This window comes from Caldibacillus sp. 210928-DFI.2.18 (assembly GCF_020554505.1).
In the GTDB taxonomy this organism is placed as follows: domain Bacteria; phylum Bacillota; class Bacilli; order Bacillales; family Caldibacillaceae; genus Caldifermentibacillus; species Caldifermentibacillus hisashii.
Window position 1 is genome coordinate 1 of record NZ_JAJCHL010000017.1, and the last position, 48,271, is coordinate 48,271.

Genomic DNA, 48,271 nt, shown 5'->3' on the forward strand with positions numbered 1-48,271 from the left:
AACAATGAAGGGTGATTAGTGCTAATGCCTCATATCATTTCTTTTTTCTTGGACAATAAACACCATAAAAAAAAACAATGAAGGGTGATTAGTGCTAATGCCTCATATCATTTCTTTTTTCTTGGACATATCATGCCAGCTTTCATTTTCATCATAATGCTCAGTGCTAATGCCTCATATCATTTCTTTTTTCTTGGACGTTGTATTTTGTTCAGGTAATATGCAATTGTCTAATGGTGCTAATGCCTCATATCATTTCTTTTTTCTTGGACTGAGTAAACCTGTTAGATTAAATACTCGTGTTTCTCAGTGCTAATGCCTCATATCATTTCTTTTTTCTTGGACTAAATTTTTCAATTCCAGATAGTGTTTCTGCTTTAGTGGTGCTAATGCCTCATATCATTTCTTTTTTCTTGGACGTAGACTTTGAAAAAGGAGGCGCGAAGAAAATGCAGGACAGTGCTAATGCCTCATATCATTTCTTTTTTCTTGGACTGCGAATATCAATCATATAATATACATAGTGACTAGTGCTAATGCCTCATATCATTTCTTTTTTCTTGGACTTGCTCTTTTAAATACTTGGCGTAAGCCTTTGCTAGGTGCTAATGCCTCATATCATTTCTTTTTTCTTGGACGGAGGAAAGGTTAGCGAATACTTTGCTATCGCTTTAAGTGCTAATGCCTCATATCATTTCTTTTTTCTTGGACGTACCATCCCTACTTTTAGTACGATAGAACAAGAAGCTGTGCTAATGCCTCATATCATTTCTTTTTTCTTGGACTCTCGAAGAAGTTTATTATATATTCGTGCTTCCTTTGCTGTGCTAATGCCTCATATCATTTCTTTTTTCTTGGACAGGCGGACTTAAGGCAAAAAACAAAGGACTTACAGGATGGTGCTAATGCCTCATATCATTTCTTTTTTCTTGGACGTCTTTTACCGTCCTCTTGTTCCGGGCCTAGTACAAGGTGCTAATGCCTCATATCATTTCTTTTTTCTTGGACTCCGAACCATAATCGGGTGACTCACTTTGAGGGGAACGTGCTAATGCCTCATATCATTTCTTTTTTCTTGGACTTGCATGCTGAAATACTTCATCAATTGTTTTTTGTTGTGCTAATGCCTCATATCATTTCTTTTTTCTTGGACCCACCCATAAGTGACCTAGTAGCATATATTAGACCAAGTGCTAATGCCTCATATCATTTCTTTTTTCTTGGACTTTCAATCCATTGGATGGAAAAGGTGTTAAGAATGAGTGCTAATGCCTCATATCATTTCTTTTTTCTTGGACAGCAAGGCGAATATCGCAGGGACGTTGAGGCCATCGGTGCTAATGCCTCATATCATTTCTTTTTTCTTGGACATCTTCATCAAGGTAGTAACGTTTGGCTAGTTTTTGAACGTGCTAATGCCTCATATCATTTCTTTTTTCTTGGACAAGTGAAACTTTTTTCGTCTATGAACGTATATTTATCGTGCTAATGCCTCATATCATTTCTTTTTTCTTGGACGCAAGCATAACGAACTTATCGGAGGCGATTTGAGTATGAGTGCTAATGCCTCATATCATTTCTTTTTTCTTGGACGTAGGCAAGTGTTAGAAACAAAAATTGATAGTATCAAGTGCTAATGCCTCATATCATTTCTTTTTTCTTGGACGCCCCCCGCTCCTGCTTACTCATAAATTCAGTTTTAGGTGCTAATGCCTCATATCATTTCTTTTTTCTTGGACACGGGACAAGGTTGCAGAGAATATGAATCTTATGAAGTGCTAATGCCTCATATCATTTCTTTTTTCTTGGACTAAAGTGGATATTGAAGAATAAAAATCGGATTTATTTAGTGCTAATGCCTCATATCATTTCTTTTTTCTTGGACAATAACTCCATATTTTGATGTTTTTTCACTGTAATTGTGCTAATGCCTCATATCATTTCTTTTTTCTTGGACATAATTTCATTTATCCGATAGAATTGGAATTTATCAAGTGCTAATGCCTCATATCATTTCTTTTTTCTTGGACCGAATACGGAATAAAAACAGAATAAGGTTTAAAATAGTGCTAATGCCTCATATCATTTCTTTTTTCTTGGACTTAGGTGCGATTGGTAGAGGTATAGCTGCAACAATGTGCTAATGCCTCATATCATTTCTTTTTTCTTGGACTTTAAGTGGACAAATTCTAAAGGACAAACTCAATGGTGCTAATGCCTCATATCATTTCTTTTTTCTTGGACATAGGAGGGAATCGCATGCTTGAATGGTTTATTGAGTGCTAATGCCTCATATCATTTCTTTTTTCTTGGACAACATTTGATATTGCCTATAAAATTAGTGAGAAATTGTGCTAATGCCTCATATCATTTCTTTTTTCTTGGACATAATATCCCTCCTACAATACCGCTAATATGGTTAGTGCTAATGCCTCATATCATTTCTTTTTTCTTGGACTGGATCAGTTTTATTTGCACCGCAAAAACGGCGCAAGTGCTAATGCCTCATATCATTTCTTTTTTCTTGGACATTTGATGTCTTTGTATTATTACTATTCGATATTATTTGTGCTAATGCCTCATATCATTTCTTTTTTCTTGGACATTTCGTAAAGTGGGCAAGTAACAAAAAGATTATGTGCTAATGCCTCATATCATTTCTTATTTCTTGGACAAAGCCTGAAATAATTTTTGCCCTTCATTACTTTGTGCTAATGCCTCATATCATTTCTTATTTCTTGGACCGCAGGGGGTTTTGGGCTATGGTGGGCTTGGGTTTTAGAAGCATGTTGCGAGAGGTTATGTAAATCCATCAAAATTCCTTTTAAAAAATATTGTAGTTATTTTTGTATTCTTCTTAAAAAGGTTTGTTTTACCTATAGTTCGAGCACCCACCATGCGAAATGTCCAATGTGGGTGCTCGTACTCAGATCCAAGAAAAAAGAAATAAAAGAGACATCGTCCAGCAATAGGAGTTTCTCACACCCCTGCAGCACTTATAGCTAGACGGTTGTCCTGACCAAAAGACAGAACCTCGTAAGTCCATTATATAATATTCCCTATTTTTTAACAATATATTTTTCTATTTTTTTCATAAGATTTCTTTGCTATATCTTTTCAAAATATAAGCCGCTTTAAATCCATTGGAACAAATTCTTTCCCAATTGTTGAGATTTTTTTAGATAGTTGACCATCTTTCACTGGCCCGATGTGAACAAACATTACTTGGTCATTCTTATGATGGATAACATCTTCTAAAGAGGCTTGTAATTTTGCCCTCTGTAATTCAGTTAACTGGCATATGAATACGGAATATTGAACATGTTCTCCGTATCCTTTCATCAGTTTAAATACTTTTCTCCATCTTTTTTGGTCCGAAATATCATAAGAAACAAGGACGTATTGCTGCATGTATTCACCTCTTTTATAACCTAAAAATACAAACTCACCGGGTCATTAATGGTTTATATTCCGGTAGTTCCCCCTCAATAAACCTTGCAAGCATTCGAATGTGCAAATCGAGCATACGGCGATAGCTAATCTTATAGCCGAAAATTGGATCGGTAATAGTTTCATGCATTCTTCTTTCATAAATGGCAAAAAAGGAATCGCGGCCATGTTTTAATAATTGACAACTATCTTTTCCTATATAAAAATCTTTTAATGAGATTTCACCAGTATTCAAAGCTCGGATGACAATACTGTCTACAATAAGTGGTCGAAATGTTTCCATAACATCTAATACTAGAGCCGGTCGACCTGCTTCTGGGCGATGGTAACAACCAAACATCGGATCCAATCCGACTGAACCACACGCAGCATGAATATCACGTGTCAATAAAGTATAACCAAGAGAAAGAAGTACATTTACAGGATCTTTTGGCGGTCTCCTATTACGCCCTTTCATTAAATTCAATTCACGTAATTCATTTTTCAACATAAACGGAAATCCTGCGAAATAATGTTTTGCAGAAATCCCTTCAATACCCCGTAATTGTTCTATTGATATTGCGTTCAGTGCACTGTCACTTAAAGATTTTAAATCTGTTAAAATCTCCTTTACCTCACTCCCCCCATTTCTTCTAAGTAAAGTTCGTTGATTTCGAATCTTGGCATAAACAATTTGTTTTGCTAGATTTAGTCCAAACTCAGGATTTGTAAATTTAATGAACTGTTGCTGCCTTGTTAAAACATTTTTTGTAACTAAAGATGAACTGACACCAATCAAACGACCGTGGGATGATAAATAACTTACAGGAATATTTGATTGCATTAAAAAATGAAGTAATTGCGTTGAGCATTGAACATTTCCAATTAACGAAACTTGAATAATATCTTTTATAGGAACACCCTGCTTTTGGCCATCTTTATACTGAATGATTAACTCCTCACCCGATTTTCCTAATTTTGTACCAGACTCTGATACATATAAAACGCCACCATCTGTCCTTGAAGGCACAATTTTACGAATTGTTGAACTTGCCCCTAATAGATAGTTCGTTTCATCCGGAAGACAGATATAGTTTAAAGAACAGCGAAAACACTTATTAGAATCAATTAAAGGCTTAGGAATAGCTGATTCATCACCAGATAATACTAGTATCTCGTGTGCTTTTTTAATATAGTACTTTGTGGCAGCGATTAAATCTTCAGTAAAATAAATTTTCACCTTTTTCTTATTACCACGATAAAATAAATACCCATAATCACACGGGTATCCATTGGCATTCAAGAGCAAGCCTTGTGCACAAAGTTGAATTTGATCGTTTGGCCATGCAGACCCGTCAAGTAGAAAGCCATCCACTTTAAAAGGGTTCAATCCATCCGGTGCGGAACTGTGTTTTGATTCAACCGGGATCCAACTGTTCTCTTCATGACTTATGGCATCAAGAACACCGGTAATATTTAACAGCTCATCACCAAGCTTAAGACTTCTTGGCGCCTCCCCCCATAATTCCTTTGGTCCCATTTTACTTGGTCTTTTGCTTCTTTCTGCCCGCTCATGCTGTGCACTTCCTTCAACTGTATCTGCATTCTCATCAAATAGCTTTTGGACATGCATAAAGTAAAAAAGTCGCTCACAATATTGTATTTCATTTAACATTCGAATAGGAATCGGTTGGTTCATATAAATTTTCCTTTCTTACCATTCCTCACCTAATGCTCTGATATTCGGACAAAACGGATAGTAGGAATGATGCCTACAGACATATTTAGTAACATCCTACCATCCTAATTAATTAAGTTCTTATACGGGCAAACTTTTACATTGATTGTTTTGAAGAATCATCTTCTATTGTTGATATTGAGTATTGATTTGTTAACTTAGAAATCAATATTCTTTCTAATTTGCCAAAAAATACTCCTGCTGCCATCCACTTGTCGGAAGGAAATACGTTTCCACTCGGATCTCGATATAACATGAGTTTCTCTCCCTTAAGTTCACTTGCTAAATCAAATGAATCTTTCAGTATGTCCGAATCTACTAATTCACTCGATGATTGTTTAGAGGAACCTTTTTTAATTTTTAGTTTCCCCGCATTACCCCATTCATATACACCATCTTTTAAAATAAAATAGCCTTCCCCAAATTCTTCAATTATTTTTTGTTTTTGGTCCTTGCTCTCCGGAATATAAACAGTTTGTCCATCAACCTGATAGGCTTTGCAGTAAACTTTATAAAATCCATGTGTTCTTGTCCAAAAACGCTTCTGTAAATTTTGGGCCGCGTTAATATCAGCATGCGTAGTTACCAACTTTCGATCCTTTGATAAAGAAATAAACTTTTCTCCACCTTTATCTGGATATAAGTCTCCTTCTTTTAAAACTGCGATTTTATCAAGAGTAAGTCGTCCTTCTCTTTGTAAATTTTTAAAAAAGCGATTATCCTGCAATTTTTCTTTCGTTACAACACTGCAACGAATTCCCGGCGACCCGGTTTTCGCATGGAATCTTGAACTGAATTGGGCACCTACTTCCCCAACTTGTAATCCGTAAATTTCACCTTGTAAGGCGACTTGTCGTGGAATTTCTCTCCGTGACCACTTCATCAGTTTTGAGTTTTCAAAACGGGACCTTTCCTCGTAAGGATTGTAGTTAGATAAATCTTCAAATAAAATAATTTGACATGCTGGATTTTTTGCCTGCCACTTTTTCTTTCTAACATCATAACTGTAACCTAAGGCATGCATGATAATCGTATTTGCCATCTTTTTTAATCGATCTTCTTTTAATGCATTTAGGTGGTTTAATTGATCAATCGCAAAACGCTGTCCTGGTTCCAAGCGTCTTACTTCTCCAGGTTCTGTTGGACGTAAGCTCCATCTTAAAAGGAATTTCCTTGTTCGATCAATTTCATCAATATTTTTTAGGGAGATTCCGTAAAGACCTTTTCTCCCGTCACTTAATGATTTTCGCCAATGCTTAACCTCTTTGCCAATCTCGACTTCTAGCCGTTTATGGAGTTGTTTTAAAAAGGCAACCCAATCTTTATAGGGTTTATACATTAATTCACGAATTTGAATTAGCTCATCTTGATATACAAGAGGAACATCACTATTTTCTTGTCTAGAAATCCATTTAGTTACACGCTTCTCTCTTTCTGTGATATCTTCAAACTGTTGGAAATGTAGAACATTTCTTAGAAAGTTTAACTTTTGATTCATTAATTTTAAGTTGTCCTCCCGAGCTTTCCGCAATACTTCCCGTGATTTTACTAATGTTTCACCCGGTAATTTAATGTTAAAACTTGCCCGGTGAACAGCATAAAGCTCAGTTCCTTTGATTGGAAAAAATAACTTCCCTTCAATATCCGGTTTCTGATCAACTACTTCAAAAATCGATGCAGCAGCCGCTTGACGTTGACCTAAGTCGATACTCATCACCCGTAGACCAATTTCAAGGGATTCTATACCACTTTTTAATTTTTTCCCTTTACTATCTTTTATCCATTCGGTGAGCTCTTTCGGTTTAAAATTAACGACCTTGGGGAAATCGTCCCTATGTATTTTCAAAGACTTACTAACCGGGCTCTCAGTTGGTTCAATATTTACTGTCATGTTAAAATAAATCCGTCCAACATTTCCTGATTCTACTTTATGCGGATATCTCCGCAAATGGTCACGGTCAAACTGCACTCTTGCACCACCAAGTGTACCTTTAAGGGGGAATTTAATACTTTCATCCTTATAAGTAAAAGCATGTTTCCCCTTTTCTTCTATATCAAGGAAGATTTGATTATAAAATTGTCTTGACGGCAACAAAACGATATCTACTTTACCTTTTTCCTCCCAACCGCCGGATTCAGTTGGATAAATTAAACGATCAAGTTGAACTGTTAATTTCTTTTTTAACTTTTCAGTGTGTAATTGCTCTGTTAAAATTCGATATTTGTTTAAGTTCGAACCGCTTCTTTCTTCAAATCGTACCCATAACGGATGGTTAATCGGGTCAGCCAAAGTAAAAGTTGCCTGTTGCTTAGCGTCTTTCTTTTTTTTGTCAATTTCACAAAATGTAGCATACAAATAAGGATATTCAGGATGATTTCGCCAAATAAAATGATTTTCTTTCTTGCTTAAAAATTCATAGACAGAATAGTCCCCGGCTTCTCGTGGATGTTTCCGTTGATAATCTTTAAATACTTCTAAATATTTTTCTGATGGTTCATTTTCATCCATCTTTAGCCATTTTTGGATAATTTCACGCCAACCACGTAATCCTCTTTTGCTTAATCGGTATTCATTTGTATTCAATGTATCTCTAAGAAGTTGCTCCTGCCGTTCTTTTTCATATTGTTCGAGGGCTTTAAATGCTTGAATGTCCTCTTTTGTCCTTTCCTCTAGTGTTTTGTGTTCCTTTTCAACTTTTTCATACTCTTCCTTTACTTTAAGGTTCCAGCTTTCCCATGAAAGAAAACGCTCTAATGCTTGGATAAACATATCCTTATCAAGTCGCCGGACACTTTGATTACGACTTTTTTCCATCCATTTAATTTCTTTTACAATTGGTTCGTTGCTGTCAGTAAATGGAATAAATAGCGGAATAAGCCCATATTCTGCTAACTTACCTAAGATTTTAGCAAGGGGATCTTTCTTTTTATCCTCTTCCCATTTTTTCTTTTCTTCCTCCCACGATGGGTCGCCTGCTATTTTTAAATTATACCACCGAGGTTTACGTCCGGATGATGCCGTCCCTTTCCCACTTTGACTGTTCGGATCAACTAGCGGGTACAGAAACTTATTCGATAATTGATTGGCTTCACCCTTTTTGTCAACTGAACTAGGGACCAACTCTTCATATAGTTCACGCAGGATGTTAAAAACTTCATCTTTGTCAACTTCATGTGTAAAACTATTACATTTTTGCATTTTTAAAACAAAATCCCATAACTCGGCTTGTATTTCTGCTTTTGAAACTTTTTTCGGATTTTTAGGATCTTGTTCATGATGTTCATAAATAGCTTCCTGTCTAATTAGTTTCAGAATATTCATGTAGTAGGCAATTCCATGATTCAATACCTCATGCGTCTTCCATAATCCCTTTTTAACTTCTTCATTTGGTTCAATTTTTAAAATAAAACTGCGTGTCGCCATAATAAACACATCCTTTTCAAATTCTTATGTTTAGAAATTAAAATAAAACTAATACTAACATCAATTATTAAAAAATAAAGCATTGGAGGATAGCATATGATGTATATATTAGTACTTTTAATTCTTATTTTCTGTATATTAGTTTTAGGTGCATTATTCTTATTTTCACTGGTTATAATATTAAACAAGAAAGGGAATCTTTAGGTTTCCCTTATAATGTGTTCGTGCCCCGAAGGAAAACAAACCTTTATTACACATGGGTTAGCAACAATGCTACCTGGCACTTAAAAAAAAGCCGAAGCGATTTTTAATTGGTTTTCTTCAAATTAGGTTTACAATTTTCAAAAAAACGTCACCTATCCTTATGGTAATATTACAATAATCCATAGTGATATTTCAATTTTATTAATAAAAAATTTTCTCACAGTTTCGCTCTTCTTTTTTCATAAAAATAAAAAATAAGATTCTTATTAACAATAACTTTCCTTTCCTAATATTTACATTAACGTATTTGATAAAGGAAGTATTCTGATAGGCATACAATTTAGAAAAGCTATTTACTAAAAAAATAAATTTATTTTCACTTCAATTGCAGTTTGGTTGCAATTTACTGGATGATCATTTAAAATAGGAGGTATGAGGAGAGGTGAGTTTTATGATTACGTATTTTGAAAAGAAAGCGGTTTTGTCTAATGCTGATCAGTTAGCAGAAAACTTTGTAGCTTACAATGAAAGCTTAAGTCCAGTTGTTCTTAAATTACTTATTAATTCCCTGAGAAAAATACCTGCCACCATACCTCTGAATATTAACGAAATAAACGAGAAAGATTTAGCAGATCCTAGTGTTGTAAAATCAATCTATACTGAAATTATTAAATATATGGCAACGATTTCTGTTGATGAACAGCAAGGTGAGATTATATACAAGACAGGCGACTTAGCTCGGATTTTTGGTGTATCCCAAACAACAATTAATAACTGGATTAAAGAGGGCAGATTTTCAAAAGTTGAGCGTGATGGAAAAAATAAACATGCAAAAATACCTGAATCCTCTATTTGGACTGCAAATAACGGGCAGCAGAAAACCATTAAACAAATCGCCGAGGAGTATGCTCTAGAAAAAAATAAAATAACAGAAAAAGAGGAGAAAACTCTACTTCAAAAGGAAGTCAAGTTCTTTGAAGAAAAATATCAAACCTCTTATGAAGCCCTAAAGAATAAAGAAAATAAAAGTGAGGAAGAAGAAGAGGACCTTGAAATATGGGGCTACCTTCTTCACAGATTAGGGTCTTTATGAAATTAAATCCAACAAATTTTGCAATCATACAAGCAGAGTTCGGCGATATTATTATTGATATTCTTGATGGAGATGGATACCAAAAATCCACCGGCTTCATTCAAAGAAAGACAATTAGAATGATAGACGGATCTTATTTAAGAATTCGCGAGTTCCTAACAAAAAATCAACAAATTGATCGTTACTATTACGATTGGTTTGCTGTAGACGGAAAAATTCTACTAAAATTTCATAGTGAAAGCCATGATAAAGATGCCAGATACCAAACGAAAACTGAGCCTTTTCATATACACATTCCCGATGAACTAAGCCTATCTACTTTGATAAGAATTCCAAATTACAATTTACGTGAATTATATGGAATCTTGGAATTTATTCGTTTACACTTAACTTTAGTCCAGCTTTATAGATAATGTTACAGGACTATGCTTGGTAATTTAGTTTGGTGTCAAATATATGAGTTACTATGTTTTTTGACGTAAAAATTTTCATCTCCCCTTATACAATTGACACATCTTTGGGTCCTTGTACATATAATAATGGAAAGCAGTGAGGGGAGGGAACAAAATGGATCGACCTGTACTTTTGTTTCTTGCTGCAATCCTTGCCGGTTTTGCTTTAGTTAAAGTACCGCTTTCTGGAACCGTTTTCGCATCATTTACCCCATTTACAAATTTCATTGGTATTTTAGCGATTTTAGTATTTTCAGTAGTTCTTATTTATAAAGCAAGCTTGGCTTTATTAAGGAAATAAGTCAGCATGATGGGAAACAACCCCTTAACCCGTACTTCCAAAGGGGTTGTTTTACTTAGAATGCCTTTTCAGCATTAGGGTAAACAATAATCTGATAGACCTATGCACCTACTCTATAGATATACGCATCCTCGATATAAAAATTATTTAGAGCCCTTCTTGTGAATCTAGTTCCTTTTTTATTAGGTGCTATTTGTATTTTTTCAAGGACTTTTATAAAAGAATCATTCGTCCGCTTAACTGTAATGTTTTCTAAAGAGATATCAAATTCTTGATCGGTTTGTTCAATTTTCCTTATTACTTTATCAATATGTTCATAAGCTTTTCGCGGACCTGCCAGATCATATTTTATCGAAGAAATAATTAGTCGCCAACGTTCATTGTCAGGATCATATAACCATAAAGCAGAGTGAACAGGAAAATCATTCTGTTCTAATTGTTCTACCAAAAGTGCGCCATTTGTAAAATCGCTTTCTACCAATGTTCTTTTATCCATTTAAATACCCCCTCAGTTGGATCATTAATTGCCGCTAATAAATCTGATGCTTCTACCATGGAATACTTTTCATACCGAGCCTTTTCCGACCAATCTTTTACAATAAACCAGTTAAATTTGATTTCTTCCGGAACTTGCACATCTAAAACACCTAATAATCTTACTAAATCATGGGTGTGTACTTTGTCTGCAATCTTTTTATCGGGAAAATCATGTTCTTTTGTACTTTTTGCAATCCATGCTTTCAGTGCACATTCAATGCTGTAACCTGCCATATAGTATGCACCATCATAGCACTCGCTTTTAAGGAGAATTTCTGCTTCTTTTATTCGAATTTCAGCAAGTTCCTGTAATTCTTTTCTATTCATAGCATATCATCCTCCATTATATTAATACTAATCTTTAATAAGTTCTACAGTAAGTTAAATCTTCTAGTGATACAAACTACCAGAAAACAAACATATGTTCCTGAACCTATTATATTTTCCAGCCCTTTCGTTGTCAATAGTAATCAGAAATTTTTAACTTAACTATCATGTAAAATTATTTTTTATCACATAATATTCTAGGGCTTCGTATATTAATTATTGTAATCGTTTACATTTTATTAAAGGAGCTGACTCAATGAATAAGAAAAAGCGATTTGAGACAATGCTCATCCATGAAGGGTATTCTTCAAAGGATTTTCATGGTAGTTTGAATCCACCGATTTTTCACAGTTCAACCTTTACGTTTTCCACTGCCGAACAAGGAGAAAAGCGATTCACCGGTGAGGAAGAAGGGTTCATCTATTCTCGGCTTGGTAATCCGACAGTCCGTGTATTAGAGGAACGGATGGCGGCATTGGAAAAGGGTGAAGCCGCTCTCGCATTCGGGTCGGGAATGGCTGCGGTGTCGGCGGTTCTATTCCATTTCCTGTATTCCGGCTGTCATATTTTATGTTCGCGCGGGGTTTATGGATGCACGTTCGGGCTGCTTGACCTGCTTCATAAAAAATTTGGTGTCACACATACATTCAGTCCCATGCAGACAGCGGAAGAAATTGAGGTAGCCATTCATGACCTAACCTGCTGTATCTACATTGAAACGCCGATAAATCCAACAATGGAACTAATCGATATTAGGCTTGTTACTGACGTTGCGAAAAAATACGGAATTCCCGTTATTGTCGATAATACTTTTTGCTCACCATATTTGCAAAACCCGCTTGAGCTTGGGGCTGATTATGTCATCCATAGTGCAACGAAATATATTAGCGGACACGGGGATGTGATTGCAGGTATTCTCATTGGGAAAAATAAAGAAGATATGCAAAAAATCAGGATGACTACTCAAAAAGATATCGGCGGCATCATCGCCCCATTCGATGCGTGGTTACTTTTACGCGGATTAAAAACACTTCATGTCCGAATGGATCGCCATGTTGAAAATACAAGGAAACTCGCAAACTATTTAAAAAGTCATCCATTTATTGAAGACATCATTTACCCGGGTAACCCGAACTCACCATACTATTCAATTATGAAAAAGCAAATGAAGGCTCCCGGCGGAATGGTTTCATTTAAAGTGAAAGGCGGGAAATGCACGGCACAAGAGTTTATGAATCGGCTAAAATTAATTAAAATTGCCGTCAGTCTTGGAGATGCGGAAACCCTCATTCAACACCCGGCGACAATGACCCATGCGGTAGTACCTAGCGATGTAAGAAAGTCGATGGGAATTACAGACAACATGTTGCGTCTATCGGTGGGACTAGAAGCAATAGATGATATTTTGGAAGATATTGAACAGGCATTAGGGAAATGAACCGTTTGCTTAAAAATTAAGATTCGGGGCTGGAGAAACTGTTTTCTCATCTTTTTTTATTTACCGGTTGAATTGTTTGTTTAAAAATTAGAATTTAAGGCCGGAGAAATTCCCTTCCCGGCCATCCAGAATCAACCTCTTGCCAACATCCGGTCAAGGGCAAGTCGCGCACCTTCTGCAATCTCCTCTTCAACCGTAATTTGATTGATGATTTTGCCTTGCTCTACCGTTTCCAGCGCCCATAATAAATGGGGCAAGTCAATTCGATTCATCGTCATGCATGCGCACATATACGGGTTCAAAGAGAACACTTCTTTATCGGTAAATTGCTGTGTCAAACGGTTAACGAGATTCATTTCCGTTCCGACTGCCCATTTTGTTCCGGGCTCGGACGCCTTAATCGTTTCAATAATATATTTTGTTGAGCCGGCATCATCGGCGAGTGCGACTACTTCCCTGCTGCATTCCGGGTGAACGATAATTTTGGCATCCGGATGGTTTTTTCGAACTTGCTCCACATTTTCTACAGTAAACAACGCATGAACGGAACAGTGACCTTTCCATAAAATAATTTTCACATCAGCCAAATCCCCATCACATTCAAATTGCTCACGGATCGGGTCCCAAACAGCCATCGCATCAAGCGGCACACCCAAATCATAAGCGGTATTCCTGCCTAAATGTTGATCCGGTAAAAACAACACTCGCTCCTTTTGGGTAAACGCCCACTCAAGCATGCGACGGGCATTTGAAGAAGTAACCGTAGCACCTCCTTGACGACCAACAAAATCTTTAATCGCCGCTGTTGAATTTATGTACGTTAACGGAATAATCGTATCGCCAAACTGTTCTTGCATTACTTTCCAACCGCGCTCCGTTTGTTCAATATTTGCCATATCAGCCAAAGAACAGCCGGCACGCATATCCGGTAAAATCACTTTTTGCTTATCACTTGTTAAAATATCTGCTGTTTCCGCCATAAAATGAACACCGCAAAATACAACGAATTCCGCTGCAATATTTTTGGCCGATACTTGGGCAAGCTGCAAAGAATCACCAACCGCATCAGCAAATTGAATCACTTCATCTTTTTGATAGTGATGGCCCGGAATAAACAGTCCGTAGCCCATTCTCTCTTTAATTTCCCGAACACGTGCCTCCATCTCCTCAACCGCCATCGTTTTATAGTGTTCAGGTAATAAAGTTTTCTGAGCCATTTCCAATAAACTCATTTTTTCTCCCCCTCGTTCACTTGTAAACTAATATCAAGCGCTTTTACCGAATGCGTTAAAAATCCTAAGGATATATAATCAACACCGGTTCCTCGGTAAGATGCCAAGTTTTCCAATGTAATTCCACCCGATGCTTCCGTAATAATATGATCCGGCACAAGTCTGACAAATTCCTTAATCTCCTCAGGTCTGCGATTGTCAAACATGATCACATCTGCCCCGGCGGATACCGCTTCAAGCACTTCACCCTTTGTTTCCGTTTCCACTTCCACTTTCACCATATGGCCAAGCTTTTCCCGTACGGCTTGCACTGCCTTCGTAATTGACCCGGCATATGCGATATGATTGTCTTTAATCATCACTCCATCATAGAGACCAATCCGATGATTTCTTCCGCCACCGGTCATTACTGCATATTTATCAAGCATGCGCAAACCCGGAGCTGTTTTTCGCGTATCACAAATGTGAATGGTCGGGTCGGCCAACACATCGACACATCTCCTCGTCATCGTGGCAATCCCGCTCATCCGCTGCAGCAGGTTCAAAACTAGCCGCTCACCGGTTAAAATATAACGAACAGGACCAAATACTTCCGCAACTACATCACCGGGTGTAACCGTTTCTCCATCTGCAAAATACCGGGTAATTTCCATTTTCGGATCCAACAAATGATATACTGCTTCAATTACCTGTAAACCGGAAATCACCCCGACTTCTTTTGCCAAAAATACACCTCGTCCCCTTTGCTCCACAGGAAAAATCGCATCACTCGTTAAATCACCATCGCCTAGATCTTCCAGTAAAAATGTCTCAAGCATATGTTTCAATTTTAATTGATTCATATCAACGAACTCCCCACCAAAATCTTTTGATCATAAGAAATTTGCCGAATGATTTCTCGTCTTTCTCCAACTTTCTTTGATTCAGGAAAATCAATACGAAAATGACTTCCAAGACTTTCCTTTCGTTCCAAAGCCGATGTTGCAATCAGCCAAGCGACCGTTAACATATTTACAATTTCTACTTCTTCCAAAGATAAACTTTCAAGGTTTATATGTAAAAAAGGATACTGCTCCAGCCATGTTTTTAATTTTTCTAACCCAACGGCACTTCTTTCTACCCCTGCATATTTTGCCATTTTCGCCTTTATTTCCTGTTTCGTTGGCAAGTTAACCGGCGTCTGCTTATTAACCCAGTTTGCCCCTCTAAATCCACTTACAAACACCGGTAAATGGTCATTGAGTATCCCTTCAGCCGTTCGATTTCCGAAAACAATCCCTTCCAATAATGAGTTACTCGCAATTCGGTTGGCACCATGAACACCGGTACATGCCACCTCTCCAACAGCATACAGCCCTTTTACCGAAGTCCGACCCCGTTCATCTGTTTGAATTCCACCCATCATAAAATGTGCACCCGGCATGACCGGCAACAGACCGTTCCGAATATCCATTCCGTTTTCCACACACATCTGAAAAATATTAGGAAAACGTCTCCTGAAATCTTTTACATTAGCAATATTTAAATATACGAGTTCTCCTTTTTGGATTTCACGAAAAATGGCTCTTGCCACGATGTCACGCGGGGCTAAATCCTTGAGCTCATGTACGGTCTCCATAAACCGTTCCCCTTTTAAATTTTGCAAAAAGGCCCCCTCTCCACGTACAGCTTCGGAAATGAGACCAATTGTTTTCCCGTTCTTATAAAAAACAGTCGGATGAAATTGAACAAACTCCATATCCGTGAGATTTGCCCCGGCCCGATAAGCCATTGCCATCCCGTCGCCGGTGATTGTTTCCGCATTCGATGTATACTCATAAATTCCGCCACAGCCCCCGGTCGCAACAATGGTAGCCGGCGCAAGATATTGATTTAATTCTCCGTTCTTATTCTTTGTTGTCACCCCGACACAACGGCCTTCATGGGTGATTAAGTTTATAGCCATCTCATTTTCGATAATCTTAACTTTATCCTTCACTTGTTCAAACATAAAAGTTGTTAAAACTTTTCCGGTTGCATCCCCGCCTACGTGAATGATTCTCCGCTTTAGGTGCCCCCCTTCTTGCCCGTAATCGAATTCCCCCATTTGATTCCGGTCAAATTTCATGCCTCTTTTAATTAAATCTTTTATATATACCTGTGCCTCTTTTGTTAGCAGTTCCAAATGCTCCGGATGATTATGATAAATTCCGGCAACCATTGTATCGCGGTAATGTTCTGACCAATGATCCTCTTTATCCATGGCAACTGCCACTCCACCCTGTGCTAAATAAGAATTGCTGGAAAACGTATTGGCTTTTGTGAAGACAATAACATTCATCTGATCATATAAACGATACAGAACAGTTAATGCAGCAATCCCGCTACCGATTATGATGGCATCATATTGTCTCATCATCGTGCCCTCCTGTTCCAAAACGGTCTTTGGTGTTTTGCTCATAATTGCACGAATATATTAGTTTATACACCTGTCTTGACACATATCATGACATAGATTTACCATTATAGCAAGCAATTTTTTTCGTGTTTGTCTGAAAAAATTTTCACTTTTATGGATGAGAATTTTCTTTAGTGCCATTAAGGTCTCAAGGTGGCGAAGATAAAAAAAGCGCAACGATAAAGGAGCAAAACGATGATTTATTTAGATTATGCCGCAACAACACCTATGTCTGAAAACGCATTGGATGTTTTTATCCAAGCAAGTAAAAATTTTTACGGAAATGCGAGTAGCCTGCACGATATCGGTTCAACTGCCGCAAACCTGTTAGAAGCAAGTCGCCGGCAGCTGGCAAAACGATTAAACTGTGAGCAAAATGGGATTTATTTTACTAGCGGCGGCTCAGAATCTAGTATTCTCGCCATTTCCTCGCTTATAGAAGCACATAAGGTAAAAGGAAATCACTTAATTACAACAAAATGCGAACATGCATCGATCTACCACCTTTTTCAAAAACTAGGAAAAAATGGATTCGAAGTTACCTACCTGCCTGTCGACGAATACGGTATGGTGTCATTGGATGTTTTAAAACAGGCAATTAAGAAAACAACGATCCTCGCTTCCATTCAGCATGCAAATTCGGAAATCGGTACGGTCCAACCGGTCAAAAAAATTGGAGAAATTTTACATAAAAAGAAAGTTATCTTTCATTGTGATGCTGTACAATCATTTGGAAAACTTTCGATTGACGTGAAAGAGATGAATATTGACAGCTTATCACTTTCCGGACATAAAATTTATGGGCCTAAAGGTGTCGGGGCCGTTTATATCAATCCAAAATTAAAGTGGCACCCGCAACTTCCGGGAACGACCCATGAATCCGGGTTTCGTCCTGGAACCGTGAACGTTCCCGGGATTGCTTCGTTTGTTACAGCCGCCGATGATATTTGCGAAAGTATGGAAAAAGAGGGGAAACGGCTTTCTGCTTTGCGTGAAGAACTAATTAATTATTTAACCGTTTTTCCTGCCGCAAAAATAATGGTAGAAGGAAGTTCTATCAGCCATCTGCCAAACATTTTGGGACTTCGCATCATTGGTATGGAAGGACAGTATGTAATGCTTGAATGTAATCGGTACGGTCTCGCCATTTCTACCGGTAGTGCTTGTTCAGTCGGAATGCAAGCCCCGTCTCGGACAATGAAAGCGATTGGCCGCACTGATGAGGAAGCTATGTCTTTTATTCGGTTATCTCTTGGAAAAAATACAACAAGAGATGATATCATAAGGACAGCAGAAATATTCAAGGAAATCACCAATCGATTTTTTCAGAAGTAGGAGTGAAGACGGGAATGAAAAAAGAAAAAATGCCCACTACAGAAAGACAAGACTTTATTCTTGATTTGTTAAAAAAAGCTACAACTCCGCTAACCGGCAGCGAAATCGCCAAAATGACGAATGTGAGCCGGCAAATTATTGTTCAAGATATTTCTATTTTAAAAGCAAAAAAAGAACCGGTCGTTGCGACGAGCCAAGGCTATATATATCTTCATGAAGAAAAAGGTCAGCAGCTTGAACAAATGACCATCGTTTGTAACCATACGCCGGAAGAAACGGAACAAGAACTGTACATCCTTGTCGACCATGGGGTCTCGGTGAAAGATGTCATCATCGAGCATCCGGTTTACGGCGATTTGACCGCATCGATCCGCGTGAGCAATCGTAAAGAAGTAGATCAATTTATTCAAAAAATTAAAGAAACGAACAGTTCCTATTTATTAACCTTAACCGGCGGCATTCATCTGCATACATTGGAAGCCGACTCGTATGATAAATTGGATGCAGCCTGTCGGGATTTGCAGAAAGCCGGGTTTCTCGTTACATGAAATGAACTCTATTAGTCTTAATTTTAGAAAAAACATATTCAAACTGTCCAAAAGATATAATTTTTCTTTTGGACAATTATTCATTTAAAACCTCTCAGCAACCTTTTTGGGTAAAAAAGTGAGATTTGGGGCACATAAATTACGAATAAACTCATTAAGCAACCGCTTTAAAGGATTCCTGCATAACTGTCCACTCGATGAAATATGTATAAGTATCTAACTTTTATCGGGGAGGGTAAAAAATGAGTAATCTCACTATTCCACCTGGTCACAAAAACTCAAACGCTTCCAAAAAATGGTCAATTATCGGACCGGGTCTTCTTGTTGCGGCTACCGGAGTCGGAGCCGGGGATCTTGTCGCTGCTCTTGTTGCCGGGTCCAACTATGGATTAGTTTTTCTATGGGCGATTGTCCTCGGGGCGTTTATTAAATTTGCCTTAAATGAGGGCGTGGGTCGTTGGCATTTAATCACGGGGAAAACCATTTTGGATGGCTGGCATGCTCTAGGAAAATGGGCTACCGGATACTTTGGTATTTATACGATTATTTGGGGATTTGTTTACGGTGCAGCCGCTTCTTCTTCTTGCGCACTTGCTCTAGCCGCATTATTTCCGTTGCTTCCATTATGGGTTTGGGCCATCATTAGCTCTCTTGTTGGGTTCATCCTCATTTGGTGGGGGAAATTTAGGACATTTGAACATGTGATGAACTGGTTGGTTGGTTTAATGTTTATCACCGTTGTCGGCTCAGCGATTGTCGTTCTTCCTGATTTAGCTGACATCATCGACACGGCCATACCAACTTTACCTGAAGGCTCACTGATTTACGCATTAGGTTTAATCGGCGGTGTCGGCGGTTCAATTACGATGGCTTCATACGGCTATTGGCTGCAAGAAAATAAATGGGACGGTCCTTCCTTTATCAAAGCCGTCCGATTCGACTCAGCCATCGCCTATATTGTTACCGCTATTTTTACCATTTCATTACTTATTCTTGGTGCTGCTTTACTTTATGGAACAGATACTACCATTAGTGGAGAGCAAGGACTTGTTTCTTTCGCATCCATTTTAGGTAATGAATTGAATCCGACTTTTCGGTGGATGTTTTTGCTTGGCTTTTGGTCGGCATCCTTTACTTCGCTATTAGGTGTATGGAATGGGGTTTCCTATTTATTTGCGGATTTTATTCGGATTGTTAAAAAACAAACGATCCCAAAAGAAAAATTAAGTGAGACGAAAGCTTACCGGTTCTATGTACTATGGTTAACCTTTCCGCCAATGTTACTTCACTTTATCGGAAAGCCGGTTGGGTTAATTATTGCCTACGGGGCCTTAGGTGCATTATTTATGCCATTTCTCTCTATTACATTGCTATATTTATTAAATAGTAAAAAATATATTCCGCTAACTGAAGATCGTAATGGGTTGATTTCTAATTTCATCCTGACCATAAGTATTATTCTTTTCGCTGTTTTAGCAGTAAACGAATTGATTAAATTGTTTTAAACGTGCCTTTGACTGGATGACACGGGTAACAGGTAACAATATTTAGGGGAGACTGACTTCCCCTAATTTTTAAAAAAGCGATGATTATTCGTTTAATTTGCCAAGTCGCTACGAGAATAACCCCCCTATTATTAAAAAAACGCAATAAAAATCATTATCATCTGGCGAGTTCCTGATTTTAGGCTAGCTCTCTCTCCAAAGATATAATCTTTTGGAAATGTGATGCTTTTCTAAGACAAAATTCTTTATTCCAACCAAACTACTATGTATAATAAGAATTAATTCTAAAAGGGGGGATTTTCATGGGTATTCCAAAACCATTGGTACAAACAAATCAGGCATTTATTTTTATCTCGGTTCTTTTGGCATTATTCATTCACAAGGCAATCTTAATCATTCCGTTAACTATCGGCATTTATACGCTCATTACAAAACAAAATCCGATTATTTCAATTGGGAAACGATGGTTAAGCAAACCACTAAACGAATATCCGCAAGAAGATAAAGATCAGCAAATTTTTAATCAATGGATTGCGACGATTTGTATCGGGTTATCTACTCTGTTCTTTTACTTCGGTTTAAATGTTTTAGGCTATGTGTTCAGCATTATGGTGCTGGCTGCGTCCGGTATCGCATTAATGGGATTTTGCATCGGTTGTTTTATCCGCTATCGTTACTTGATGTGGAAGCATAAACGGGCAAATGTCCAGTCATAAACTTGGCTGTCTACACCGAAGTATCATTCCGGTGTAGACAGTTTTTTATGCCCAACATTACCAAATTTTCCACCCCAGTACAAACTGCTAATCATATTTTTATGGAAAAATCTCTTCCCATTTTCCCAATTAAATTCACTTCCAATTCCAAACTTATTATGGTAAGAAAATAAATTTAGTTCTATAATGGTCATTAGTAAAATTTTTTTGATATAAAGATTTTCATATCCACACCATGGAATTGGAGGACAACATGAAAAAGGTTTTACAAATGGCCAGTGCATTTATCGGGATTATCATTGGTGCCGGTTTTGCTTCCGGTCAAGAGATATTACAGTACTTTGTCAGCTTTGGATATATGGGAATTGTGGCTGCCATCCTTGCTAGTGCTCTATTTTCTTTTATGGGAATGACATTAACAAGATTAGGAAGCAAAATGCACGCCACTTCACATAGTGATGTTATTTACCAAATCAGCGGTAGATTTCTTGGTAAAATAATCGACTACATTCTTATCTTCGCTTTATTCGGTTTTGGTGTTGTCATGATTGCCGGGAGTGGGTCAACGCTCCATCAGCAATTTGGGTTCACGCCGATAGTCGGAAGCGGCCTTATGCTTATTCTTATCATGCTTTCCGTTATGAGTAATGTCGATCGAATCGTGAAAGTAATTGGGAGCATTACACCATTTTTAATTGTTTCCGTCATCTTTCTATCTATATATAGCTTTGTAACGAAGGATTTAAGTTTTTCGGAGCTACATGAATTATCCATGACACAAAAACCGGCTGTCTCGAACTGGCTTATTTCCACTCTAAACTATGTTTCGATGAATATTGTTCTCGGAGCCTCGATGACGATTGTTATGGGCGGTGATGAAGGGAATGAGAAAACTGCCACACTGGGTGGACTCGTTGGCGGTTTAGGAATCGGTATGTTAATTATTGTAAGTTATTTTACAATCTTTTCCAAAATAAATGTAGTCGGCCAGGTGGATATGCCATTGTTAAAAATAGCCGATGATCTTTCTCCGATTCTCGGTATTATTTATTCGATTATTTTATATGGGATGATTTTCAATACGGCCGTCAGTTTATTCTACTCATTGGGGGCTCGCTTTGCGGATATCGGATCGGCAAAATTTAAGTGGACCATCACTTTATTAGGAATTGCGGCACTCGGACTAAGTTTCGCCGGTTTTACGGATCTTGTCTCCCTGTTTTATCCCATCATCGGTTATATGGGCTTTGTTCTTTTTGTCGTTCTTGCTTTCTCATGGTTCCGAATGTCAGCCGCTTCTGAAATAGATAACAAGATAATTGATAAAAATGCTAGCTAAAATCGACTAATTTTCAAGCATGTTGCACTTATACAGAAAGTTGCACATGCTTTTTTATATGAAAAAAATATAAATTATTTGCGAAATCCATTTTTTTGGATATATTATTAAATTGTTATAGTAGTATAGTTCGTTTTAAACGTGTCTAACTATAAACTTTTTAAATCAAATAATGGGGGTATACATAATGAAAGCAGCCGTTTGGTATGGTAAAAAGGACATACGGATTGAAGAAGTTGCGGAAAAACCTGTAAAAGACAATCAAGTAAAAGTTCGCGTGGCATGGGCAGGTATTTGCGGAAGCGACTTACACGAATATGAAGAAGGACCGGTATTTGTTCCGGTTGAAAAGGAAGACGCTTTAACGGGTGAAAAAGCGCCAATCACGATGGGGCATGAGTTTGCCGGTGTTGTTGAAGAAGTTGGTGCAAATGTAACCAAATATAAAGTTGGTGACCGTGTTGTTATCAACCCGACATTAACCTATGGAAACAAACCGGAAGACCTAGATGTTTATGACGGATTCAGTTTTATTGGATTACATGGAGACGGCGGATTTGCAAAATATGTTAATGTTCCAGAATCGAATGTTTATGCGTTACCGGAAACATTAACGTTACAAGACGGTGCTCTCGTTGAACCAACAGCAGTAGCCGTTCAAGCCGTAAAAGAAGGGAATATGAAATTTGGTGATACAGTTGCGATTTACGGAGCAGGTCCAATCGGTTTATTGACAGTAATTGCCGCAAAAGCAGCCGGGGCAAGCAATATTTTCGTGATGGACTTGTCGGAAACACGACTGGCCAAAGCAAAAGAACTGGGCGCAACCCATATTATTAATTCCGGTCAACAAAACCCGGTTGAGGCCATTAAAGCAGTTGTTCCCGATGGCGTTGATGTATCATTTGAAGTAGCCGGTGTCGCACCAACATTCAAACAAGCGATTGATTCAACAAAAGCACGAGGTACTATGGTTATTGTTTCCATTTTTGCCCGCCCGATTGAATGGCATCCATTGCAATTAACAAATACCGGTGTAAAAATTACATCAGCTATTGCCTATACCCCAACGACTTTCCAACAAACCGTTGACTTAATGGGGACAGGTCAATTGAAACCACAAGGCATCGTCACAAGCGTCATCCAACTTGATGACATCGTGTCAAAAGGCTTCGAAGCACTAACAACTGACAAATCCCAAGCTAAAATTTTAGTAGAGTTAAGCGGGGAGAAATGATTTATTGATTGCATAAACAGTACTCCAGGCAGCACATCTGTCTGGAGTTTTTTCATTGGTGACGCTTTGTAAGTAATTATTGATTTACGGTTAGTTTATTAATCTTCTCTCTTTTTCTGCCGAATATTAGGATACTATTGTTGAACTATTTCTTTTTACTATTGAATTAACTGTCAGACTTTGGCAAAGAGACTCACCCTACCTCAATTAACCTCTTACATATAAAAAAACGTGTATGTTTTCCGGAAAACGTTTATAATCAATTTGTAATTATCAAAGAACCACGACATATAATTTCAATTTAATGAGGTGGAACGAATGAGTTCTTTACTATCCCGTATTGAACAAAATTTAAACAGACTATCGGAAGCGGAAAGAAAAATCGGCGAATATATATTAGAACACCCGGAGCTTGTTCCCAATATGACGACGAAAGATTTATCAAAAAATAGCGGTGTGAGTGAATCAAGTATCGTTCGCTTTTGTAAATCTATTGGGATTGGCAGTTTTAAATCCTTTAAACTGGAGCTGGTTAAAGATATAACATTAACCGGAATGAATTTAACTGATTTTGATATTTTACAAAAGAGAGACGAACCATACGATCTTTTTCAAAAAGTAACATATGTCAATAAAGCTGCGATTGAAGCGACGCCCGCATCGTTAGATCGAAAAGAATTTGAGAAGGCCGTAGATATTTTAAGTCACGCGGATAAACTTATGTTTTATGGTGTCGGAGGGAGCTCAACAGCCGCCATAGATGGATATTATAAATTTACTAAGTTAGGTTACCAATGTACGACGAATCATGATTTTCACTTTCTCCTTTCAGCTATCCCTTATTTGACCGAGAAATCTGTTTTTTTTGCCATTAGTATGTCAGGGAAAACTAAGGATGTATTGGAGTTGTCACGTTTTGCCAAATCGCAGGGAGCAACCGTCATTGCTATTACCAATATAGATAAATCCCCGCTTTATAAAGAAGCCGATATTCGATTATGCACACCGATCGTTGAACAAGATTTCCGAATTGGCAGCATCCCTTCCAGAATGACACAGTTAACAATTATTGACTCACTTTATTTAAGCATTTTTCATTCAAAAGGTGAAAAAGTAATTGACAAATATCACAAAGCTAGAAATGAAGTTATTCGCTTAAGGAGATAATCCAACTCGGTTTATCTCCTCATAAAAATATTCTTTTATTTGAAATTTAATTTCATAATTTGGTTGAATATAATTGACTTTTAATTTCTATAATATATAATAAAAGTGTGAAATAAATTTTAATAAAGTGGGTGACAGAATGCTAGAAAAGTTAACGACAGAATTAAGAAACCCAAATTCATTAGATTTAGATCAAAAATCGATTAGAGAAATATTAGAATTAATGAATCGTGAAGACGCCACAATTCCTTTAGCAATTCGTGAAGTGCTTGATAAAATTGAAATTGTTGTTAATTATGTTGTGCAAGCTTTCCAAAACGGCGGCAGACTCATTTATGCCGGTGCAGGAACGAGTGGACGCTTAGGAATATTAGATGCCTCAGAATGTCCGCCTACTTTTGGCGTTGACAAAAACTTAGTTCAAGGTATTATTGCCGGTGGATTGAAAGCGGTTACGGATGCGATTGAAGGTGCAGAAGACAATGAACAGGCGGGAGGTGAGGACCTAAAGAAAGTTTCCTTAACAAATAAAGACGTTGTTATCGGGATTGCGGCCAGTGGAAGAACCCCTTATGTGATCGGGGCACTGAAACACGCCAAGGAAATCGGTGCCAAAACAGCAAGTATTAGCAATAATGCAAACTCCAAAATTGGAGAAATAGCTGATGTTGCCATTGAAGTAGTTACAGGACCAGAAATCATTACCGGTTCAACAAGATTAAAAGCCGGAACTGCACAGAAGCTTGTTCTTAATATGATTTCCACCACTTCCATGATCAAAATTGGAAAAGTATATGAAAACTTAATGGTCGATGTTCAACCGACAAACAAAAAACTGATTGAACGTTCGAAAAAAATTATCATGGAAGCAACCGGAGTCGACTACGGGACGGCGGAAACTTATTTTGAAAAGGCAAACCATCAAGTAAAAGCAGCCATTGTTATGATTTTACTCAATTGCTCTTATGATGAAGCCAAGCAAAAATTAGAAGGCGCACAAGGCTTTATTAGAAACACAATATAGTTTGGAGGGGAAAGTATGAAAAAGGAAGAGAGACTGGCAAGAGATATTTTGGATCTCATTGGCGGTGGAGAAAACATTAGATCCTTCACCCACTGTATGACAAGAGTTCGTTTAGACATAAAAGATGACTCCAAAGTTAACATGAAACAATTAAAAGAAGTTGATGGCGTCATGGGTGTCATTGAAGATGACACACTGCAAATTGTCGTCGGTCCTGGTACAGTGAATAAAGTCGCCGAACACATCACACAAATAACAGGAATAAAAATGGGTGAAGCCATCGATGAGAATAATGATGATCTTGTAAAACTAAAGAAAGATGATCTGAAAAAGAAAAATAATACGCCGGTGAAAAACTTATTGCGGAAGATTGGAAGTATTTTTATCCCGCTCATCCCGGGGTTGGTTGCTTCCGGTATTATTAACGGAATCGTTGGTCTTGCTAAAAACTCCGGAGTTGATCCAACATTAACTTGGGTACAAATTCTTACTGTTATAGGCGGGAGTATTTTCGGTTATCTTGCCATTGTCGTCGGTTGGAACACGGCAAAAGAATTCGGTGGTACACCGGTATTAGGCGCCATCGCCGGGATTATTACAATGAACCCGGGTTTAGCAGAAATCACATTATTTGGTGAACCTTTAATGCCCGGACGTGGTGGACTGTTCGGTGCCATGTTTGCAGCATGGTTAATGGTCTTTTTTGAAAAGAAATTCAGAAAGTTCATCCCGAATGCGGTTGACATTATCTTCACGCCATTATTAACCGTTTTAACTGTAGGTTTATTAACAATTGCAATTGTTCAACCACTCGCAGGATTTCTTTCTGATGGAATAACACAAGGAATTAACTACATTTTAGATATTGGAGGAGTCGTTGCCGGTGGCCTATTAGCTGGGTTCTTCTTACCACTAGTCATGCTTGGTCTCCACCATGGGCTTACACCAATCCATATGGAATTAATTAATACAGTTGGTGCTACTGCCTTACTTCCAATTTTAGCAATGGCTGGAGCCGGTCAAGTTGGTGCTTCCATCGCTATTTATGTAAAAACAAAAAATAAACGCATTAAAAACGTAATTAAAGGCGGTCTTCCTGTAGGCTTCTTGGGAATCGGCGAACCTTTATTATACGGTGTTACATTGCCGCTTGGCCGTCCATTTGTTACCGCTTGTTTAGGTGCTGCAGTTGGCGGAGCGTTCCAAGCCGTTATGCATACAGCAGCAAGTAGTGTCGGTGTATCCGGGTTAACTTTAATCCCACTTATTGTTGATAATAAATATCTTATTTACTTCTTGGGTCTTTTAATCACATACACTGCCGGATTCTTATTCACTTATTTCTTTGGATATAAAAAAGAAATGGATGATACTTTCTAAGGTTCATTTGAAGGAGGAATGTTTTCCTCCCTTCTTTTTTATAGTAGAGTTTATTTAAATACCTGTTTTTAAGAAAGGAGATCATGATGTTTGGAATATCAGTGTATTTATCCAATCAGTCCCCCAGTGAATTGGAAGTTTATATCGAAAAAATGGACAAGATTGGTTGCAAAAGCATATTTACCTCCCTTCATATACCGGAAGATGACCATAGCCTATATCGGGACCGTCTGAAACATTTGGGAACGTTAGCCAAGAAGTTTGACATGGAGCTTTTTGCAGATGTCTCACCTAAATCCCTTCAATATTTAGGTTTCAATTGGGAGAATGCTAACCAATTAACTGACTGGGGGTTAACTGGGATCCGTGTAGATTATGGTATTTCCGAAGAGGTAATCGCAAAGCTGTCAAACAAAATGAAGATTGCTTTAAATGCAAGTACGTTAACGGAGGACAGCTTAGCAAAACTGAAAAAGCACGGACTTCAAGTTTCATCCGTAGAAGCTTGGCATAACTATTATCCACGCCCAGAGACCGCCTTAGATATCGTGGACTTTTCCTTAAAAAATCAATGGCTGTCATATGAGGGGATCCGTGTCATGGCCTTTATTCCGGGAGACGGCAAGCGCCGCGGTCCTTTGTTTCAAGGACTGCCTACATTAGAAGCACACCGAAATCTAACAACTTTTGCCTCTTATCTTGATTTAAAACAGGTGCCCGGTGTCAATAAAATTATTATCGGTGACCCTTCGATTAATGAAGCTTCTTATGAACAGTTTAAAGCCTATTTTGTGGATGGGATAATTTTACTACGGGCAAAAAGTTATATGAAAGATGAAAAGTTACTTGCACGCTTTAGCTCTGTACAAACAAACCGAGTAGATGTAGCAAGAGATGTTATCCGTTCTGCTGAATCTCGATTAATGGCCTCACCGGGTACAACGGAAATTGCGGCAAGTAACACGATTGAACGTTCACTGGGATCAATTACCATTGATAATTGTCGATATGGTCGCTACCAAGGAGAAATCCAAATTACGAAAAAGGACTTACCCGCTGATGAAAAAGTAAATGTTGTCGGCAGAATTATTGAAGAAGACCGTCCTCTTCTTTTAAATATAAAAGGTGGAGTAAAGTTTAAAATTTTATGGAGTCAATGAAGGGTTTGGATTTTTTTAAATGGTTTTAAGGCCTGATACATGAAAAATATAAAGACGATGAACATTGGAACCAGGACATTCTTGGTCTCTAATTTAACTTTAATTCATGTTCTTTATATAGAGGTTTGTATTAACTACATTAAAGTTCCCAAAGGATTTACATTTGGTATAAGTATGTATATTTTTGGAATCCTTTATAGAAAAACGGTTTCAATGAAAAAACAGGAGCGTTTCATTTGATTTTTAAATCCAATATTATTACTCTCTACACTAGTTGAAGTAACATAAACAGGTTTCGTTTTAGAAAGTATCAAATCATCGTTATTTATAATACTAATAGGAACACTAACTCGTTTAACTGCTTTCCTATGTAATTTAGTTATAAAAATAAAGTAGAATCAATATCATAGGTTGGATGAACGGTCTTTTTTCAAAATCACATTTCCCTTGTTCATCCAACCTTTTGTTCATTAGACCGAAACTTCCTTCCATACAAACTTCAATTCTTTATTTAACAGGGAAGCGAGCTTTTTGAATTTCATCATCTAATTCTTTTCTATATTGTTTCATCTCGTTTTCATCCCATCCATAATGTTGTGCCATCCAGTGGAGAACAGGCTCTTTCCAAGTTTCCACCATGTCAATATGAAAGTATACGGCACCGGTTCTCCGGATAAAGAAATCGACCGGTTTAACCACCATTTCGTGTTCAATGGCATACATAAGACGAGCATATAAGATTCTCGGAAGCGGGCATTCTTTCAATTTTTCATATTGCTGGCCATATGAAAAAACGGTATCGACATTGGAGCCATATAGTCTTGCCAGTTGCTCTCCTTCCTCTTTCGTAAACCCATATGATACTGCTTGATCGGCCGCCTTTGCGATAAACGATCCGAATTTGTAGGAACCACCGATGTCTCCGCCTGAAATTGGCAATGTTTTTGTTCTGCATGATCCAAAATTGCGGCCTTCTTTAGCAAAACGTTTGACAACAAGATCAACAACATTTTCCGCCATTTTTCGGTATCCGGTTAATTTCCCCCCGGCAATTGTAATTAAGCCGCTGTCCGATTCCCAAATTTCATCTTTCCGGGAAATTTCAGATGGGTCTTTTCCTTCCTCATAAATGAGCGGACGAACACCTGCCCAGCTTGATTCAATATCCTCTTCACGAACACCCACATCCGGAAACATAAAATCGATCGCTTTTAACAAATATTCACGATCTTCTTCTGTTATATGCGGCCGTACCGGATCATCACTGTAAAAAGTATCGGTCGTGCCTACATATGCCTTTCCGTCCCGTGGGATGGCAAACACCATTCGACCATCCGGTGTGTCAAAATAAACAGCTTGTTTTAACGGGAATCTTGATTGGTCAATGACAATATGAACTCCTTTCGTCAATTGGAGCCGTTTATTGTTTTTCGAATAATCCTTGTTTCGCACCTCATCAACCCATGGACCGGTGGCATTCACAATTGTTTTCGCTTTGATATGAAATTTTTGCTTTGTTAATACATCTTCACAAACAACCCCGATCATTTTTTTATCCTGATATAGGAATTGAACAGCTTTCGTATAGTTCACAATATGGGCACCTTTTTCCGCCGCTTTCTTCATAACTTCAATGGTCAATCGGGCATCGTCGGTCTGATATTCTACATAATAACCGCCGCCAAGTAAACCCTTTTTTTTCAACAAAGGCTCTTTTTGTAATGTCTCCTCTCGAGATAACATTTTCCGCCTCTCTGATTTTTTCACCCCGGCTAAAAAGTCGTATACCTTTAAACCAAGGGATGTTGACCATTTGCCAAAAGTCCCCTCTTTATAAAAGGGGAGGAGCATCCATTCCGGCGTCGTCACATGCGGTCCGTTTTCGTAAACGATTGCCCGCTCCTTTCCTACTTCGGCAACTAACCCAACTTGAAACTGTTTCAAATAACGCAGACCACCGTGAACCAACTTGGTTGATCGACTCGATGTTCCCGCCGCAAAATCTTGCATCTCAACTAAAGCGACTTTCATACCGCGACTGGCGGCATCCAATGCGATTCCCGCACCGGTAATCCCCCCGCCGATGATCAACAAATCGTATGGATTAGACTTCATTTGTTCGATTATTTTTTCTCTGGAAAAATAGGAAAATGGTATTTGCAAAGTAGTTCCCTCCATATGCACAGTTTTTATAGTAAAAAAGGAGAAACCAAATAACCATTTACCACAAAGGGCAATGTCATTTGGTTTCTCCTCAGCTCATACCGAATATTAACTTACTATTAATATACCATGTTTTGAAAAATATTGTTACATTTTTGCTTGGAAAGTTTTTTAAAATCTGGTTTTCCATCTTGTCCGTTAAGTTTCAGATCATTTTTGCCCGGAAAGTTTTAAACTGTGTCTCTCATCTCGACCATTAAATTCCAGGCCATTGTCACTATATCTTTCTACTTGAAAAATGGCCGGTTTTATTTGAATGCCATCGCTGCATGAACCGCTTTTTTCCAACCTTCATACAGTTTTTCCCGCTCGAAATCTGACATTCCCGGTTCAAATTTTTTATCAATCACCCATTGTTTGGCAATTTCCTCTTGACTTTCCCAGTAACCGACTGCCAAACCGGCCAAATAGGCGGCACCGAGCGCAGTGGTTTCACTGACAATCGGACGTTCTACCGGTACGTTTAAAATATCACTCTGGAACTGCATAAGGAAATTATTTTGAACAGCTCCTCCGTCAACCCGCAATGTTTTCAATGCAATACCGGAATCCTGCTCCATTGCCGATAAGACATCCCTTGTTTGATAAGCAAGCGATTCCAATGTAGCCCGGATAAAATGTTCTTTGGAAGTTCCCCGAGTTAAACCAAATACAGCCCCGCGGACATCACTATCCCAGTAAGGCGTGCCTAGCCCGACAAAGGCAGGGACCATATATACTCCGTCCGTTGAGGAAACACGGGCAGCATAGGCTTCTGAATCTTTTGCTTCTTTAAACATCCGAAGACCGTCCCGCAGCCATTGAATTGCAGAACCGGCGACAAAAATACTCCCTTCAAGCGCATATTCCACTTTTCCATCCAAGCCCCAAGCAATCGTCGTCAGCAACCCGTGTTCCGATTTTACGGCCTTTTCACCGGTGTTCATCAACATGAAGCAACCTGTACCGTACGTATTTTTTGCCATTCCTTCTTGATAGCAGGCCTGCCCGAACAAGGCGGCTTGCTGATCCCCGGCGACCCCCGCAATCGGTACTTGATGTCCAAAGAAGTGATAATCAATTGTATTTGCATAAATCTCCGATGAAGGACGAACTTCCGGCAACATGCTTTTTGGCACACCTAAAATATCCAACAACTCATCGTCCCATTTTAATTCATAAATATTATACATTAATGTCCTCGAAGCATTCGTATAATCGGTCACATGAGCCCTGCCGCCGGATAATTTCCAAATCAACCAAGTATCAATGGTACCGAATAACAACTTTCCTTGTTCAGCCTTTTCCCTTGCTCCTTCAACATGATCCAAAATCCATTTCACTTTTGTTCCGGAAAAATACGCATCAATCAACAACCCTGTTTTTTCCCTAAATAACTGATCATTACCTTGTGCCTTTAACTCTTCACATATTTGTGCTGTTTGCCGGGATTGCCAGACAATCGCATTATATATCGGGTTACCTGTTTCCTTATCCCAAACAACAGCTGTTTCCCGTTGATTGGTGATTCCGATTCCGGCGATTTGTTCCGGTTTTATATTCACTTCAGCCAGCACAGTTGCCATAACGGCTAAAACCGAACCCCATATTTCATTTGCATTGTGCTCAACCCAACCCGGTTGTGGAAAAATTTGTGTAAACTCCTGTTGAGCAACATGAACGATTTCCCCTTTTTTATTAAATAAAATCGCCCTGGTACTCGTCGTTCCTTGATCAATCGCTAAAATGAAGTTCTCCATTCAATTCCCCTCCGTTATAAATATTTTCATTGATTTTTATGCAGAAATAGATTGATTTTCCTCTTCCACCTGATCTTTTGTTGAATAAGATAAAAGGATAATGATAGCTGTAATGGCAAGGGTAATCCATAAAAAGACAGAAACTTCTCCTAAAAATAGTGCTTTATAGGTTAAGCCACCGAGCGCCCCACCCAAAAGCGGACCGACTACCGGAATCCATGCATATCCCCAATCGGAATTTCCTTTTCCGGGGATTGGTAAAATAAAGTGGGCAATTCGCGGGCCCAAGTCCCGTGCCGGATTAATCGCATAACCGGTTGTACCGCCGAGTGCCATACCAATCGCTACAATCAACAATCCGACTGCTAACGGATTTAACCCCTCCGCAAATTTATTGGCTCCAATAAATAATAACCCAAAAATTAAAATAAATGTACCAATAATTTCTGATAATAAGTTTGAAAATGTATGTCTAATCGCCGGAATTGTTGCAAAAACACCGAGTTTTGTCGCTTGGTCCGCCGTTGCTTTAAAATGAGATAAGTAGTGAAAAAAGACAATGGTTGCACCGATAATGGCCCCCAACATTTGGGCTAAAATATACATAGGCACATCTTTCCACGGAAAATCACCGGTTAGTGCAAAGACAAATGTAACGGCCGGATTTAAATGGGCTCCACTATAGTTTCCAACTGCAAAAACACCCATGGTCACCGCAAGCCCCCATGCAAGTGTGATGACCACCCATCCGCCGCCGTTTGCTTTTGACTTGTTTAAGGTCACACCGGCCACAACACCTCCCCCAATAATGATCAAAATCGCCGTTCCAATTAATTCCCCCAAAAATGCCGACATGGACAACCCTTCCTTCCATTTTATTCGTATTTGTCAATAATCATGTGGAAAACTCCCCTATCCCCCATGCATATATTGCAAAAAAGGAGTTGATGCCAAAAGAAAAGACACACAGATAAACCTTTATATAAAAAATAAAGGTAATCCATGTGTCTCCGTTTCTCCTCACGACTATTAACTTATTTACATGATAGCAATGTTTGAAAACGGTGTCAATAATTTATTTTACTTTTTTTGTATGAAAAAAAGGTGATTTTCATTGAGTCGAATTTAGTCGTATTGTCTGTATGAAGGAAAACCGATCGTACAACGTCAATGGTACAACCAACAATCAGAAAAAAATTCAGCAAGAAGTGGCAGTTACGATCTCAAACAAATATCGACAACCCACAATAAAGAAAGAAAAAACCGCCACTGATTGGAGTCTGCCTTATTGAATTTTTTCATAAATATCCCACAAGTTCTTGGCTGATGTGGTAACTGCTGTTGCTCCTGCCGCAATTGCTTTTTCCACTTCCTCCGGCTTTCGAATGAGACCGCCAGCTAAAATCGGAATTTTTGTCTTCTCGGCCACTTCCCGAATCATCGACGGCAATGTACCAGGTAATACTTCAATATAATCAGGCTGTGTCATTTTTATATGACGATAACTTTGTTCAACCGCATGTGAATCAATTAAGAACATGCGCTGGATGGAAAGGACGCCCTTCTGTTTTGCTTTTCGAATCACATTTGCTTTAGTAGAGATCAATCCATATGGTCGAAACTCCTGGCAAATAAATTCCGTTCCTTTTTCGTCGTTTTTTATTCCTTCAATTAAATCCATATGAAACATCAATTTTTTTCCGTATTTTTCTGCCAAATCATTAATATTTTTTAATTGGGCAATGTGACTGTCTAATAAGACGCCAATCTCATATGGGCTCGTTATAAATTTTTCTAAATTTTTTATTGATGAAATAGCGGGGATTACCTTTTTATTCATTCTCCTACACCTTCTTTCATGTGTTATTATCCCAATCCACAAAAGAAAACAACTATACTACAAATTATGCAATAAAAAAAGATCCATACGTAAGCACCCTATTCTTTAAAAATAGGTTAGCCTTTGTGTGAATCCCATCATCTCCTACAAAGATTATTAACTTATTTAAAATATAATCCATGATCCAGTGGAAGTCAATGCACATGTTCGTCCAACAGATACATGATGGAGGATCCAATAAGCATGCTGATGAAGGTACCGTCAATGCATGTACAAAAGCTATTTATATCTATACAAAATTCACAATGTGTTACTGTATATTTTTTTGCCATATAGTATATATTTTGGACTAGTGATATACTTAAAAATGAAACAGTCAGCGTCGTAAAGCTAGGTATAAAGCAGTACAACAACAATTTACGGAGGAAAAATTCGAATGAATGGACAATCAGGAAAAAACTCATATAAAGCAGTACAACTGATTAGAAACATCGTGACAGGTACCAGTTCCATCATACTCATTTTAAGTATCATTCTCGGCTGCCTTTTAGGTTTTATCATTCATCTTTTCACGGATTCTATTAGTCTTTTATTATTGATGTTTATTTGCAGTCTATCCAATCTTATTTTAAGCGCTTTGTTATTTGTTTTCTTAATGAAATCGATAACCAAGTCAGCCAATGGTTTTATGGAATTATTAAATTTAATAAAAGACGGGAATTTTTCAATTGAAATGGACGCAGGAAAAAATAAAGCCTTAGAAAAAATTGTCGGTCATTTAAATTCCATCACTTCGCAAATGCGTTCTGTTATTGCAGGATCGCTAAGTCACACTAATTCCTTTTTGCAATCATCAGAACACATTTCCAGCCAAGTAAATGAAGCAGTAACATCCATTAAGGAATTATCCGATACGATTAATGAAATTGCCGTCAGCGCTTCTGACCAAGTAATGGAAGCGGAAAAAAGTGTGCAAGTTATGGAACAATTATCCGAACATATTTCTGTTGTCACAGACGGTTATCATTCGATTATCAATGAAACGGAAAATGTGAATCACTTAAATAAACAAGGTTTGGAAATGGTAGGGATTTTACGAGAAAAGTCTGAGAGCAATCAATTATCGTCAGAGAAAATATTTACAACCGTAAATAATTTATCAGTTACTTTAAAAGATATTGAGACTTTTGTCGGTACAATTAAAGATATTGCCGATCAAACCAATTTATTAGCATTGAACGCTGCTATTGAAGCGGCCAGAGCCGGTGAAGCAGGGAAAGGTTTCGCGGTAGTGGCAGATGAAGTACGAAAATTGGCCGATCAAAGTAAAATTTCTACCGAACAAATTATTAGTATGATGGTCAGTATCAAAAGAGATTCTCAAGAAGCGATTCAAGCAGTCCATGATATGAAAAATATTTCTGAAGAGCAATTTACCGCTGTTAACCAAACAGATGCCTCTTTTAACAATATTGCAGACAGTATTGATTCAATCATTCGAAAAATGAATGATATGAAAGATGCAATCGAACAAATGGGCATGGCAAAAGATCAAACGGTAGCGGCTATTATCCATACATCCCAAGTATCAGAGCAAACGGCAGCGGCCAGTGAAGAACTTGCCGCCACTGCAGAATCCCAGTTGCAAATTTTTACAGAGTTAAAAGAAACTGCAGAAGAGCTAAGCCGTCGTTCAAAAGAAATGGAACAAAACTTGGTGAAATACCAAATATAGTTCTATTGATTGCAGTTCTTGTAATTTTTGGGGAAAATTGTGAATCCTTTTCGTTGATTAAACATTTTCAACAAGATGAGAGAAAAATAGAACACCGCAACAGAAATCAGATAGAACACAATTTCATTCACATCCCTGATTGACACGTTAAAAACTTAACAAATAGTTGGGTGGAAAATGGGCGAAAACCGATAACCATGACCTTAATTTGGGCTTTTCATTCCATTCGTTGACCTTTAGATATACACAATAGTCCCTCATTAAAGGGACTATTTTTGACAAAAGCAAATGCACGATGGGCTCGCAATTTTAGTGAAAAATTAGTATCAAATCATAAAGTATGGCTAAGCGATCACCATTCAACGTTAGACAACTTAAAAAAGATCCAAGATAATGTCATTTATGAAATGAGACAGAACTATATTTCAACGACAGAACACAAAAAAACCATATACTAGAAAGATTAGTTTATGACATTTAGCCCGTCCTTGAATCCTAAATTTCTCAATGCTTGAAGCCATGATAAAAAGTGTGAAATATCTTAGAATGGGGTGTCCAAGACCATTTCAAGAGGATTCCACAAATACTTATCAAGGAAAATGTCCCATATACAAATATATTTCAAAGCAGGGGATCCATTCAATGATTCCCTGCATATGATGTTTTCATTTAACAAACGGAATTCTAGGCTAATCCGAGAAAATTCCTCTTAATTCCGGTCAGCCGGAAAGACTAAGCCGATTTGCTTCCTTGCCCGTTCCATCAATTTGCTTGTAGTCAAAGAATTGGCATATGTATTGATTTGCGATTCCGTCTTGTTTTCTTTAATGAGCTCAATAAATTCCTTTGCTTCATAATACATGGTATTTTCGACTTGTGGGCGGCTAATATCTTCAACGGTTCCATCGTTATAATGAATCTCAACTTTTGATGGCGTTGAAATTTTATCAATAACAATGGTTCCTTTTTCCCCTTGAATCTCAGATGGAATGAATGAGTTGGAAATTTTTGAGAAAGAGACAACCCCTTCCATTTCCGGATAGGAGAAAATGACCGTTCCCTCCCCATCGACACCGGATTCGAGCATATATGCATTAGCACGCAGATCCGTTGGTTCGCCAAACAACGCTACCATCGGATAAATGCAATACACGCCAATGTCCATTAATGAGCCATTGGAAAAAGCCGGATTAAAAGCATTTAGCACAATTCCCTCTTTATATTTATCATAACGTGATGAATACTGGCAAAAATTTGCAAAGTAACGGCGTACCGTACCGATTTTATGTAAATTTTCTTTGATACTTACAAAACTTGGGACAAAAGTTGTTTTTAACGCCTCCATGAAAACCACACCATGGGCTTTTGCCGTCTGAACGATTGCTTCTGCTTCTTTTACATTGGAAGCGAGTGGCTTTTCACAAATGACATGTTTTCCATGTTGCAAAAATAGAATCGATTGTTCTGCGTGAAGTGAGTTTGGACTGGCAATATAAACTGCATCAAGGACATCACTCTTTGCCATTGTTTCTAAATCGGTAAAAATATTGGTTACGTCAAATTTTGCTGCAAACGCTTTTGCCCTCTCTTCGGTACGTGAATATACAGCTACAAGCGAAAAATCCTCTATATTAGAAGCTGCATCAATAAATTTTTCGGTAATCCAATTGGTTCCGATAATTCCAAAACGAATCATAAAAATACCTCCATTATATCATTGTGATTAATTTCATAATAACATATTTAAGGCTAGAAGTGGAAAGAGTGAAAGATAGAACAGCTATGAGGAGTAAATTTATTAATCTCTGGTAGTATTGTGGAAATACGACTTATCCACAATTAGTAGAATTTTCCATTTGAATTTATCCACATTAAAGGTCAAAAACAACCAAATTTGCTTATTTTTTTAAAAAATGTGGATAACTTATTATGTTGTGTCGTGGACTGAAGATAGAAACGGAAAAAACGACAAATAGTATGGTAAAATAAAGGTGGCAGCTGTTTTATTAATTCGAAAAAGGATGCAAGGAGGAACACGATGAAACTTATTGCAATCGATATGGATGGTACCCTTTTTTCTAACAATCATACAATCAGCGAAAACAATTGTCATGCTATTTTAAAAGCTCAAAGACAGGGTCATATCGTTACCTTTTGTTCAGGCCGCGCCTTACACGATATTCAAGAAATTATAAAAAAGATAAACCTCGAAGCACCTATTATTGCCGGAAACGGAGCTGTTGTTTTTCATAACAAAATCTTACAAACACTAACAATCCCTGTACATATATTGAAAAAAATTATGGACATATTTAATGATTTTCAATTATATTATGAAATTTATACAAATAAAGGTATTTTCATTGATAAAACACGAAAAGAATATTTGTATGCGGAACTGAATCGGTTAAAAGATGACCCTGTTTTCGGACCAATGGTTGAACAAATGGTTCAAGTTCAAAATGACCAAAATCATTTATTAACTGTCTCAGATTTTAGTGAGCTAAATTTTTCAATGTTAGATCCGTATAAAATGTATACTGTCAGTTTGGATGAGAAAAAACTAAATCATTTGCAACAGCGGCTTTCTGAACGTGATGATATTTCAATCACAAACGGCAGCCATTTAACCGTTGAGGTAGGAAATAAACAGGTAAGTAAAGGAAATGCCCTTCTTTTCCTCGCAAATTACTTTCAAATTCCACAAGCAGATACTGTCGCAATCGGGGATAATCTGAATGACTTATCGATGTTCAAAGCTGCCGGAACAAGCATTGCTATGGGGAATGCCACTGATTTTGTAAAAAGTCATGCGAATTTTGAAACAAAAACGAATGATGATGATGGCGTGGCCTATGCTTTAGAAAAGTTTGTACTTTCATAAACGGTAAATTTAGAGATGCGCCAAACTGTCCATGAGGGTCGGTTTATTGGATATTTTTTAAAAAAGGAGCACCATTCTGTCCATAAAACTTACTTTATTAGACACTTTTGTGGAATATGCGCTTCAAACTGTCCATGATAGCCGTTCTATTGGACTTTTTTCCAAAAAACGAGTATGAAACTGTCCATAAGGGGCAGTCTATTAGACAGTTTTTTAACAAAGGAGCACCATTCTGTCCATAAGGGCCGCCACGTTGGTTTCCTATAGATACGTATATTATTAATGAACTATTCCCATATAAATTATGTGCATGCTATGATTTTTCCCTTGATTATTTTAAAAAGTTATTGTAAATTAGAATAAATAAAATCATTTATGGAACTGAATATTGCAATCTTATCAAGAGAGGTTGAGGGACTGGCCCGATGACGCCTCAGCAACCAGTCATTTTTTGACCACGGTGCTAATTCCAGCAGGTGAAATACCTGAAAGATAAGAAGAAACTTTACAATCATCGGGGCTTCTTCTTATAGAAGTCCTTTTTATTTTCCAAAAATGTAGGGATACGAGGAGGAATCAAGCTTGGCAAATCAACATATTCAAACAAAATTAGTACAAATCGGAAATCGAAGTGAACATACAACCGGGGCTGTTAATCCACCCATCTATTTATCCACAGCCTATCGTCATGAAGGAATTGGTTTATCCACAGGGTATGATTATACACGGACAAAAAATCCAACACGTGCCTTATTAGAGGAGAGTTTTGCAAAATTAGAAGAAGGAGATCAGGCTTTTGCCTGTAGTTCGGGGATGGCGGCTATTCAGCTCGTCCTCTCCCTTTTTCAAAAAGATGATGAACTTCTTAGCTTTAATGACCTATACGGCGGAACTTACCGATTGTTCAATCAATACGAAAAATCGTATGGAATCAAAACCAGCTATGTGAAAGTGAATGATTACAACGGGTTGGAAGATGCAATCACAGAAAAAACAAAAGCGATTTACATAGAAACACCAACAAATCCGTTAATGATTGAAACAGATATTGAAAAAGTTGCCCACATTGCCAAAAAACATCACTTGCTTTTCATTGTGGATAACACCTTTCTAACCCCCTATTTGCAAAAACCGATTGTGGATGGGGCCGACATTGTCATTCATAGTGCGACAAAATATATTGGCGGTCATAATGATGTCCTGGCCGGATTTGTTGTTGCAAAGGGACAGGAAATTTGTGAACAGCTTGCGACAAATCATAATGCGGCCGGCGCGGTTTTATCCCCTCTTGACAGTTGGCTGTTAATTCGCGGCTTAAAAACCTTAGCTTTACGTATGGAAGCACATCAAAACAATGCAAAACAGGTAGTCGAATTTTTAAATAACAGACCTGAAGTGACCGATGTTCTCTACCCAAATAGAGGTGGCATGGTGTCGTTTCGATTGGCAAAAGAAGAATGGGTTGACCCCTTTTTAAGAAGTTTGAAATTGATTACCTTTGCCGAAAGTCTCGGTGGGGTTGAAAGTTTTATTACCTATCCGGCTACCCAAACCCATGCCGATATTCCGCTACAAACCCGGATAAAAAACGGTGTCGATAATCGCTTATTACGGTTTTCGGTCGGTATTGAACATATTGAAGATTTGAAGGCGGATTTGGAAAATGCATTGGTGGCATTACGTAAGGGGGCAAGTGAACGATGAACAAAAAAAATTATGGATTTGAAACAAAACTAATTTCCCAAGATCGTTATATTGATGGCAAAACAGGAGCAGTAAATCCACCTGTCTACTATTCTTCCACTTTTCATCAAGAACAATTCGATTCGTTTGGTCCTTTTGACTATACCCGTTCAGGAAATCCAACCCGAAAAGTGTTGGAAGATACCATTGCCGAACTGGAAGGCGGTGTTCAAGGTTTTGCCTTTGCATCCGGAATGGCCGCTATTTCCTCTGCCTTCATGCTGCTATCATCCGGGGATCATGTCATCATTTCCGAAGATGTGTATGGCGGAACGTTTCGCATGGTCACAAAAGTACTAACGAAATTTCAAATTCAACATACTTTTGTTGATATGACGGATTTAGATGCAGTGGCCGGCGCTTTTCGGCCCAATACGAAAGTTGTCTATGTGGAAACCCCGTCCAATCCGTTACTCCATATTACAGATATTAGAGGTGTTGTCAAATTAGCAAAAGCCCACAATTGTCTTGTATATATCGACAATACATTCATGACACCCCTTCATCAAAGGCCGCTTGAATTAGGTGCGGACATTGTCTTACACAGTGCCACAAAATTTTTAGCCGGGCATAGTGATGTTGTTGCAGGCTTGGCGGTGGTAAAAGATAAAGCATTGGCTGATCAATTGTATTTTATTCAAAATTCATTTGGTGCCGTTTTAGGGATTCCGGATTGTTGGGCTTTGCTCAGGGGCATGAAAACTTTGAGCGTGCGGATGAAACAGTCTTCAGAATCAGCACAGGTAATTGCTGAGTTTTTGCAAAATCATCCGCTCGTGGAAGAAGTGTTTTACCCGGGACTTGCCACACATGCGGGACATGAAATTCATTTGGGGCAGGCGGATAGTGCCGGAGCTGTATTGTCATTCAGATTGCCTAACAAAGACATTGCCAAGGCTTTTGTGGAGAACCTTGAAATCCCGGTATTTGCTGTTAGCTTAGGAGCGGTCGAATCGATTCTTTCTTACCCGGCGACGATGTCCCATGCGGCGATGGACCAAGAAGAACGGGAAAAACGCGGGATTACTGACGGTTTGTTACGACTTTCGGTAGGATTGGAAGATTGTGAGGATTTGGTTGCTGATCTTGCACAGGCACTCGAAATAGCAGAGCGAGCGGTTGGAGCGGGAACTGTAGCGGCTCGAACGGTTGGGAGATTTATATAAAGTTTTTATCTCGGGTTGATTGCTGTTTGGGGCATTTTTAATCTTTGGCATTGTAAGAAAAAATTGCAACCCGGGGCCGGGGTAGCGAGTTAACACCCCGGGGTTGTAATTTTATAGATTGCCTTATCAATCCAAACTAGATTCGAAAGCTTGTCATAGATTTTCATCCCAAAAATACAATTACTTTAACTAAACGGATTGTAAAACCGGCTGCCGTCATGGTAGGTAATCAGTAAGGTTGCAATTAGCAGCAAAACGAACAAAATAATTGCTGTGTAATCCCGTTTCTGAAAAGGGCGGGCATTGTACCACGTTCTTTTTTTCTTTTTCCCGAATCCACGCAGTTCCATTGCATTACTGATTATTTCAATTTTTTCAAGACTTGACAAAATTAATGGTGCCAAGACGGCTGATGCGTTCTTTACCCGCTTAAGGAATTTCTCATTTTTTGACATATCAAGTCCGCGGGCTTGTTGTGCTTTGGCGATATTACGGAAATCCCGCTGAACATCGGGAATATAGCGTAAAGCAAGGGATACAGCGTAAGCAATCCGGTAGCTTACACCAATCCGATTTAAAGAAGCGGCAAATTCACTTGGGTGTGTTGTTACAATAAACAATAGCGCCGCCGGTATAACAGTCAAATATTTTAATGTAATATTCAGTTGGTAAAACAGTTGCTCCAACGTCATATTGTATCTACCGGCAAATTCAACCAACACATGACTTGTCCCGTAAATTTTAACCCCTTCTTGCGGTGAAAAAAGATAAATAGCGATATTATTAATCAGTAAGAATACGAGAATAAAAATTAACACAAATAAAATATCTCGCAACCGAATTTTAGAAACGTAAAAAATAACTAAACTCGCAATAAATAAAAACAAAAGAATCCGGGTGTCATAGGTCAACATGGCCGCCGTTGACCATAGGATAAAACAAACTAATTTCGTCGCACCTGTCAAGCGATGAATCGGGGAAGTTCGGTCAATATAGCTAAGCATTTCATTTGCCATGGTTTCGTCCCTCCCGATCATAAGCAATAAATCGTTCCACAAATTTTATCGGATCTGTAAAACCGGTTTTTGTCGCCAATTCAAAAAGTGATGTTTCTTTCAAGTTTGCCTGTTCAATTAATTGCGGATCAGATAAAATCCGGACACTTTGATCATCGGCGATTTTTCTTCCGTCACACAAAACGATGGCCCGATCCGTATATTCCAGCATTAAATGCATGTCATGGGTTATCAATAAAATCGTGAGTCCGTTTCGATTGAGTTCCATTAAAAACTCCATAATATCGGTATAATGGCGGAAATCTTGGCCCGCTGTCGGTTCATCCAAAATAATCAACTCCGGCTGCAACACCAAAATCGATGCGATGGTTACTCGCTTTTTTTGGCCAAAACTGAGAGCAGAAATCGGCCAATTACGAAACGGGTACAGTCCGCATATTTTCAGCGTTTCCTCCACCCGCTCACGTATCTCAGCTTCCAGTACACCTCTGGCAACAAGCCCCAGTGCCACCTCATCGAAAATCATATGTTTGGAGATCATATGGTTTGGATTTTGCAAAACCATACCAATCTTTAAAGATCGTTCTGTTATCGATTCATTGGTAATATCTTGACCTGAGAAAATAATTTTTCCGGCATTTGGTGTTTCAAAGCCGCAAATCAATTTCGAAATAGTTGATTTTCCCGCACCGTTTTTGCCGACAATACTAACCATTTCCCCCTTATTTATTGTAAAAGATACATCGTGAACCGTTTCTTTTTTTGGTGTATAGCCAAATGAAACCCGGTTTAATTCAAGAATCGGCTCAGCTTCCGGCGGCTCTTCATTCAATGTCACTTCTTCATACCATTTTCGCAGCTGCTCGCGGAACGTCTCCGCCCGAAAACGTGAAAAATCAGCCGGCTCCAAATCCTTTGTAATGGCCCCGCCTGCATACTTTATCGCCTTAAGATAAAGCGGTTCACGAATTTTTACTTTTTCCAAGATATCCGTAGAAAATAATTCATTTGGGTTCTGATCTGCCAAAATCTCTCCGTCATCCACAACAATGATTCGATCAACATGACGGTACAGGACATCTTCCAAGCGGTGTTCAATAATAACCACCGTTGTAGTCGTTTCCTTTTGAATTTGGTCAATCAGATGAATGGCATGCTTTCCGGTTGCCGGGTCTAAATTCGCTAGGGGTTCATCAAAAAGAAGGATATTGACATTATCGACCATGACACCGGCTAAAGAAACCCGCTGCTTTTGTCCGCCTGATAAATGGTGAACGGACGCATCCAGAAATGCACCCATATCCACCATGGCCGCCACTTCTTTTACAGTTTTAACCATCTCCGGCTGCGGCGTACAATCATTTTCAAGGGCAAAAGCAATGTCTTCTCCGACAGATAATCCGATGAACTGCCCGTCCGGATCTTGTAAAACCGTTCCAACCATTTTTGATATGGAAAAAATGTCCAAGTCGCTTGCTTCTTTTCCCATAATTTTTAAACTGCCTTGGATTTCCCCTTTATATGAAAACGGAATAAGCCCATTGATACAATGACCAATGGTGCTTTTCCCTGATCCGGATGGACCGACAATTAAAACCTTCTCCCCTTCATAGATGGTGAGATTAATATTTTTTAGTGTTGGTTGTTTTTGACTATCATATTTGAAATGATAATTTTGAAACTCTATGACTGGTTTTTTCATTGTCAATCTCCTGCATACATTTTATTGTTGCATTTGCTGATGCCGATATTTCTAAAAATTTTTCTCGATCCAAGCTTCCTGTTTTTGATCTGGTTATTCTCGATCCAAGCTCCCCGTTTTCGTCCGGGTTTTTGCATAAAGAGTAAGCAATAATGTACCAAGAATCCCGACTGTGACCATGTTGGAAATGCCAACACCGAGCCCTTGGATAAACACTTTACTAGTTGGTTCCGCGTAAATAACAATATCCAGAACCGGCGCCAACAGGAACCAGCCCAGTGCTTGTGCGCCAACCTGAACCAAATTAAACGTAATGATTTTTTGTCTCCCAAATTCACCGGATTCAATATCCAGTTTTTTCGAAATTAATCCAAATAAAAACCCAACAAACATACTGACAACAACCCAGCTCCACCAAATGGAACCGTAGAAGATTAAGTCTTTCAATGCGTGACCGATTAAGCCGATGAGTCCGCCGGCAATCGGTCCGAAAATCACTGCCATTAGTGCTAAAAAGGCATACGTCACCTCAATATTAGAATTTGGAATCCCGGTTGGAATCGAAGCAAATCTTCCCAAAATAACAAAAACAGCTGCTCCAATCCCGATTGCAACAATCGTACGAACAGATAATGTATTTTTGTTCATGAATACCTCTCCCTTATTGATAGATTTTTTTAAAGTTTGGTATATTGAAACCGGCCAAAGGAAAAATCAATTATAACTAATATCCACCACTTTTCGGATTGTAATTTTCCATTTTAGTCCGGCTTCAATATGATAAGCCTTGGCAAAGGAACCTTGATTGATGGCGACGCCGATTTTATCTAAGGAGTTGATATAAAGGAGTGGCTCGCCTAAATGGCTGTCGGCAAAGGAACGGCCAAATGTCATGATATTTTTATAGACATGCCTTGTTGAATTTTCAATGGTGACTTCAAATGTATCTCCATATTTTACATCAAATTGTAAAAATAGGGTACGATCAATATTTGTCCAAAGATTACCGAAGCGAACATCAAGAACGTCGATATTTCCTTTAATTGTTCCGTTTTCGAGGACCGCCTCCGTTAATGGTAGTTTAACGACGGATTCAGTAGAGAGAGCCGGACCAACTTCTTGGAAACGAATCTTTCCGGAAGCCAATCGTGCACCGGTATAGGCATACACATCCCTGCCATGAAATGTATAAGAATGACCGGAATTTGGCAAGCGATTGACATGTTCATCAATTTCCCTTACTTCCTCGATGCCGATATATTTTTGAATATGGGTAATCGTCCCATTATCCGGTGTAACAATATAATGGTTGGTCGCTGTTTTTGCCACAATACTTTTCCGCTCCGAGCCGACACCCGGATCGACAACGGAAATGAACACGGTATTTTCCGGCCAGTACGTAATCGTTTGAAATAATCGATAGGATGCTTCCCAAATATTGTACTGCGGGATCTCGTGAGTTAAATCGTATATTTTCAAAGCTCTGTCTACATTTAAAGCTACACCATACATCGCAGCAACTGCACCATCACTTAGGCCAAAATCGGTTTGAATCACTAAACAATCAGTCATTTGTATTTCCTCCAAATTGATTTTTTTTCTTAACTTTACGGTGCACCAAAAATTGTTATTTAATATTAGCTAATATTTACATGCGATCGCGATCGATAAAGCAATAAAGATATTTTTTGCATAAAAAAACCACGTCATTATCAATTATGATAAGGACGTGGTTTGTATTCACGTGGTACCACCTTATTTCACTGTATGCTCGCACAATACAGCCTCAGTCAGTACGCCGGCAAATTGCCTTAATACCGAGGTATTTGTAACGAGTACCAGCTCGGCGGAACCTACTAATAGCAAGCACTATGTTCAGCACGCAACTCAGGGGCCATTGTTCAGATTCGTATTTTTGCTCCTTTTCAGCTACCGAAGCTCTCTGTAAAAAATAACTAAATCCTACTTTTCCCCGTCATGGTTTTTCACTAGTTGTTTAATAATTAATGATTGTTGATATTTTTTATTATAAGCAATTATTCATTTATGTCAATAATTTTTTACGGTTTTTTTGACAAGACAAAGACAAATTTTTGGTCACGAGATAAATATAAGTTTATTCATTGCACGCTTAAGTGTAAAAAGTCGGTGTTCCAAATTAATTTATGACTTGATTGCAGTTAAATTCTTTCTCATTAATTCCTATCTTTTAGGCAAAAAAAAACACAAGTCTAGGAGCGTTTATATACCGGCGATTATTATAAAGTTAAATTGTCAACTTTGTTTTATGGTCATGTGTCGGCGTTGTTATGATATGGAGGAGTAGCTTATGGAAAGAATATCGGCCAATCAAACCGATCACATCCCCCATAGGGATTTTTCACGTTGAATTCTTAAGAACCTTTTAAGAATCAAGAAAGAAAAATGATAATCTTACCTTTTAATATAAATAAAAAATAGAATACGAGGAGAAGATAGGATGTCTTTATTAATACCTTTTCCCTTATCTCAGGCATCGACTTCTGCATATTTATCGTCAAAGTACAAAGTCCATCCGATCACATTTCGTTATCTCGTTGCTTTCAATATGATTAGAGAATATGACAGGGAAACCCAATGAGTAAGTGACAAAACATATTAATGAAAAAACAATATATCCATATCCGTTTATAATTAGCCTCTATTCCTCTTCTTCCAGTGCATGTCTTGCCAACACCAATCCCCCAACCAATCCGGCATTATCTTTTAAACCTGGTGCGACAATATAATCGGCAATGTTTTCGTTTAACTCTTGATGGGTGAAATAACCATTTAACAATGATTTTACATTTTCTCGAACCAGTGGGAAAATGGATTCTTGGTGAGCAACACCGCCCCCGATTACAATTCTTTCTGGAACAAGAATCATAATATACTGGACTAAAGCTTGTGCGATATAATAAGCTTCCATTTCCCAAACTTCTTTTCGGTCAGTCAATTCGATACCCTTTTTCCCCCATCTTTTTTCAATCGCCGGGCCTGCTGCCAAGCCTTCAAAACAATCTTTGTGGAATGGACAATTCCCTTCAAAGTGATCATCCGGATGACGTCTGACAATGATATGACCCATTTCCGGATGTGACAATCCTTCAAGCAACTCGCCGTTCACGACTGCTCCCGCTCCAATTCCGGTGCCTACGGTAATATAGAGACAACTGTCTAGCCCTTTTGCAGCGCCAAATTGATATTCACCAAGTGCCGCCGCGTTGACATCTGTCGTAAAACCGGTCGGCACTTGTAATTCGTCCAACACAGTCTGGAAAAACGGATAATTTTGCCAAGCCAGTTTCGGTGTATTTAAAACATGACCATAGGTTGGACTCGATTTTTTCACATCAATAGGACCAAACGTGCCAATTCCGATGGCCTCCACTTTTCGTTTTTTAAAAAATTCGATTACTTCAGGAATGGTTTCATCCGGTGTTTTTGTCGGAATCGATATCCGCTCCAATACTTCTCCTTGTTCATTCCCAATGCCACAAACAAACTTTGTTCCGCCTGCTTCAATAGATCCTAGAATCATTTGCATCAGCTCCTGCCATTAAATATTTATACACATATCTTTTTACTCTCTTTTATTTTGGTAACCCTAATCTAATCATTGGAGTAATACACTAATTTTACTTTATTATAAAATTACTGTAAATGGATTCTTCCACTGAAAAACTATTTGAAATAAAGTTGCTACCACAATATATAGAAAATTGATTATAATATACATTTGTATAGGTGTTCGGTAAGATTTAGCACTTTTTCAGTGGACTCGAACGACTTTCACGGACAAGTAGTGAAACAATTAGAGGAAACTGTCCAATAGAGCGACTCTCGCGGACAAAATGAAGAGGCAATCTGCAAAAAATGTCCAATAGAACGGTTCTCATGGACAAAATGAGTGGTCAATATGCAAAAAATGTCCAATAGAACGGTTCTCATGGACAAAATGAAGAGGCAATCAGCAAAAAATGTCCAATAGAACGGTTCTCATGGACAAAATGAGGAGTCGATCAGCAAAAAATGTCCAATAGAACGGCGCTCATGGACAAAATGAGGAGGAAATCTGCAAAAATTGTCCAATAGAACGGTTCTCACGGACAAAATGAGTGGTCAATCTGCAAAAAATGTCCAATAGAACGGCGCTCATGGACAAAATGAGTGGTCAAT

At 38.3% G+C, this 48,271-nt stretch carries 36 protein-coding genes, 1 CRISPR repeat array, 1 riboswitch and 1 other annotated feature; of the genes, 18 read left to right on the top strand and 18 right to left on the bottom strand.

Translation table 11 applies throughout. The annotated features are described in order from the left end of the window. The first annotated feature begins 18 nt into the window (after nt 1-18). A CRISPR array of direct repeats spans nt 19-2,744; the repeat unit is 36 nt; unit sequence GTGCTAATGCCTCATATCATTTCTTTTTTCTTGGAC. Between the two features lie 373 nt (nt 2,745-3,117). From cas2 to cas12b, 3 genes are all read right to left on the bottom strand, one after another. Then, entirely contained in the window at nt 3,118-3,411 is a 294-nt protein-coding gene (cas2, locus tag LIZ98_RS05670) for a CRISPR-associated endonuclease Cas2 (protein WP_227139193.1), read from the bottom strand. Nucleotides 3,412-3,445: 34 nt separating this feature from the next. Then, nucleotides 3,446-5,128 (bottom strand): CRISPR-associated endonuclease Cas4/Cas1, encoded by a 1,683-nt coding sequence (locus LIZ98_RS05675; protein WP_041902514.1) that lies wholly within the window; start codon nt 5,126-5,128, stop codon nt 3,446-3,448. A 136-nt stretch (nt 5,129-5,264) separates the two neighbouring features. Next, nucleotides 5,265-8,591, bottom strand: a complete 3,327-nt coding sequence (gene cas12b, locus LIZ98_RS05680) for a type V CRISPR-associated protein Cas12b (protein ID WP_227139194.1) — start codon at nt 8,589-8,591, stop codon at nt 5,265-5,267. 655 nt (nt 8,592-9,246) lie between these two features. Here cas12b and LIZ98_RS05685 point away from each other — a divergent pair. The 3 genes from LIZ98_RS05685 (at nt 9,247) to LIZ98_RS05695 (ending at nt 10,641) form a co-directional block, all read left to right on the top strand. Then, nucleotides 9,247-9,888: a helix-turn-helix domain-containing protein gene (locus tag LIZ98_RS05685; protein ID WP_227139195.1), complete on the top strand. Its 642-nt coding sequence runs from the start codon at nt 9,247-9,249 to the stop codon at nt 9,886-9,888. After that, nucleotides 9,852-10,301 carry a toxin-antitoxin system TumE family protein gene (locus LIZ98_RS05690; RefSeq protein ID WP_227202980.1) on the top strand — a complete coding sequence of 150 codons (450 nt, stop codon included), beginning with the start codon at nt 9,852-9,854 and terminating at the stop codon, nt 10,299-10,301. The genes LIZ98_RS05685 and LIZ98_RS05690 overlap by 37 nt, the downstream gene beginning before the upstream one ends. A gap of 154 nt (nt 10,302-10,455) precedes the next feature. After that, nucleotides 10,456-10,641, top strand: a complete 186-nt coding sequence (locus LIZ98_RS05695; protein ID WP_227139197.1) for a hypothetical protein — start codon at nt 10,456-10,458, stop codon at nt 10,639-10,641. A gap of 100 nt (nt 10,642-10,741) precedes the next feature. On the opposite strand, the gene LIZ98_RS05700 is transcribed toward LIZ98_RS05695, so the two are convergent. Continuing rightward, a complete protein-coding gene (locus LIZ98_RS05700; protein ID WP_095142518.1) occupies nt 10,742-11,137 on the bottom strand; it encodes a hypothetical protein in 396 nt (131 codons plus the stop codon). After that, on the bottom strand, nt 11,116-11,505 hold the full coding sequence (locus LIZ98_RS05705; protein WP_095142519.1) for a HEPN domain-containing protein: 390 nt from the start codon (nt 11,503-11,505) through the stop codon (nt 11,116-11,118). The genes LIZ98_RS05700 and LIZ98_RS05705 overlap by 22 nt, the downstream gene beginning before the upstream one ends. A 256-nt stretch (nt 11,506-11,761) precedes the next feature. Here LIZ98_RS05705 and megL point away from each other — a divergent pair, with 256 nt between their 5' ends. Then, the gene (megL, locus tag LIZ98_RS05710) at nt 11,762-12,943 is read left to right on the top strand and encodes a methionine gamma-lyase (RefSeq protein WP_227139198.1); all 1,182 of its coding nucleotides are present in this window, start codon (nt 11,762-11,764) and stop codon (nt 12,941-12,943) included. Nucleotides 12,944-13,074: 131 nt separating this feature from the next. On the opposite strand, the gene nadA is transcribed toward megL, so the two are convergent. Genes nadA through nadB form a run of 3 tightly spaced genes read right to left on the bottom strand, consistent with a single transcriptional unit; the run spans nt 13,075 to nt 16,570 of the window. Further along, nucleotides 13,075-14,175 carry a quinolinate synthase NadA gene (nadA, locus tag LIZ98_RS05715; protein WP_227139199.1) on the bottom strand — a complete coding sequence of 367 codons (1,101 nt, stop codon included), beginning with the start codon at nt 14,173-14,175 and terminating at the stop codon, nt 13,075-13,077. Continuing rightward, a complete protein-coding gene (gene nadC, locus LIZ98_RS05720; protein ID WP_227139200.1) occupies nt 14,172-15,017 on the bottom strand; it encodes a carboxylating nicotinate-nucleotide diphosphorylase in 846 nt (281 codons plus the stop codon). Before nadC ends, nadA begins: the two co-directional genes overlap by 4 nt. Next, complete coding sequence (nadB, locus tag LIZ98_RS05725) at nt 15,014-16,570, bottom strand: L-aspartate oxidase (RefSeq protein WP_227139201.1); 1,557 nt, start codon at nt 16,568-16,570, stop codon at nt 15,014-15,016. Before nadB ends, nadC begins: the two co-directional genes overlap by 4 nt. 237 nt (nt 16,571-16,807) lie before the next feature. On the opposite strand from nadB, the gene LIZ98_RS05730 reads away from it, so the two are divergent. From LIZ98_RS05730 to LIZ98_RS05775, 10 genes are all read left to right on the top strand, one after another. After that, nucleotides 16,808-17,947 (top strand): IscS subfamily cysteine desulfurase, encoded by a 1,140-nt coding sequence (locus tag LIZ98_RS05730; RefSeq protein ID WP_227139202.1) that lies wholly within the window; start codon nt 16,808-16,810, stop codon nt 17,945-17,947. 14 nt (nt 17,948-17,961) lie between these two features. Further along, the gene (locus tag LIZ98_RS05735; protein WP_034772826.1) at nt 17,962-18,495 is read left to right on the top strand and encodes a transcription repressor NadR; all 534 of its coding nucleotides are present in this window, start codon (nt 17,962-17,964) and stop codon (nt 18,493-18,495) included. 242 nt (nt 18,496-18,737) lie between these two features. After that, entirely contained in the window at nt 18,738-20,000 is a 1,263-nt protein-coding gene (locus LIZ98_RS05740) for an Nramp family divalent metal transporter (protein ID WP_095142526.1), read from the top strand. Between the two features lie 302 nt (nt 20,001-20,302). Then, nucleotides 20,303-20,716: a DUF4395 domain-containing protein gene (locus LIZ98_RS05745; RefSeq protein WP_227139203.1), complete on the top strand. Its 414-nt coding sequence runs from the start codon at nt 20,303-20,305 to the stop codon at nt 20,714-20,716. A 253-nt stretch (nt 20,717-20,969) separates the two neighbouring features. Continuing rightward, nucleotides 20,970-22,055: a YkvI family membrane protein gene (locus tag LIZ98_RS05750; protein ID WP_227139204.1), complete on the top strand. Its 1,086-nt coding sequence runs from the start codon at nt 20,970-20,972 to the stop codon at nt 22,053-22,055. Between the two features lie 187 nt (nt 22,056-22,242). Continuing rightward, nucleotides 22,243-23,292 (top strand): 2,3-butanediol dehydrogenase, encoded by a 1,050-nt coding sequence (locus LIZ98_RS05755; RefSeq protein WP_227139205.1) that lies wholly within the window; start codon nt 22,243-22,245, stop codon nt 23,290-23,292. A gap of 318 nt (nt 23,293-23,610) precedes the next feature. Continuing rightward, a complete protein-coding gene (locus LIZ98_RS05760; RefSeq protein ID WP_227139206.1) occupies nt 23,611-24,459 on the top strand; it encodes a MurR/RpiR family transcriptional regulator in 849 nt (282 codons plus the stop codon). Nucleotides 24,460-24,598: 139 nt separating this feature from the next. After that, nucleotides 24,599-25,483, top strand: coding sequence for an N-acetylmuramic acid 6-phosphate etherase (gene murQ / locus LIZ98_RS05765; protein ID WP_227139207.1), 885 nt, complete (start codon nt 24,599-24,601; stop codon nt 25,481-25,483). Nucleotides 25,484-25,498: 15 nt separating this feature from the next. Continuing rightward, complete coding sequence (locus tag LIZ98_RS05770) at nt 25,499-26,863, top strand: PTS transporter subunit EIIC (protein ID WP_227139208.1); 1,365 nt, start codon at nt 25,499-25,501, stop codon at nt 26,861-26,863. A gap of 86 nt (nt 26,864-26,949) precedes the next feature. Continuing rightward, complete coding sequence (locus tag LIZ98_RS05775) at nt 26,950-28,023, top strand: DUF871 domain-containing protein (protein WP_227139209.1); 1,074 nt, start codon at nt 26,950-26,952, stop codon at nt 28,021-28,023. Nucleotides 28,024-28,530: 507 nt separating this feature from the next. Here the strand turns inward: LIZ98_RS05775 and LIZ98_RS05780 are convergent. From LIZ98_RS05780 to LIZ98_RS05795, 4 genes are all read right to left on the bottom strand, one after another. Beyond that, complete coding sequence (locus LIZ98_RS05780) at nt 28,531-30,180, bottom strand: glycerol-3-phosphate dehydrogenase/oxidase (protein WP_375293569.1); 1,650 nt, start codon at nt 30,178-30,180, stop codon at nt 28,531-28,533. 314 nt (nt 30,181-30,494) lie between these two features. Next, entirely contained in the window at nt 30,495-31,985 is a 1,491-nt protein-coding gene (glpK, locus tag LIZ98_RS05785) for a glycerol kinase GlpK (protein WP_227139210.1), read from the bottom strand. Nucleotides 31,986-32,021: 36 nt separating this feature from the next. Next, nucleotides 32,022-32,840, bottom strand: coding sequence for an MIP/aquaporin family protein (locus LIZ98_RS05790; RefSeq protein WP_034772874.1), 819 nt, complete (start codon nt 32,838-32,840; stop codon nt 32,022-32,024). Between the two features lie 430 nt (nt 32,841-33,270). Further along, on the bottom strand, nt 33,271-33,825 hold the full coding sequence (locus LIZ98_RS05795) for a glycerol-3-phosphate responsive antiterminator (protein ID WP_034772876.1): 555 nt from the start codon (nt 33,823-33,825) through the stop codon (nt 33,271-33,273). A 436-nt stretch (nt 33,826-34,261) separates the two neighbouring features. Between LIZ98_RS05795 and LIZ98_RS05800 the strand changes: the two genes are divergently transcribed. Beyond that, a complete protein-coding gene (locus tag LIZ98_RS05800) occupies nt 34,262-35,560 on the top strand; it encodes a methyl-accepting chemotaxis protein (protein WP_227139211.1) in 1,299 nt (432 codons plus the stop codon). 709 nt (nt 35,561-36,269) lie between these two features. Here the strand turns inward: LIZ98_RS05800 and LIZ98_RS05805 are convergent. Continuing rightward, the gene (locus LIZ98_RS05805; protein WP_034772881.1) at nt 36,270-37,256 is read right to left on the bottom strand and encodes a Gfo/Idh/MocA family protein; all 987 of its coding nucleotides are present in this window, start codon (nt 37,254-37,256) and stop codon (nt 36,270-36,272) included. A gap of 342 nt (nt 37,257-37,598) precedes the next feature. Between LIZ98_RS05805 and LIZ98_RS05810 the strand changes: the two genes are divergently transcribed. The 3 genes from LIZ98_RS05810 (at nt 37,599) to metC (ending at nt 41,353) form a co-directional block, all read left to right on the top strand. After that, nucleotides 37,599-38,444 carry a Cof-type HAD-IIB family hydrolase gene (locus LIZ98_RS05810; RefSeq protein WP_034772883.1) on the top strand — a complete coding sequence of 282 codons (846 nt, stop codon included), beginning with the start codon at nt 37,599-37,601 and terminating at the stop codon, nt 38,442-38,444. 393 nt (nt 38,445-38,837) lie between these two features. Then, nucleotides 38,838-38,943, top strand: a riboswitch (SAM riboswitch). Between the two features lie 83 nt (nt 38,944-39,026). Further along, nucleotides 39,027-40,148 carry a methionine biosynthesis PLP-dependent protein gene (locus tag LIZ98_RS05815; RefSeq protein ID WP_227139212.1) on the top strand — a complete coding sequence of 374 codons (1,122 nt, stop codon included), beginning with the start codon at nt 39,027-39,029 and terminating at the stop codon, nt 40,146-40,148. Then, nucleotides 40,145-41,353: a cystathionine beta-lyase gene (gene metC / locus LIZ98_RS05820; protein ID WP_227139213.1), complete on the top strand. Its 1,209-nt coding sequence runs from the start codon at nt 40,145-40,147 to the stop codon at nt 41,351-41,353. The genes LIZ98_RS05815 and metC overlap by 4 nt, the downstream gene beginning before the upstream one ends. A gap of 185 nt (nt 41,354-41,538) precedes the next feature. Here metC and LIZ98_RS05825 read toward each other — a convergent pair whose 3' ends face one another. From LIZ98_RS05825 to LIZ98_RS05845, 5 genes are all read right to left on the bottom strand, one after another. Then, the gene (locus LIZ98_RS05825; protein WP_216408053.1) at nt 41,539-42,369 is read right to left on the bottom strand and encodes an energy-coupling factor transporter transmembrane component T family protein; all 831 of its coding nucleotides are present in this window, start codon (nt 42,367-42,369) and stop codon (nt 41,539-41,541) included. Continuing rightward, the gene (locus tag LIZ98_RS05830; protein WP_227139214.1) at nt 42,359-44,071 is read right to left on the bottom strand and encodes an ABC transporter ATP-binding protein; all 1,713 of its coding nucleotides are present in this window, start codon (nt 44,069-44,071) and stop codon (nt 42,359-42,361) included. The genes LIZ98_RS05825 and LIZ98_RS05830 overlap by 11 nt, the downstream gene beginning before the upstream one ends. Before the next feature lie 93 nt (nt 44,072-44,164). After that, nucleotides 44,165-44,719 carry an ECF-type riboflavin transporter substrate-binding protein gene (locus tag LIZ98_RS05835; RefSeq protein ID WP_041845065.1) on the bottom strand — a complete coding sequence of 185 codons (555 nt, stop codon included), beginning with the start codon at nt 44,717-44,719 and terminating at the stop codon, nt 44,165-44,167. Nucleotides 44,720-44,785: 66 nt separating this feature from the next. Continuing rightward, nucleotides 44,786-45,643: an SAM hydrolase/SAM-dependent halogenase family protein gene (locus tag LIZ98_RS05840; RefSeq protein ID WP_216408055.1), complete on the bottom strand. Its 858-nt coding sequence runs from the start codon at nt 45,641-45,643 to the stop codon at nt 44,786-44,788. 148 nt (nt 45,644-45,791) lie between these two features. Then, nucleotides 45,792-46,059, bottom strand: a binding site (T-box leader). Nucleotides 46,060-46,751: 692 nt separating this feature from the next. Next, nucleotides 46,752-47,630 (bottom strand): ROK family protein, encoded by an 879-nt coding sequence (locus LIZ98_RS05845; RefSeq protein WP_152032402.1) that lies wholly within the window; start codon nt 47,628-47,630, stop codon nt 46,752-46,754. Nucleotides 47,631-48,271 lie beyond the last annotated feature (641 nt).

Coding starts and splice junctions, on each gene's coding strand:
- cas2 (WP_227139193.1), bottom strand. CDS start 3,411: ATGCAGCAATACGTCCTTGTTTCTTATGATATTTCGGACCAAAAAAGA.
- LIZ98_RS05675 (WP_041902514.1), bottom strand. CDS start 5,128: ATGAACCAACCGATTCCTATTCGAATGTTAAATGAAATACAATATTGT.
- cas12b (WP_227139194.1), bottom strand. CDS start 8,591: ATGGCGACACGCAGTTTTATTTTAAAAATTGAACCAAATGAAGAAGTT.
- LIZ98_RS05685 (WP_227139195.1), top strand. CDS start 9,247: ATGATTACGTATTTTGAAAAGAAAGCGGTTTTGTCTAATGCTGATCAG.
- LIZ98_RS05690 (WP_227202980.1), top strand. CDS start 9,852: ATGGGGCTACCTTCTTCACAGATTAGGGTCTTTATGAAATTAAATCCA.
- LIZ98_RS05695 (WP_227139197.1), top strand. CDS start 10,456: ATGGATCGACCTGTACTTTTGTTTCTTGCTGCAATCCTTGCCGGTTTT.
- LIZ98_RS05700 (WP_095142518.1), bottom strand. CDS start 11,137: ATGGATAAAAGAACATTGGTAGAAAGCGATTTTACAAATGGCGCACTT.
- LIZ98_RS05705 (WP_095142519.1), bottom strand. CDS start 11,505: ATGAATAGAAAAGAATTACAGGAACTTGCTGAAATTCGAATAAAAGAA.
- megL (WP_227139198.1), top strand. CDS start 11,762: ATGAATAAGAAAAAGCGATTTGAGACAATGCTCATCCATGAAGGGTAT.
- nadA (WP_227139199.1), bottom strand. CDS start 14,175: ATGAGTTTATTGGAAATGGCTCAGAAAACTTTATTACCTGAACACTAT.
- nadC (WP_227139200.1), bottom strand. CDS start 15,017: ATGAATCAATTAAAATTGAAACATATGCTTGAGACATTTTTACTGGAA.
- nadB (WP_227139201.1), bottom strand. CDS start 16,570: ATGAGACAATATGATGCCATCATAATCGGTAGCGGGATTGCTGCATTA.
- LIZ98_RS05730 (WP_227139202.1), top strand. CDS start 16,808: ATGATTTATTTAGATTATGCCGCAACAACACCTATGTCTGAAAACGCA.
- LIZ98_RS05735 (WP_034772826.1), top strand. CDS start 17,962: ATGAAAAAAGAAAAAATGCCCACTACAGAAAGACAAGACTTTATTCTT.
- LIZ98_RS05740 (WP_095142526.1), top strand. CDS start 18,738: ATGAGTAATCTCACTATTCCACCTGGTCACAAAAACTCAAACGCTTCC.
- LIZ98_RS05745 (WP_227139203.1), top strand. CDS start 20,303: ATGGGTATTCCAAAACCATTGGTACAAACAAATCAGGCATTTATTTTT.
- LIZ98_RS05750 (WP_227139204.1), top strand. CDS start 20,970: ATGAAAAAGGTTTTACAAATGGCCAGTGCATTTATCGGGATTATCATT.
- LIZ98_RS05755 (WP_227139205.1), top strand. CDS start 22,243: ATGAAAGCAGCCGTTTGGTATGGTAAAAAGGACATACGGATTGAAGAA.
- LIZ98_RS05760 (WP_227139206.1), top strand. CDS start 23,611: ATGAGTTCTTTACTATCCCGTATTGAACAAAATTTAAACAGACTATCG.
- murQ (WP_227139207.1), top strand. CDS start 24,599: ATGCTAGAAAAGTTAACGACAGAATTAAGAAACCCAAATTCATTAGAT.
- LIZ98_RS05770 (WP_227139208.1), top strand. CDS start 25,499: ATGAAAAAGGAAGAGAGACTGGCAAGAGATATTTTGGATCTCATTGGC.
- LIZ98_RS05775 (WP_227139209.1), top strand. CDS start 26,950: ATGTTTGGAATATCAGTGTATTTATCCAATCAGTCCCCCAGTGAATTG.
- glpK (WP_227139210.1), bottom strand. CDS start 31,985: ATGGAGAACTTCATTTTAGCGATTGATCAAGGAACGACGAGTACCAGG.
- LIZ98_RS05790 (WP_034772874.1), bottom strand. CDS start 32,840: ATGTCGGCATTTTTGGGGGAATTAATTGGAACGGCGATTTTGATCATT.
- LIZ98_RS05795 (WP_034772876.1), bottom strand. CDS start 33,825: ATGAATAAAAAGGTAATCCCCGCTATTTCATCAATAAAAAATTTAGAA.
- LIZ98_RS05800 (WP_227139211.1), top strand. CDS start 34,262: ATGAATGGACAATCAGGAAAAAACTCATATAAAGCAGTACAACTGATT.
- LIZ98_RS05805 (WP_034772881.1), bottom strand. CDS start 37,256: ATGATTCGTTTTGGAATTATCGGAACCAATTGGATTACCGAAAAATTT.
- LIZ98_RS05810 (WP_034772883.1), top strand. CDS start 37,599: ATGAAACTTATTGCAATCGATATGGATGGTACCCTTTTTTCTAACAAT.
- metC (WP_227139213.1), top strand. CDS start 40,145: ATGAACAAAAAAAATTATGGATTTGAAACAAAACTAATTTCCCAAGAT.
- LIZ98_RS05825 (WP_216408053.1), bottom strand. CDS start 42,369: ATGGCAAATGAAATGCTTAGCTATATTGACCGAACTTCCCCGATTCAT.
- LIZ98_RS05830 (WP_227139214.1), bottom strand. CDS start 44,071: ATGAAAAAACCAGTCATAGAGTTTCAAAATTATCATTTCAAATATGAT.
- LIZ98_RS05835 (WP_041845065.1), bottom strand. CDS start 44,719: ATGAACAAAAATACATTATCTGTTCGTACGATTGTTGCAATCGGGATT.
- LIZ98_RS05840 (WP_216408055.1), bottom strand. CDS start 45,643: ATGACTGATTGTTTAGTGATTCAAACCGATTTTGGCCTAAGTGATGGT.